We start from the raw sequence: 57,671 nt of genomic DNA on the forward strand, positions 1-57,671 counted from the left end.
TGGGTTATTTGTATTGCAGCTATTGCATATTTCATTCCTGGGCCATTTCTTGGGTTAACTAGTTACATAACAATTTTACTTGGAGTTGTTATGTTTGGTATGGGGTTAACATTAAAAGCTGTTGATTTTAAAATCATTGCTACAAAACCATTGCCAGTTATTATCGGTGTATGTGCTCAGTTTATTATTATGCCACTTGTCGCATACGTACTAGCCTACGTTATGAATCTGCCAGCTGAATTAGCAGCTGGATTAGTGTTGCTCGGTTCAGTACCGGGTGGCACTGCGTCAAATGTTATGGTTTATTTAGCGAAAGGGAACTTAGCGTTGTCTATTGCAATGACGTCATTATCAACGTTATTAGCACCAATTGCTACACCTCTTATTTTATTATTACTTGCGGGACAATGGATGCCAGTGAATGCTATGTCTATGTTTCTTTCTATCGTACAAGTCATTATCCTACCAATTATTTTAGGATTAGTAGTGAAGAAATTTTTCCCTAATACTGTTACGAAAGGAATGACTGTTATCCCTTTCATATCAGTTGTAGCAATTATTATTATTGTTTCTGCAGTTGTTTCAGCGAATGTAAGTAGCATTACTTCTTCAGGCCTGCTTATCTTTATTGCAGTGATGCTCCATAATGCATTTGGCTTTTTACTAGGATATATAACAGCGTTCGTACTTGGACTAGACGAAGGGACAAGAAGAGCTATTTCAATAGAAGTAGGAATGCAAAATTCAGGCTTAGGAGTTGCGCTGGCAATAGCACATTTTGGAGCAGCAGCTGCACTTCCAAGTGTATTAGCAGCAGTATGGCATAATATTGCAGGGCCGATATTAGCAACCATCTGGTCAAAAAATGCAAAGAATACTTTTAGTGATGAAAATGTATCGGTAAATATAGAAAAATAGGAATGATAATTAATGCAAAAACGTATTGTACATTTTGAAGGACTAGTTGTTTTATTAACTACCATTTATACGTATTCGATATATGAATTTAGTTGGATTATATTTTTGATATTCCTTTTAGCACCGGATCTATCAATGTTAGCGTATAGTATAAATAATCATGTTGGTGCTAAAATTTATAATATATGTCACACATATATTATATCTATATTCATAGCTATCATAGGTGTCTATTTTAAGATAGATACCGTTATAATGATTGGGTTAATATGGACAGCACATATTGGGATGGATCGAATGTTTGGATATGGATTGAAATATGAGACGGATTTTAAGAATACTCATATTCAAAGGTTATAAATTGTTTTGGGGAGAGAGATACATTGAAACAGAGAATTACAATCGAAGAATATAACATCAAATGGGAAAGTGAATTCAATAAATTACAAACTATTATTAACGATGCAATGGAAGAACTTGTTTTATCCGTTGAACATGTGGGAAGTACAGCTGTTAAAGGACTTGTATCAAAACCAATATTAGATATTGCTATAGTAATAGAAGAGTACGAAATTTTTCCTGAAGTAGTAAAAAGCCTTGAAACGATAGGGTATTATCATCAAGGTGACTGGAGCTTCAAAGGGAGAGAGGCGTTTGGTAGAAAGGATGCTTTCGTTCCATGGAACGGGGAAAGTACAGTTTGGATGGAACATCATTTGTATGTGTGTGACAAAAATAGCGAAGAGTTAAGAAGACATATAGCGTTTCGAGATTACCTTCGTGAACATGAAGATGTTGCTGTTGAATATGGACGATTAAAGAAAGAATTAGCAAGAGAATCGAAAAATAGAGCGAGCTATAGTGAAGGTAAGACGGCATTTATTACAAATATATTAGGGAAAATAAACTAAGGCGGCATGGAATACATGCTGTCTATTCTTTTTAGAAAGCTGCCATTGTAAAACAAATACAAACTGGCCCTGTTGATTGATGCAATTACTAAATAAAATAGAAAAGAGCGGAAAAGAGGGAGTTTATGTACATACCAAAACATTTCGCAATACAAGATGAAGAGATGAAGTACGAAATAATAGAACAAAATAGCTTTGCGACATTATTTTCTCAACATAACGGGGAACCATATGCAACGCATTTGCCGTTGTTATTAAATAGGGAGACTCTAACTTTACATGGCCATTTAGCGCGTCCGAATGAACAGTGGAAAGATAGTGGGAATCAAGAAGTATTAGCTATATTCCAAGGACCACATAGCTACATATCGCCGTCGTGGTATGAAACAAACAATGCAGTGCCAACATGGAATTACGTTGCAGTACATGTATACGGTGAATTAGAAATTGTTGAAGATGAACAGGAATTATTAAATTCTCTTCAAGATTTAGTACATACATATGAAAATCCAAAGAGTACCTATTCACTTGATGATGTAGATCCGAATTATATGGGAGGATTAAGTAAGGGAATAGTTGGGTTTAAAGTAAAGATAAATAAAATAGAAGGGAAAGCGAAGTTAAGTCAAAATCATTCTGTAGAAAGAAGAAAATTAGTTGTAGAGAAACTTGAGGAAGTTGGTAGTGAGGGGAGTAGGGGGATTGCTAGAATGATGACGTGGAATTCGTTGTGATAGAAAAAACAAGTTATATATTATTGATTTTGGTCATGTAAATGAAATAAGAGAGCTAAGAAAAAGAAGCAAAAGTTTCAACGAATAAAAATGAAGTCATACGATAATGCATGACTTCATTTTTTTCGCGTGAAAAAATGTATAGATCAACCGCCTCCATCACCTACAGAAAGGCTTTGTATCTTAGTATTAGAATGATCCAACTTCGTTGGACTTGTTATACCAGTACTAAATGCTAGAATTGTAACGATCCCCATAAAACTTAAGAGTAATTTTTTCATTTTAATCCTCCTTTAGCATTTGCTTTTTTCTTTGCTTGTAATGCCATATAAAAATATTTACTTGCTTCAGAATGTTCGTTTTCATCATAGAATTTAATTGCCAATGTTTCATATTGTTCCTGAACATCTTCATATAATTCTTCGCGTTCGAAATATTTAATTCCTGCTAATGCTATTTTTTCAAATGTTTTAGCAGGTGAACTGTTATTTAGTTCTTGTAAAATCATAAAGCGATGTTGGAACTCCTCTTGTTTTAGTTCGTTACTAATACTTAATCCCCTTTTTATTAGCTCGTCTGCGACGCTAAGTTCCTTTAATTTGTAGTATTCTAAAGCGCTAGCAAAGATAGCTTTATAATGATTTGGGGATTTCTCGATAACTTCAGAGAGATAACGAATAGCTAATGCATTAAGATTTTGATTTGAATACATCCATCCTAAGTTATGTCGAACCATTAAAATGAATTTTTCTTCTCCTGTTTTTTGGAATTGATTCATTGCAGCTGTAAAGTGTTCTTCAGCAAGTTCCCATTCTTTTAAGTTTATACATGCTAAACCTAAAATGTTATCACAAAAAGCTACATTCACTTCATATCCTAGATGATTAGAAAACATATCTTTAGCTTTTGTTACTTCTTTGATGGCTTGAAGTGCTTGCTGATTATCATAGTAGGAATATCCTAGTTTATAGTAGAACTCTGCTTTTTCAATTTCATCTGGAATGTATTGAAGCAAAGCTTCAGCTTTATCATAATGTTTTCTCGCTAGTATATAGTTTCCAATTGCATCTGAGTGAATAGCTTTAAAGAAATGATAGTAATATGATAAGAAATTATTTGTTGGAATTTCAAACGACTCAATTTTATTAAAACTGTCTTTAGAGACGCCTAAGTTATCAATTAAATAATTATATCGGAAATTTAGTAAAGAATAATAGAGCAATAAGTTTTGATCAGGTATACCTTTTGGATAGTCGTTTTTTAAAATGTTGATTTTATTATCTATTTGTTCTTTAAAACGGTTTGCGCTATCAATGCGTCTTAAACGGATTTCTATGTACCATTCATTTAATAGTTGTGTGATTTGTTCACTTTTAGTGGATGTAAACATGAAGATTCCTCCTTTTTAGAATATTCTTATAAATAACAATAACAAAAATAATAATACTAAAAAGCAAAACTTATATTTCTCAACATTTTTCACGAAGATAATCAATTAATATGATTGGAATAGTGATATATGTGTGGTTTGATTGGAGTACAATTTATGCCTATGTAAAAAATGTGCCTTCAATAATTGAAAGCACATTAAAAGAGATTAAACAATCAAGTCCCACAAAAAGTACGATAAGGACGATTCGTCGGTGCAGGTGGAATGCAGTATTCTTCTTGCTCTGTAGCATAAGCATAAGGATTTGATAGAGCTTCAAGAAGTTTTTCCATTACGCTATAGTCGCCGTTTGTAACAGCTGCTTCTAAAGCTTCTTCTACGCGGTGATTCCTTGGGATGATGGATGGGTTATTATTTTTCATCATTTCGTAGGCATTTTCTTTCGATTCTTCTTGTTTTTCTAATCGAGATTGCCACAGTTTGTACCATTCTTTAAATTCTGGACTTTCGAATAGAGGCGTATTTTCTAACGTATCAAGAGTTAATGAACGGAATGTATTTGTATAATCTGCCTTATATTTCTCCATCATTTTTAAAAGTTGCTCAATAAGTGAATGATCTTGTTCTTCGTCGCTAAATAGTCCTAATTTCTTTTTCATTCCAATGAACCACTGTTTTTCATATTGTACGCTAAATTTTGAAATTTCGTCTTGAGCAATTTTTAATGCTTCTTCTTCATCTTCATGCAGAATTGGTATTAAAGATTCTGCTAGTCGCGCCAGGTCCCATGCGGCCATATATGGTTGATTTCCATATGCGTAGCGACCTTGTGTATCAATAGAGCTAAATACAGTTCCTTGGTCGTAATTGTCCATAAATGCACAAGGGCCGTAATCAATCGTTTCTCCACTAATCGTTATATTGTCAGTGTTCATTACGCCATGGATAAATCCAACAAGTTGCCATTTAGCGATGAGGCTTGCTTGTTTCTTTATGACTTCTCGTAGTAATGCAGTATATCGGTTTTCATGAGCTTCAATTTCTGGATAATGTCTTTTTATCGTATAGTCAGCTAGTGATTGTAGATCCTCGATAGAACCACGAGCAGCAGCATATTGAAATGTGCCGACACGTATATGACTGCTAGCGACTCTAGTTAAAATTGCTCCAGGTAACTTTGTTTCCCGATATGTTGGCTCGCCTGTTGTGACAACTGCTAAACTGCGAGTAGTTGGAATATCAAGTGCATACATTGCTTCACTAATAATATACTCACGTAGCATCGGACCGAGTGCAGCACGACCATCACCACGGCGTGAATACGGAGTAGGTCCAGAACCTTTCAGTTGAATGTCAAAACGTTTATCTGAAGGAGTAATTTGTTCGCCAATTAAAAGAGCACGACCGTCGCCTAACATATTAAAATGCCCGAATTGATGACCTGCATACGCTTGTGCTAATGGATGAGCTCCTTCTGGGAGTGCATTACCAGCGAAAATAGCAATTTCGACTTCTTTCTTCAGTTCTTCAGGATTAAAGCCAAGAGATATTGCTAGCGAATGATTTAGTTTAACTAGCTCCGGTGAACTTACTGGAGTAGGGGGGATTTCTGTATAAAATGATTGTGGTAAAGTTGTATAACTATTATCTAAATTCCAACCAGCTTCATTATTTTTAGTCATCTTATCTCCTCCTTGTTTATTTTTTATTATGTATTTGTACGTATGTATTCTTTGTAAAATTAGTTAAAAGTATAATATGATATTTCCCCTTAAAATCTATTGTAAGGACTTCAGTGTGCTATGTCTATTCAACAGCAAATATAAAAACTCCATTTAAAAAAATGGAGTTTTTATTACTACTTAATTTTTACGATTATTTTTCCTTTTGCTCTTCCACCCTCTGAATATTCCATTGCTTTTTGAGTATCTTCAAAAGGGAAAACTCGATCGATTACCGGTTTGATTCTTCCAGCTTCAATATAGTTTGCGATAGTACGTAATTGATCTCCGCTTGGTTTCATAAATAAAAATGAATATTGCACATTATGCTTTTTTTCAAGTGCAGTAAGTTTTCTACTTGCTAATGAAAATAAGAGTGTTTTAAAAAATCCGGAACCAAATTCTTTACCGAAACGAGCATTCGGCATTCCTGAAACGGAAACGATGTTGCCGCCACTTTTTATAATATTGAATGATTTTTCAAGTGTTGTCCCGCCGATTGTATCAAATACTGCATCATAATCTTTTAGTATTTCTTCAAAATTCTCTGTTTTGTAATTAATAATTTCATCTGCGCCAAGAGACTTTACTAAATTCGCACCAGCTTCACTAGCAGTCGTTGTAACAGTGACACCCATTATTTTTGCTAACTGAATTGCGAAAGTACCAACACCACCAGATCCAGCGTGAATTAATATTTTTTGTCCTTTTTGTAAGTGCATAATGTCATGTAGTGCTTGATATGATGTTAAACCAACGAGTGGAATCGACGCTGCTTCCTCAAAACTTAAATTCTTTGGTTTTAAAGCTATATCATCTTCATGAATGGCTATATATTCCGCGAAAGTACCGATTTTATTTTTTCTTGGACGTGCATATATTTCATCACCAACTTTAAAACGAGTCACTTTTGATCCAACCTTTACGATGACACCGGAAAAATCATTACCAAGGATTAGGGGCATTTCATATTTAAGTAACATCTTTACTTTTCCATCACGTATTTTAAAGTCAATTGGGTTAATACTAGCTGCATGAATTTCTGCGAGCACTTCATGTTCATTTATTTCAGGAGTAGGTACTTCTGCCATACGCATTGGAACTTTCCCGTATTTATCAATTATCATTGCTTTCATTTCTTATACCTCCAAATTTCAATAAAAGTTGTGTAATAGCTTTTCAATATTTAATACAAGATTTTTTAATAAACTTAATTTTGTACGTATATCAATATAATAAAAGTTTTTTGTACCTTCTTTTCGCATTAAAATAATACCGGCTTCTCGTAAAATCCTAAGGTGATGCGATACTGCTGGTCGAGAAAGGTGTGTTTGTTTCGTAATTTCTCCTACACGTAATCCGGTTTGACATTCCGTTTTCATGAGAACTAACAAAATAGCTTGACGTGTTTCATCGCCAATTGCCAATAATACTTTTTGAGAATCAATAAAATCTTTTTTTATAACATTTAATTGTTCTTGTTTATTCATTTCAATCACTTTACCTCCTGGTAATTAGTCGAAAGGTTTAAGATGATGAACCATTACATCGATACGGTAATGCTACATGATTGTTGAATGAGCTGCAATATTGGGAAAGAAAATCGAGACGAATGAAATTATATGTGTTGAAAATGAGAGAGAATAGAAAAGGATTTTATAATATATTGTTTACAGAAGATAAAGGATAAGGGTTTTATAAAAAATAAGCGGTCGTAACCCTGTATAACTACTTATAGGGTTACGACCGCTTATAGTGTTTTTATTATTTTGGTGTTTACTAAAGTGAGTTGTTTCGTTTTACTCTTTCATACATGCATAATGCAAGCAGATTATAGATATATGAAAAAGTAAAAGTAATTTGGGGCGTAATCTATCTATATGATAATTTAAAATGAAATATAAGTCTATATCTTTGTTGTTTTTTTGATTATATTTATGTCACTGAGCTCAGAACAATGATGTGGAGGGTAAATATATGAAATCGAATGATGTACCAGTTTTAATTGTTGGGGGAGGATTATCAGGATTAGCATCTGCGCTATTCCTTGCAAAACATAACATTAATTATTTACTGCTTGAAAGGCATCAGTCTACTGCAATTCACCCGAAAGCAGGTGGAATCACTTTTCGTACGATGGAGTTATTTCGAGAATTGGGTTTAGAACAAAGAATTAGATTGGCGGGTAAAGCGTTAGAAAATTGCCGAGGAAGAATAGCAGTTCATACAATAGCTGAGGTGAATAAGGAAGAATTGGCACAAATGAGGGCGAATCAGTATGGAAACGATGAAAAGTTACTTCGAAAAATAGAAGAGATTAGTCCATCAAAACAAACAGCTTGTTATCAAATTACTTTAGAAGAGATGATGTTACAAGAAACGAGAACATTAGGCGGAGAAGTATCTTTTTATCATGAATTAGTTTCTTATGAACAAAATGAGCACGGAGTAATAGCAACGATTCGGAATCGTGAAACGGAAGAAGAAAGTATTATTCATTGTGACTATGTAATTGCAGCAGATGGGGCAAAAAGCAAAATACGTGAGCAACTAGGGGTAAGTACTGAGGGACGAGGTACAATCGGTGGCTATTATATGAATATTTATTTTGAAGCGGATTTAAGTGAGTTTATACAAGGAGATGCATTTGGTTTTTCTATGGTACTTCATCCGGAAGTTCTTGGTGCGCTTATTCCAGTTGATAACGAAAGAAAATGGATTTACCATGTATCCTACGATCCATTAAAAGGAGAGCGACCAGAGGATTTCACTATAGAACGTTGTAAACAAATTATTCAAACAGCAATTGGCAACACAAAGGTCGAGTCAAAAATAGTAAGTGTTTTACCGTGGGAGGCGAGTGAAAGTACGGCTACAAAATTTCAAGATAATCGCATTTTTTTAGTTGGTGATTCAGCACATATTATGCCCCCAACTGGAGGATTCGGTTCAAATACAGGAATACAAGATGCGCATAACTTAGCTTGGAAATTAGCAGCTGTTATAAAAGGGAAAGCAAATCCAAAATTGTTAGAAACATATCATAAAGAGAGATATCCTGTTGCAAAATTAACGACAGAGTATGCGAGTAGTTTATTGTTCCGTGCTGCAAGTAGAGAGGAAGGCAGTTTGAATAATATGGATGGATTAGCTGTAACTGTTGGGTATCATTATAGTTCAGATGCAATAATAGATGACTCAGCTACTCCACATAGAATGGATATCGTAGAGTTGAACGGAAGACCTGGAACGCGAGCACCACATTTTTTTGGAATGTATGAGGAGAAAGAAGTCTCTGTCCTTGATTTATTAGGTAACGATTTTGCTTTGCTTACTGGAGCAGAAAATGATTCTTGGGCTGAATCAGCACATACTGTTTCAGCCACATTAGGAGTAACTATAAAAGTGTATCGCATTGGTTTAAGTGGAGATTTTGTTGCTCAAGAAGATATTTTCAGAAAATTATATGGGATAGAGAATGGAGGAGCTGTATTAATTAGAACAGATGGCTTTATAGGATGGCGTTCGGCAAAAGCAGTGGTAAATCCAGATGTAATGCTGGAAGAGGTAATGAGAAATGTATTATGTGATTTTTAAGTAAATACAGAAATACTTTCTTATATGTCTCACTTTACTGAAAAAATAATATTCACAAATTTTAATAGGTTTGGTATGATTAATTTCGACAAGTTAATCGAGGCCAGAGATATTTGAGATAAGCCATAAATTTATTTAGGGATACAGAAGTGTCCTCTAAATAATTTATGGCTTTTTTTATTGGATGAGCCGTACACAATAGAGAAGTTACATGTGGAAAGGAGGGCTATAGAAAATAAATAGTTTTCTATATTAATAACATAGAGAAAGTATATTCGTAAGACTGAAATTTTAATATAAGCTTATAAAAATAATGAAAGTATATCTTCTATTTCGTGTAAATCTCATTAACTTGTTGAAATTTGCAGTGTAGGAAGGGTTAGAAGGATGAGAAAAATTATTAGCGCGTTCGTTATTTTCTTTATGATGGGAAGTATCTTTGCTGGGGGAGCTGTTCATGCGAAAGCAGAAGGGAAGCATGAATGGAATACGAATAAGTTTTTAAATATTGCACATCGCGGAGCAAGTGGACATGCACCTGAGCATACTTTTGCTTCTTATGATTTAGTGAAAAAAATGAAAGCGGATTATTTGGAGTTAGATATTCAATTAACTAAGGATGGCCAATTAATTGCAATGCATGATACAGCAGTTGATCGTACTACAAATGGAACAGGGGAAGTACGAGATAAAACATTAAGTGAAATAAAAAGCTTAGATGCAGGATCGTGGTTCAATAAAGCTTATCCAGAAAAGGCTAAGCAAGAGTACGTTGGTCAAAAGGTTCCGACACTAGAAGAAATTTTCCAAAAGTACGGAAGAAGCATGAAGTATTACATTGAAACAAAGTCACCAGATGTGTATCCAGGAATGGAAGAGAAATTATTGGCTTTATTAAAAAAATATAATTTAGTAGGTCAAAACATGTCTTCTAGCCGTGTTATGATTCAATCATTTAGTAAAGATAGTTTAACAAAGATTCATAGTATGAATAAAAATATTCCGTTAGTTCAACTGCTTTGGTATTATCCAAATGAAAACAATGAGATTGTTGAATGGTCTGGCATTACACATGAACCGAAAAGTGTAACAAATGAAGATTTTCAAGAAATTAAAAAGTATGCAGTTGGTATTGGACCGAACTTACGCAATGATAACGGAGAACTAATTATTGATGAGTCATATATGAAAATGGCTAGAAATAATGGTCTGTTAATTCACCCTTATACAATTAATGAGAAACTAGATATGCGATTGTTAATTAAATGGGGTGCTACAGGAATGTTTACAAATTATCCTAATCGATTACATAGTGTACTAAAAGAAAAATAAGTGAGATAGGATAAAAGGTATACCGACGTTTTGGTATACCTTTTTCTATTATGCTAGATTATAGTAGTAGGATACATATTCTTCTAAGCCTTGAACTTCTTTTTCAGGCGGCTCAATGCCACCTTTTCTACCGTAGCAAATATTTCTCAAGTATTCTCCAAAAATCATAGAGTGGCTTTTCTCATTTTCCATCCAATTATATCTATTAATGATAAACTCGCCATCGAAACTTGTATCAAATGTATATGGAATACAAGTAACAGTGTTAGGAAGATGTTTTTTCAATACTCTATATTGCCGACCGGCTCCTAAACTTTTGCAAACAAATAGTAGCCGATTAATTTTTGTGAAATCAAAAATCTTTTTCGCTTCCATTGCATTAGCGATAGAATGGAGGGAATTTGTCTCGAATAGGATAGCGTCTCTGGGTACGCCATGTTCAATTAATTTATGTACAATTACTTCTGCTTCTGACAAATTCCCGTACTTCCAGCTTGGATGTTTCATGCCATGCAAACTAGTACCACCTGTAACGATAATCTTATTTCCTAAACCTTGTCGATAAGCTTTTAGTGGAGTTTGCCAATTGCCAGGATGAGAACCGCCGAAAACGAAAATGGCATCACATTTTTGTGGTGTTATTTCTTTTAGAAAAGTGATTTCTGTAATTTGATCGATTTGTTTTTTCGTAAGATTAGGGACATCAGGATATTTAGGGATTACCATTTGAAAACCTCCTATATAGTGAAGTGATAAATTTATTATATAGCGATTTTGTCAGGTGAAAAAAGGGAAGCTTTTCATTTGAAAGCTCCCCTTTTAAGATAACTCTCCAACAAACCAAATCTCTTTTTCATCGATTGTATTCTCATTATAAATGACTTCTTGAAAGTGCAACATTTGGGCAGTAGGGCAAATTGAAATTCCCCATGTTTCTCAAAAATCAATTTCATTTGAAAGAGGAATCCATGTTTGAAATTCATTATTTCTATTGAAAAAATTTTGAAAGTAGTCATCGTTTTTAAATACGATAATTTGCGTTCTCCATAAATTTTCTATAGAAATTAAAACAACAACTCGATATGTATGTATATCGCTCGGTTTTATTTTTATTAAATGATTTGCTTGATTTAATAAGGTTTGTATACACAATCGTTTTACTTTTCTAGGTACTTTACATGAATTGATAAAAGATTGGGAAACTGGTAATAGCATATACCAATATTCATCGTTATAGAAAGCAGAAGGGAACGTTTTTGTATGTTCCTCAATGCGTTTAATCATAGTGTTTGTTTTTCGTTTCATACCACGTATTTTCTTTTCGCGCATTGTTAAATCATCTCCATAAATTTTTGTAATGCAGCTGATTGATATATATCGTTCCTAGTAATAAAAGTAGTAGGAACTTTTTTGAATCTATTAGGTAAAGGATTGAATGATAAGTTATGTGCATGACCACTTAAAATTGATTTCATCATAATTGCTACGCCCATATTTGATTTTACACAGGCGAGTATTGCTTCAATTGTTCCGAACTCTAATATTCGTTTAGGCGAGATGCCTTCTTCTTGAAGCCAGTCTTCTAATAAACTTCTATAATAGCAACCTTGACTAAAAGCGAGTAAATTCATATCTTCTATGTCTGTAAGAGAGGGTAAAGGTTTTTTACTAATGAGAACTAATTCTTCTTCACGAAATACACTTGTATGAAGTTCAGCGTGCTGAGTAGAGCCAGCTATAAACGCTCCGTCTAGTTTTCTTTCTAACACTAGCCTAATTAGTTGTTCGGTCGTATTTGTTTCTAAAATCAATTCGACTTTTGGGTGTTTCTCATAGTAGGCCGTTAATATAGAGGGAAGCCTTACCGCAGTTGTAGATTCTGTACATCCGATTTTCAACGTGCCCTTTGGCTCAGTTCCATTACTTTGAACCGCTTGTATAGATTGATCCATTAAGTGGATAATTTGTTTAGCGTATGTTAATAAAATCTCACCGTTAGAAGTTAAAGTTACACCTTTTCCGTTACGGTAAAATAAAGGCACACCTAATTCATTTTCTAGTTGTTTCATACGCATTGTTACGCCTGATTGTACATAGTTCAAATTTTTAGCGGCGTGAGAAATATTATTTTCCTTCGCAACTTCGTAAAATACAGTTAAATCTTTTATGTCCACGTATCATCCCTCCGAAAGGTATCAATTTTTTTGATGGATTATATGATGAATATTTATTTTATATGATATCAGAACTTTCATACAATGGAAGGGGTTGGAGGGATGATTGTGTTAATCGAAGAAAGGATGAAAAGTACTTATAAGTGGATGATGTTAATTGTTGCGACGATTGTTCAAACAACAGCGACACTTATAACGTATGGTGTTGGAGTTTTGGTGTTATTTTGGAAAGAAGAATATGCGCTTACGAATATGGAGAGTGGATTGTTAGTAAGTGTTGTAAATGTTGGACCATTATTTTGTATGCTTTTTGTTGGGCGGCTACTTGATCAATATAATGAAAAGTTGTTAATTTCTATAAGTTCATTTTTGCTAGGAGGTTCGCTTTTACTAACTAATATAGTAAGTGGATTTAATGGACTGTTATTTGTACTTTTATTAGTAGGAATGTTTTATAGTGTTTCCCAGCCAGGAGGAAGTAAAGTGATTTTAAAATGGTTTCCAAAAGAAAATCGTGGATTAGCGATGGGAATAAGGCAAGCTGGTATACCGATTGGTGGCGCATTAGCGGGAGTTTTAATCCCGTTTCTTACAATACAATATAATGTGACTTATGCGATAAATAGTATGGCATGCATTTGTATAATTGGAGGTTTATTATTTTTTATGTTTTATAAAGAGCCATATGTCCAAGAGAATGTAAGGAAAGAATATATTAAAAATTCTTTATGGATGCAGCTAAAAGTAGTGATATGCAAAAAAGAGTTGTATCCAATTTATATAACGGGTATTTGCATGATTTCATTGCAAATGGTGTTAGTTGGGCACTTCATGAAATTTTTAGTAAGGGAACAATCCATTACATCTATTGAAGCTGGAACAGTATTTTCAGTGATGTTCTTTTCTGGAATGATTGGCCGTGTTGTATTAGCAGCTAGTAGTGATTTGTTTTATAAGGGGAATCGGCGCACGCCATTATTTATAGCTGTCTGTGCTTCTATCGGTTTGATTCTATTGTTAGTCATGAGCATACATACAGTAACGAGTGGATTATTGTATGGTGTAAGCGCATTGTTAGGTTTCTTTTCGATTGGATGGTTTAGTCTTTTTATTGTCGAAGTTGCTGAATTGGCAAGTGAAGAATGTGTTGGAATAACAGTTAGTTTGGCACTTACATTCAATCAAATTGCGATTATTGTTGCACCTGTTTTATATGGTTATATTGTAGATGAGAAAGGGTATACGTATGCGTGGTTATGTATAGTGGTATTATTAAGCATCTCGGCAGTGAGTTTATATAGTAAAAACAAAAAATAAAAGAAAGTTAGCAATGTAAATTTTTTATGAAGAAATTCTAAAGAAATGCCGAATGTGCGACATTTCTATTTTATATGTTATATAATCAAAAAATAAATGAGATTCGTTTTCAATGACGTTCATTGCCCCTTTTGAAATTACCTGTTACTTTAGCCATAATGAGTTGTTTTTTTGTATCGTTATGTTATGTGCATGATTTATTTTGTTTAAAAATTTTTCAGCATCATTTCCTTTTAATATTTTAATTTATTTTACGTAATATTCAATTAAAACTATGTTATTTTTTGTTACTCTGTAATGGAACATCATATCATTTAAACGATTGTGTTTATCGGTATTTTTCATCGTAACAACTCCATTTCTTATTATGTGTAACAAATGTTACATAAGCTGTTGAAATTATAGTAGGGTGTATCCGATTGTAAGGTGGAAATTTTACAAGAAAGAAATACAATAGAGAGTAGCCAAAAACTGAATATGAGAAAAAGGAATCTAGTTTAATTAGGTGAATAATAGATAGGTAATATTATAAAGTATTTGAAAATTAACATATATAGAATAGAATGGATACGCGTTAAGTGAAACTAGATAAAAGAGGGTTCCTATTATGCTAAAGAAATGGTTAATTGTTTTCTTTATTTTTGCTATTTTTTGTGGGAGTGTCGTTGCACTAATGCATGCAAATAAAGGTAAGAAATATGATATAAAGGCATTTTCTAATGTGAATAGTAAGCAAAAGAGCGATATGCAAGAAGTTGATGCAAATGAGAAAAAGCGCTATGAAGTTGTAGCTGGAAAACTAGATCAATATTTAAAAGATAAAGGATTTAATGGGAGTGTTCTTGTAGCCAGTAAAGACCATGTAATTTTACGAAAAGGTTATGGGTATGCGAATGTGAAAGATAAAGTAGTAACAACGCCAAGAACGAAATATCGCATCGGTTCAATTACGAAAACAGTCGTTGCAATATCTATTATGCAGCTAAAGGAAAAAGGGAAATTAAATATTGAAGACAATGTAAATAAGTATATTCCATCGTTTCCGGCAGATAAAAACATTACGTTACGAAATCTATTAACACACACATCCGGCTTGCCAGATCAAGGACAAGGTAGGGTGGATGCGGGGTCACGTTTAAAGTTAGTAACGTGGATTGGAGCGCAAAAATTGCAATTTCCTGCAGGGACAGGCTGGAAATATACAGACTATAATTATATGGTGCTTGCATATATTGTAGAAAAAATTACGAATAAACCGCTCGCTGAATACATCAAAGAAAATATTTTTACTTCTGCTGGCATGCATGAATCTGGAATGGGGGCGACTCTCCCAGAAGATATTTTTTTAGCAGAAGGTTATACGAGAAAAGATAATGAATTAATAGCTGCACCCCGCTTAAAAATGAACTGGTTGTATGGGTGTGGTGAAATGTATACGACTGTTGAAGATATGAAAAGATTAGATGAGGCAATAATGGATGGAAAACTGTTATCTAAACAAAGTGTATTAGATATGTTTACGGCATCACCTGCAAGAAAATATGGATTTAGTTTCTATACGTATCCAGATTATTATCATAACCACGGCGTATTGGCAGGGTGGAATACTTTTAATAATTTTAACTGGGATAAAAAAACGTTTGTCATATTATTCTCTAACGTACAAAATGGTATGGATGATGCATTTAATCAAGAGTTTAGGAAAATGGCGAGTGATTTAATAGAAGCAAAATAATGATTTTTAAATCGGTATTGATATGAATTTATCAATACCGATTTTTTTTTGAATGTTCAACGAAGAAGTAACTATGAAGGGGGAATAGTAGAATAATTTTATTTAGGAAGTTAAATGATATGAATGTTAAATATAGGAAATCTGCTGCGGGAAGTTTATCTATTCGTATTGAATTTATGAGGAAGATTAATTGGTGAATTTTACATTGATAAAAAAGCTTGAGCTTAACACTATGTGAAGCTTTACATTATTGGAGACAAGAACAGGAGGTTTACAAAATGAAAAAAATAGTAAAGTTTTGCTTAATGGCTACATTATCTACAACGATTATTAGTGGATGCTCTTTTGAGGGGAACAATGAAAATGCTACAGGGAAAGAGAGTGAAAAAGTAGAGGTACAGAAAAAAGTTGGAAAATATACGATGCCAGATGAAAAAGATAAGCATGAAGGTACTTGGCTGCAATGGCCTCATGAATACACATATGGTGAAGAGTATAAGCAGGAAGTTGAACCGATTTGGGTTAAGATGGCAAGTGCTTTAACCGAGGGTGAAAAAGTCCATATTGTTGCATACGATGAGGAAGAGAAAGAGCGCATCAATAATCTTTTAATAGATAAAGGATTGAATATGGATAAAATTGATTTCTTTATCGCTCCTACTGATGATGTATGGGCAAGAGATAGTGGGCCGATTTTTGTTTATGACAATAATAAAAATCTCAAAATATTAGATCCGGCATTTAATGGTTGGGGAAAGAAAACTCCATATAAAAATGATGCTCGTGTACGTGAAAATGTTAGTGAACAAGTAGGGATTGAAAGGATTGATTGGGGGAATTTTGTCCTTGAAGGCGGTGCAATTGAATTAGACAGCAACGGTACAGCGTTATTAACTCGGAGTGCTGTAACAAATAAAAATAGAAATCCGGATTTATCAGAAAAGGAAATTGAAAAATATATAAGTGACCTTGGAGTAACAAACTTTATTTGGTTAGATGGAGTACCTAATATAGATATTACTGATTTTCATATTGATGGATTTGCTAAATTTCATGGTAAATCTACCATTGTAACGATGAAAGAAGATGACCTAGCCGAATGGGGATTGTCAAACAAAGATATGGATACATTGTTAGATGCAAAAAGTGCGTCAGGGCAGAAATATAAGTATGAATACTTACCTCTTAGTAAAGAGAAAGTTATTTTAGAAAATGGAAAAGCTCTCGATTATAAGGGATCGTATATTAATTATTATATTGGGAATACAGTGGTATTGGTGCCTAATTATAATGATCCGAATGATAAAATCGCAAATGATACGATTCAGAAGTTATATCCAGGTCGTAAAGTAGTTGGTATTGATGTGAGAGAGCTTTATAAAAATGGTGGCATGATTCATTGTGCTACACAGCAACAACCGATTCAATTGAAGTAATTGATTGAAATTTAGTAACATGCGGACAAAATAGGTACATTGTTACTTTTACCTATTTTGTTATGTTTTATTTTTCGCCAAAAAGGAGTAACAGCATTGAAAGAAATAGTATTAACTAGCTTTATAATGATAGGGTTTATGATTCTATTATTCAATTTCATACTTTCATATAAATTTTTAATATTGTATTTTAAAATCCCGTCAAGAGTCAACTTTCCGCTCAACTACAGGGATATATTTTTTATATAAATATATAATATTTCTCCGTGCTATAATCCATTCATGAAATGTGCACGTTTCGAAAATTGTTATGAAAGAGAAATAGTTGGCAAAGTGAAATTAGTTATTCAGCCATTATTAAAAAGCGAGGTAAATAATATGGAACAAAAACAAAATGGAATTATTTTTACTGCAATACCAGATAAATCAAATGAATATTATCGTCCATTTTATGAAGACCTGGTTTATTTTAATGAATACTTAAATGAACATAAATCTTTTACTGATCAACTTGTTTCTTTATCTGTTGAAGAGCAAGACTTTCAAACAAGCTTTTTTGAGTATGATGATATTTGGCTAAGAGATGTTGCACCAGTTGTCACAAATCACTTAGTTAAATTTAAATATGAACCGAATTACTTACCGAAAGATCAATGGCGATATTTAGATCAACAATTTAATAAATGGTTGAAAAAGAACGAATTTGAATATGTGAAGTCTCCATTGATATTAGACGGTGGAAATCTTATTTGGAATAAAAAAGATACTGTTATAGTAACGGAACGCATATTTGATGATAATGATGATTGGACGGAAGAAGAAATTATAGAGCAACTAGAATGGGATTTAGATGTGGGCCGAGTTATTATTATTCCTGCTGAAGAAGGGGACGTACTCGCACATGCAGACGGAATGGTTAAATTTATTGATGAGCATACGATGTTTATTAGTGATTTTTTAGGGGATCATGAATTTAGATATAATGTTCAAGAGATGATTCAAGAGCAAATGCCAGAAGCTAAATTTATAGTTGTTCCATCGTCATATACAGAAAAGGGACAATATGATGAAGAAATAGCATCGGCAAAAGGGTTGTATATAAATATGTTAGAAACATGTGATACGATTTATGTTCCTAAGTTTGGATTAGCTAAAGATAGGGAAGTTTTACGATATATTCAACAGCATACGGAGAAACAAGCTATTCAAATTCATGTAGGAGAAGTATCGACAATGGGAGGTGCAATAAATTGTTTAACGTGGTATTGTCCTCGTCATTTATTACCTTCAAAAATGAGGAGATTGAACAATCAGAATGAAGATTTTTGATTGGTTTTAAAATAAGCTTATAAGAAAATGTATTCAAGGGGTAAGTATATGTATACAATTACTGAGTTTTCACGGATTTGTAAAATGAGTACACGGATGCTAAGGCATTATGACAAAGAGGATATATTAAAACCAGCATATGTGAACCCGGAAAATGGGTATAGATATTATGAGCAAGGACAGTTAGAAATAGCGTTGGAAATAAAAAAGTTAAGAGAGTATAAGTTCCCTCTACCAAAAATTAAAATCATTTTGCAGTCATCAGATCAAGACTCGTTTGTGAAACATATGCAAGCACAAATTATAGAGTTGTCTCACGAAGTGAAGCGAAATTTACAGGTTATTTCAGAAATGAATGAAATGGTAAATGTGAATAATGGCCTGTATATTGCTCGCCATAGAAGTTACGATATATTAATTGGAATGAGAAATGAAATAATGGTAATTACTCAAAGGTTACAAATAAATATAGATGATATGGATGATTATTTTTATGACTTATATGAAAAGGTACAAAAGCATAATTTTCCAATAGTCGGTTCGCCTTCTACAGTTTTTTATGATGAAGAGTATATCCCGAATGAAAGCGATATTGAATTAAGAATTCCAATTTTGTATGAGAACGATAAAGACGTAGTACAAGGATCCGAAATAAAAAAATTAAATCCGCATCAAATTGTTACTACTATGCATTATGGAAGTTACGACTATATAGGTTACGCGTATATAGCGTTAGAAAAATGGATTGAAAGAAATAGTTATGTAATAGAGGGGTCACCATATGAGGTTTACATTAAGGGACCTGAATGTGATTGTTTAGTAGAGGAGTATGTGACACAAATTTGTTTATTAGTGATGAAAATAGACTGAGAATAAAGTAACCGAAAAGAAAAAAGCATGCAGAGTATATACTCTGCATGCTTTTTATAATGTTGAAAACTCTTCAACAAGTGAGTTGAAACGATTTAGTGCACTTTCAATCGGTTCTGGCGTAGTTAAATCAACACCAGCTTTTTTCAGTAGATTTAATGGATAGTCCGAACTTCCACCTTTAAGGAATTCAATATAATGTTTTTGAGCATTTGGATCGCCGCTCAATAACTTATCAGCAATTTGGATTGCAGAAGCGAATCCAGTTGCATATTTGTATACGTAAAATGGACGATAGAAATGCGGTATTCTAGCCCATCCATATTGTACTTCTTCGTCAAATACGAGGGAGTCGCCATTATACTCTCTAAACAAGTTTTCATAAACTTCGCTAAAGACTTGAGCATTTAATGGTTTACCTTGCTGCGCCATTTCATGTGTGATTTTTTCAAACTCAGCGAACATAATTTGTGTAAAGAAAGTGCCTTTAAATTTGTCGATAAAATGGTTTACTAAATGGTTACGTACATTAGCATCTTTTGCTTCTTTTAATAAATGATGAATTAGTAGCACTTCATTTACTGTAGAAGCGACTTCTGCAACAAAAATAGTATAGTGTGCAGAAATTCTTGGTTGGTATCCGTGTGAGTAGTGCGTATGCATACCGTGTCCACATTCATGAGTAAGAGTGAAAAGGCTATTTAAATCATCGTGATGATTTAAAAGAATGAAAGGATGAACACCGTATACACCAAAGTTATAAGCGCCGGAACGCTTTCCTGGCGTTTCTCTCACGTCAATATAACGTTTATCTTTAAAGCTTTTTAATGTTTCAATATATTCTTCACCTAATGGAGCTAGTGATTCAATCATGATGTCAAACGCTTTGTCATATGGAATGTCTTGTTTTACACCCGTTACTAAATCAACGCTCAAATCGTACTGGCGTAGTTCATCTACATGTAATTTTGCTTTTCGAAGTTCATTATAAGTATGTAGTGATTGAATATTTTTTTTCGTCGTATCAATTAAATTTTCATATACTTCTTTTGGAACCATGTCGCCAAATAATGATTTTTCTAAAGCTGATGGATAGTTTCTTAGCTTTGAAACAGTAACATTATTTTTAATAGCAGCAGATAAAGTAGAAGCGATAGAATTTTTTAATTGAACGTATGGTTTGTAATAAGCTTTATAGGCTTCCTTACGTTTTTCGCGATTCTCATCTTCTATTAACTTTGCATACATTCCGCGTGTTAAATTTACTTTTTCTCCATCATCATTTGTAATTTCACCAAATAGTATATCTGCATTATTTAACATGCCGTATGTATGCTGAGGAGAGGAAAGTGCTTCGCCCATTTGTGATAAAATCTCTTCTTGGTCCTTATTTAATACGTGTTTTTTATAACGGTATAATTCAAATAAGTCTTCTTTATAATATTGTAAGCCTTCTGCTTCTTCTATGTAAGAATGTAATGTGTTTTCATCTACGCTAAGTAAGAATGGGGAAAAGAAAGATTTAGCCGCACTTACTTTCACGTGTAATTGTGATACTTTATCGACAAGAGATTGAGCGTCAGTATCGCGCGTATCAAGATCAGATTGTAATCGTGCATAAGCGAACATTAAAGATATTATGCTAGAAATTTCTTCGCTCTTTGTTAAATAGGCTAATAAACTATTGCCATCGTGAATATGTCCATTAAACTCATGTAATTCTTTCGTTAATACTTCAATTTTATGAAAATCGCTTTCCCAATCTTCAATTGTATGATAAATATCCGTTAAATCCCATTTCTCTTTATCATCTACTTGTAGTCGATCTTTAAGTTCAGTCATAATCATTTCCTTTCTAAATATGTAGTTATATTCCTATATAACTATGAAATACAACAAATTGCAAAAAATCCCTGCCGGAAAATGAAAAGCCTTGCTAAAATGGCAAGGCTTGAAAAATTATAACGTAATTCCGAATTTTGAATGTAAAAGATTTTTATATTGCGCATTTGTAACATTTTCTTTCGTTTTTTTACCGTTTTTCACTATTGTCAGACTATCCTTTGTTAAAGATGCATGCCCATCTGCAGTTAGTTTTACAATAAGAGGTACTTTGTTAAATGGTGAGCCCTCATGTTCAACAATAATTTTTTGTGCCGCATTTACTTTTTCTTCATTCACTTCTTCTATATGAAATGCATAGCCTAACGTCCAATCATCAGTAGAAGATTGATCCAAAAACTCATTATTTTTACGCATCTCTAACATGTAGTTTCCTTTTTCGGTCATTTCTTTACGAATACGATAATCTCCTGTAACGGAGTGAATGACTTCACCTGAGAAAGGGATAGGAGCAAGAGGTAAGTATGATCCAAATCCTACTTCAATTAAATAAAGTTCATTACGATGTGTTAAAACAGTTGCGATGTGTCCAGAATCAACAGCCCATATACAATTTGCTGCATTGTACACTGTTCCTGAAACGAGATGAACATCAAATCCAGCGTCTTTAAGGAAGTAGTACATAGTAGGATTGAGTTCATAACAAAGACCACCACGGTTGTTTACTAAAATTTTTTCTTTTAAATTTTCTTTTGATATTTCTGTAAAGTTGTTTTCGAGTATATTTAAGTTTTCAAAAGGGACAGTTTGTGCCATCGCGTACATAATGTTAGGTAAATCTTCAAATGAAACTTTGTCTTTTTCTTCTATATGTAATCGTGCAAAAAATTGTTCTTGAAAGTCGGTCATAGAAATCCCTCCGTCATGCTTTTATAGATAAATTGTAAACAATCTTAAATAAGATGTGAAATAAAACTACTTTGAAGTATTTGTTAAATATGTGAAGTTAGACTAAAAAATAATGTGGGAGAATGAGAGATTGCTACTTTACTAATTGTAGAACGAATATTATAATAATTCCGATAAACTATGCAAACGTTTTCTAAGGAGGAATGGTTTAAATATGTTAAAAAAAATAACAGTAGTCGGCTTGTCGGTTGTTTTGTTTTTACCTAGTATATATGGGGAGAGTAAAGCGTATGCAGATACGGTTAACAATGGAACGTTAATGCAGTATTTTGAGTGGTATGCTCCAAATGATGGGAATCATTGGAACCGCTTGCATTCAGATGCTGGAAATTTAGCTCAAAAGGGAATTACATCTGTCTGGATACCGCCTGCATATAAAGGAACTACGCAAAATGACGTAGGATATGGAGCATATGATTTATATGACTTAGGGGAATTCAATCAAAAAGAAACGGTACGAACAAAATATGGAACGAAAGCACAATTGAAATCTGCAATTGAAGCTTTACATAAGCAAAATATCTATGTATACGGTGATGTAGTTATGAATCATAAAGGTGGAGCAGATTATACTGAAACTGTAACAGCTGTTGAGGTAGACCGTAACAATCGAAATATTGAAGTATCAGGTGATTATGAAATTAATGCATGGACAGGGTTTAACTTTCCAGGGCGTGGGGATGCTTATTCTAATTTCAAATGGAAATGGTATCATTTTGACGGAACGGATTGGGATGAAGGAAGGAAATTAAATCGAATTTATAAATTTAGGGGTATAGGTAAAGCATGGGACTGGGAAGTGTCTAGTGAGAATGGAAATTATGATTATTTGATGTATGCAGACCTTGATTTTGATCATCCAGATGTTGCGAATGAGATGAAAAATTGGGGGACGTGGTATGCGAATGAATTAAATTTAGATGGCTTTCGTTTAGATGCTGTTAAACATATTGATCATGAATATTTACGCGATTGGGTAAATCATGTCAGACAGCAAACGGGGAAAGAAATGTTTACGGTGGCTGAATATTGGCAAAATGATATCCAAACTTTAAATAATTATTTAGCGAAAGTCAATTATAATCAATCTGTATTTGATGCACCACTGCATTACAATTTTCATTATGCTTCAAAAGGAAATGGGAATTATGATATGAGAAATATTTTAAATGGAACAGTAATGCAAAATCATCCTGCACTCGCAGTTACTCTTGTTGAGAATCATGATTCGCAGCCTGGTCAGTCATTGGAATCTGTAGTAAGTCCGTGGTTTAAACCGTTGGCATATGCATTTATTTTAACTCGTGCAGAGGGCTATCCTTCAGTTTTTTATGGTGATTACTATGGGACAAGCGGAAATAGTAGTTATGAAATTCCAGCGTTAAAAGATAAAATTGATCCGATTTTGACAGCACGAAAAAACTTTGCATATGGTACGCAGCGTGATTATTTAGACCATCCAGATGTGATTGGATGGACAAGAGAAGGTGATAGTGTACATGCTAATTCTGGTTTAGCGACATTAATCTCTGATGGACCGGGAGGATCAAAGTGGATGGATGTTGGAAAGAATAATGCAGGGGAAGTATGGCACGATATGACGGGTAATCAAACAAATACTGTAACAATTAATAAGGATGGATGGGGGCAGTTCCATGTAAGTGGAGGATCAGTTTCCATATATGTTCAGCAGTGAATTGTTAATAGAAAAGAAGAGGTAGACTGAAATATAAGTTTTCCTCTTCTTTTTATATTGTTATCATTCCTAAATCGTTATTTTAATAAATGAACTAGTCGACTTTTGAGACAACAAGGGATGCGTTGGAATAAATAATGTCACCCGTGGCTTCTCTTATTCGTACTCGAAGAACATCTCCTTGGTTTAAAGATAATAGATCAGTTCTGGCGGATGTAGCTCTTACCCCAGGACCACCACCAACTCGTGATTCAATTGCGAATTGAATTGAATCGTTTATTGTAAGATTTAATATACTAGACGAAATAGCTTGTATCACAAATACGATTGAAAACGATACTGAGTATACACCAGTAGTATTAATTGTAATGGAGTTGTCTACTGGATTTAGAGTAGTTCCACTAACAGGTCCTGGAATGGTGAAATTAACATTTGTATTAACTACTGCTGAAAAACCGATACCTATTTCAGAAGTTATTGTTCCAAATACGGGGAGGATCCCTAAACCTGTTGCTCCAGTGGGACCAGTTATTCCAATTCCAGTAGGCCCTGTCCCCCCAGCGGGACCAGTTATTCCAATTCCGGTAAAACCTGTCGCACCGGTAGGTCCTGTGATTCCAGTAGGCCCGGTAGGGAATATAAATGGTGGAATTGGTGGTAGTGTGGGGCCAATTAAATCTGGTTCAAGAGCAGGTCCATGTAAAATAATATATTGTTCGCTCATATAGTAACCTCCTATGATTGCTTGTCATAAATATTAAATGTATTAGGGGAAGTAAATGACATTCGCAATAGCGGAGGCACTTGTTTGATTTTTTCGCAGTGAAATGAAAGTTGGATATAATTCAAGTGTATGACTTGATATTTAAATGTATAGATGCGTATTAATTAAGCATGACACCTTTACTTCTCACAAAACATATAGTATGATGATTTCAGTAAATTAGATTTCAATGACTATAATATAAATTAATGAGAGGTGCTTTTTGTGAGTGCGGTAGGTACTAAATAGGAAAAATTTAATGAAATAAATCGGATAAGAACAGGGGATTTTTATGTATATCATACCCCTAATTTTGTCATGGATTTATTTCGATACCTATGAAGATACCTACAATACTTTATAAAGCGTGTAATAATGGGATTGCCATCTGTTTTTTATGGCTTATTTCCTCATATGTTATTACACATGCCTTGTAAATGTAAAAGCTGCGGTATCCCCGCAGCTTTTTTGTATATATTTTTAATGTATAAAAATGGTAATTAAATCGTGTAGGGCTCATTGGAATCTAATGGGTAGGTATCTTCATTTATGATAAAAATCAATCATAGTGAGGAGAAACAAAATGAATACGATGACTTTTGAAAAATTACAATATAACGAATTGAAGGATATAGTGAAATCTTATTGTGTAAGTGGATTAGGTAAGGAATTATTAAATAAATTAGAACCGAGTACGAGTATAAAAGTAGTGAGGAATCGCTTGAATGAAACGACGGAAGCACGAGCTATAGTAGATGCAGAAGGGCATGTTCCTTTTTTCGGTATTTCAAATATTGCTAGTACAATTCAAAAATTAGAAAAAGGGATGATTTTAGATCCTGAAGAGTTAGTAAGTGTTTCAGACTTTTTACGTGGCTGTAGAAAGATTAAAAAATTTATGTTAGATAAAGAATTTTTTGCGCCAGTATTAGCTTCTTATGCAAATTCAATGACTGAATATAAAAGTATTGAAGAGGAAATTAATTTTTCAATAAAAGGCAATAGTATTGATGCAGCTGCGAGTAAAGAGTTAAAACGAATTCGAAATAACATTGATTCGGTAGAAGGGAAAATAAAAGAACGTTTAACGAAGTTTTTAAATAGTAGTGCAAATAAGAAGTATATTCAAGAATTCTTTATTAGTAAGAAGGATGATAGGTATACGATTCCAATTAAATCTTCTTATAAAAATCAAGTTGCGGGAAGTATAGTTGAAGCGTCTGCTAAAGGTTCTACTGTATTTGTAGAACCGCATACGGTTACAAAGTTAAACGCGGAACTCGCTAGTTTGAAAGCAGAAGAAGCGATGGAAGAGTATCAAATTTTAGCGACTTTATCAGGGATGGTAGTAGAAAATATTTATCATATAAAAATTAATATGGAATTAATTAGTCAGTATGATATGGTATTTGCAAAAGCGAAGTTTAGTAAATCAATCGATGGAATAGAGCCGGAATTAAATGATCATGGCTACATTCGTTTAGTAAATTGTAAGCATCCGCTTTTAAGTGGAAAAGTAGTACCGTTACACTTTGAAATTGGTCAAAACTACCGTAGTTTAATTATTACAGGACCGAATGCGGGCGGGAAAACAATTGTATTAAAAACAATCGGATTGTTAACTTTAGCGACAATGTCAGGCTTGCACATCGCTGGAGATAAAGAAACAGAAATTGCTATTTTTGAAAATGTATTTGTAGATATTGGTGATAATCAAAGTATCGAAAATGCACTAAGTACATTTTCATCTCATATGAAAAATCTATCTGAAATTATGAGGATGTCAAACAATAATACGTTGCTATTATTTGATGAAATAGGAAGCGGGACTGAACCGAATGAAGGGGCAGCACTTGCAATCTCTATTTTAGAGGAGTTTTATCTTGCGGGATGTATTACAGTTGCGAGTACACATTATGGTGAAATTAAACGCTTCTCAGAAATGCACGATGATTTTATGAACGCAGCAATGCAATTTAATAGTGAGACACTAGAACCGCTGTATAAATTAGTGATCGGTAAATCAGGTGAAAGTAATGCGCTTTGGATTGCGAATAAAATGAATGTAAGAGAACGTGTACTACAAAGAGCGAAAGCGTATATGGAAAATAAAGAATATGCGCTAGAAAAAGTGAATGAAAGTAAAATTAGAAAACCGAAACTTGTGCAAGAAAAAAGAGAAAATCATTACGAGTACAAAATCGGCGATCGTGTAAATTTATTAGATCATGATGATTTTGGTATTATCTATAAGGAAATAGATAATTTCTATAACGTCGTTGTATATTATAACGGTGAATTTGTTGAAGTAAATGTAAAACGTATTACTTTAGAGGTAGCAGCAAAAGAATTATATCCAGAGGGATACGATTTAAATACACTATTTGTCGATTATAAAGAAAGAAAAATGCAACATGATATTGAGCGCGGATCGAAAAAAGCGCTTCGTAAAATCCAAAAAGAAATAAGAAAGAATAGAGGGTAATATAGAGTGGTAACGATTAGGCAAGAACAAAAAAGCGATTATAGAAAAACAGAAGAAGTTGTAAAAGAAGTATTTTTAAATGAAGAGTATAGTGATAAAAAGGAACATGAACTTGTAAAGCGTATTAGAGAATGTGATGCGTTTGTTCCTGAGTTATCTATTGTTGCGGTAGATGAGGAAATAGTCGGTCACATTATGTTATCGAAAATTACGATAGAAAAAGATGGAGCTTCTGTAGATTCATTAGCGCTTGCGCCAGTATCAGTTGCTAGGGGCCATCAGAAAAAAGGAATTGGCGGTAAACTTATTGTAGCTGCGTTAGAAAAAGCAAAAGGCCTTGGATACGGGTCAGTTGTAGTATTAGGCCATCCAGAGTACTATCCGAAATTTGGTTTTAAGAAAGCAAGTGAGTGGAATATAAAAGCACCATTTGAAGTACCAGATGAAGTGTTTATGGTGATGGAACTGAGAGGGAATGCTCTTGAAGGTGTAGAAGGAGTTGTTGAGTATTCGAGTGCATTTGCTGAGTAGGAGTATCGGTTAAAAAAATGTAATCATAAAAGATGCTATCTTTTTGTAGGGATATACAGAAAGATAGCTTTTTTATTAAACAAATGCACTTACGTATATTTTGCTCAATGAATAATTAAGATGGTAAAATTGATATAGAAATGTAAAGGGAGAGAAAAGAATGAAGAATCGAGAAACAGATAGCAATGAGAATGTAGTTACGTTATATGTTACAAGACACGGTAAAACAATATTAAATACGAATCATCGCGCGCAAGGTTGGGCAGACTCTCCGTTAGTAGAAAAAGGTGTGGAAGTTGCCTCTAATTTAGGAACGGGATTAAAAGATGTTCATTTTATGAGTGCATATAGTAGTGATAGTGGCCGAGCGATTGAAACTGCTAATTTAGTATTAAAATATAGTGAGCAATCAAAATTGAAACTAGAGCAAAGAAAAAATTTACGAGAATTAAATTTTGGTATTTTTGAAGGTGAAAAACTTGAAAGTATGTGGGATATGGTTGGAAAAGCTGCGGGCGTTACATCACCAGAAGAACTTATGAAGTTTTCTATTCAAGAAGTGATTAATCTGATTAGAGCAGCAGACCCTACAAAACAGGCGGAAGATTGGGAATTATTTTCTACGCGTATAAAAGCAGAAATTGATAAAATTAGTGAAGAATCTACTAAAAGTGGTGGCGGTAACGTTTTAGTTGTCGTTCATGGGCTTTTGATTACTACCTTAATCGAAATGTTAGACAGTAGCAAAACAAAACTTGGAGTAGAAAATGCTAGTGTGACGAAGATTATATATCAAAATGGAACATACACAGTCGAGTCGGTTGGAGATATGAGTTATGTTGCAAAAGGGAAAGAAAGTGTGGAAATATAAAAATAAGAAAAGGAAGATAGAGAAATCTAGCTTCCTTTTTATTTTATGAATTATGGGATTAATAAAATCTTCCCTGTGCTTTTTCGGCTCTCTAATAATTCATGAGCACGGGCACCATCTTGTAAAGAGAATGTAGTAGAACTTGCGATCTTTAATTTTTCGGTCGTAATCCATTCGAATAATTGAGAGGAGCGTTCTTTTCTCTCTTCATAAGATGTAAGCACGTTCCAAAGGTCTCCGCCAGTTAAAGTTTTTGAAGTATCCATAAGCATACGCGGATCAACGGGAGCAGGATTACCGCCAGCCATTCCGTAAAATACGACAGTACCACCAGTTTTAGTAGCGCTAAAACTTTCCTCTAGTGTAGAACCTACTGATTCATATACAACATTTACTCCATCACCGTTTGTTATTTCAAGTACTTTCGCAGGCCATGCTTCCGTATATAAAAATACGTGATCAGCACCAGCTAATGTAGCTATTTGTGCTTTTTCTTTTGATGACGTGAGGCCGATTACCTTTCCGCCTAGTAGTTTAATGATTTGAATAAGAAGTTGTCCAACACCACCAGCTGCGGCATGTACTAAAGCTATATCACCTTGTTTTATTTCATAGCTATCTTTCGTTAAATAATGTGCTGTTAATCCTTGTAATAAGACAGAAGCGGCTGTTTCAAAAGAGATAGAATCTGGAAGCTTAATTGCTTTCTCCGATGGAACAGCAACTAGTTCTGCATTTGCAAAAGGTACATCAGCAAATACGATACGGTCTCCAGGATTAATATTCGTAACGTCAGCTCCTACTTGTTCAACAATGCCGGCGCCTTCATAACCTAATATATAAGGCGGGTTACCAGCGAGATGATAATCACCGCGGCGTCTATAAATATCAGCGAAGTTTAATCCGATTGCTTTCGTGCGGATAAGAATTTCATTTGGATTTATGATTGGGTCATGTATTTCTTTAAATTGTAGTACATCTGGGTTTCCGAACTGTTCGAAACAAAGTGCTTTCATATGGAATACCTCCATTTTATTGTTTGTCGATGCTCTTTATCATACAATACAAATATCAATAGACAAAGAGGATTATTTCGATGAAATCAATCGGAAATATCGATTGAAAAGAGGGACGATAAATGGAGATAAAACAATTAATTACATTTAAAGTAGCAGCGGATACTTTGAATTTTACGCAAACTGCGAAGAAATTAAACTTTGCTCAATCGAGTGTGACAGCGCAAATTAAAACGTTAGAAGCTGAGCTAGGTACGCCGTTATTTGAAAGATTAGGAAAACGTCTTTTCTTAACTGAAGCAGGTAGGAAGTTTCAACTATATGCCGACAAGATGATTGCGCTCAGCAACGAAGCGAAAATGGCTGTGAAAGATGATAAGGAAATAGCAGGTACGTTAATAATCGGTGCGCAAGAGAGTCAATGTACATATAGGCTGCCATCTATATTAAAGAGGTTTAAAGCGCAATTTCCTCAAATAAAGCTTATATTTAAACCAGCACATTCCAATAAAGATGTGAAGGAACAATTGATGGAGGGAAAAGTCGATCTTGCCTTTATTTTGGACGAATGTAAAACAGAAGATGCTTTACATGTGGAGCCGCTTATGAAAGAAGAATTAAAAGTAGTAGCTGCTTCAGGGCATCATTTACTCGAGCAAACTTCCGTTTCTATAAAAGATATAGAAACGGAAACACTTTTGTTAACAGAACTTGGTTGCTCGTACCGAACTTTATTTGAAGAGCTATTTCGTACAGAAGATGTGTATCCAGCAAATAAAATTGAGTTCGTTAGTGTCGAGGCAATTAAACAATGTGTTATTGCAGATTTAGGAATAGGAGTTTTACCAGCAATAGTAGTAGAAAAAGATATACGAGAAGGGACGATAGAAGAGTTACATTTAGAAAGTGCAATCTCACCGATTTATACACAAATCGCTTGGCATAAAGATAAATGGATGACAGTGCCGCTGCAACAATTTATTGATGTGACGAGGGAGTTTTTTACAACGGATTAAGTGGAGAAATATTTGATTTATATAAAAGAAAAAATGACAATTTTGTATAAAGAACCGATGCTTGAGTGAAATAAGTATCGGTTCTTTTATGTTTTAAATAAGGATGCAATAAAATGTGTATTTCTCAACTTTTTTTCTTAGACGGATAAGTAAATTTCTTCGTATATTCCAATAACTATAAGGGAATTTACAACGTTTATTCGTTTCTGTAAGATGCCTCTAGGAAGCATGAAAGGAGGGCTTACATAGGGGATAGATTGTCTTTATGATACGTACTTATTTTGAAGGAGGAGATTTACAATGTTTAAAAAGTTAATGAAAGTATGTGTGTTAAGTGTAGTGAGTGTAGGTGTATTATTTAGTTTTCAAGGAAGTACATTTGCAGCTACTGATTTAAGTAGTTATTATGACGGGAAAAATCCAGCAACAACGAAAGTATACGGAGGTAGTACAACGTGTGATGCAGATGGATTTAATGCAAAGTCTACAGCTGTATATGAAGGGAGTAAAAAAGTAGGGACAGTGTATTTACGTTATAGTAATAAATGTCATGCAGCATGGTCTAAGCTTGTTTTAGATCAACCAGCACCTTCTGTTTCTGGGGGAATATATGCTTACGCCGTTATTAATAAATATAAAAACGGTGTATTCCAAAAATCAGTAGATTCTAATAGTGGTAATGGAGCAATAAAAACAGGTCAAACGAGCACTTATACAGGAATGGTATTTGATTTAACTGCTGATTTTGGTTATACAGCTGATGCCGAAGCGGTGACGATTAATAATGGTTACGGGAAAACTGGACGCTATTAAAAAGGAGCGGATTGCTATGAAACTTTTAAAAAAGCTAAGCGCATGTTTTTTTCTATCTTTGCTCGTTTTAACTAGTATGTTTAGTATGACTGGTAATGATAAAGCATATGCAGAAGACCATTCATATGATGGGAAAAGTCCTTACTATAATAGTTGTGACCAATCCGCAGTAACGAAAGAAAAGAAGTGGATTGATTCCAATTCTTATGTGGAATTAAAATTTAGCACGACGTGTAAGACAGCATGGGCAAAAGTTACAGTAACTCGTGCAGCAGTATATAATAACGAAGCTGATGCAAGAATCGTAAGAAAAACAGATGGAAAGGCATATACTTGTGGGAGTACTGGAGGAAATGGTGTTGTAAATAAAGGGCAAACATCATGCTATACGCCAATGGTATATGATTTAGATCCAAGAAAGGCACAGGCGCAAGGGAAACATGCTATTCCGAATAGTGACGCATATAATTATGCGGAGACTATTTGGTATTGATCATATTATAAAAAATTTAAGATAGCATATTTAAAGAGCATGTTTTGATTGGGTTTCAAAGCATGCTCTTTGTTTATTCAGGATTAATGAATAGTAAGACTCTAACTTCAGACCTCAACTGAATTAAAGCAGGTAGCGGGATTGTTTGTAAAGATCTAATTGAGTATAGATGCTTCTTTGTGTTTTGGAATAATTTAACATAAAGTATTTTCTTTCATCCAAATTTATGCTGTAATTAAAACAAAGGAGGCAAGTAAATGGGGAAAGAAATTAAACGATATGTAATGTGCACTTTAATATTTACATGGATACTATGGGGGCTATTAATTAACTTAATAAAATTTAACATTACGACATTTGGTACACCGCTAGCGATGATAGTATTTGTTTTTGGGGGAATTATGCCGGCAATCGTTGCAATTAGCTTAAAGAAAAAATATGGATCAAAAGAAGAGTTCAGAGTGTTTATAAAAAATGTTGTTAATCCTAAGTATCATTTTTTATGGTATATTCTAATCGTTGTTTTGGCTTTTATTAGTTGTTATCTGCCAATAATATTTGGTGGAGCAACGATGCAAAAACCATTATACGTGGCATTACTTAGTTTTCCAATAATGATCGTTGGTGGTGGTCTTGAAGAAATCGGATGGAGAGGATTCTTACAGCCTGCCCTTCAGAAAAGGTTTTCGGCATTTTTTAGTACGATTATTGTGAGCTTTATATGGGCTATTTGGCACTGGCCGTTATGGTTTATTCCGGGCACGAATCAAACTCAAAGGGATTTTATAGCTTTTATAATTACGACAATTGCCATATCGTTCTTATTAACTACAATGTATAACGCAACTAAAAGTATTTTTATGTGTCTAATTTTCCATGCGCTTCTTAATTCTTTTTGGAGTGTGTACGTGCCAAATGATAAAGTGTTACCAGCATTTTCAACTTTTATTTTCGGAATTTTCGTATTTATTTTGTGTAAAGTAATAATGAAAAGAAAGAATCCCTTATTGATTAGGTAATTGAAATAATAAAAGGAAACATATTAATATATTTTTTATGGATGTGAAACTAATTAATAAGAATACGACACAAACATAATTAAAATATAATACAAGTTTGTGCCGTAAAAAAATTTGTAAAACTATAAACAACATTAAAAAGAATGAAGAGCTTTTCCATATACATAAACAACGTTAACGACAGTTCTAGTAGTTCATTTGTTAAAATAATCGAATTAACTAAGGTCTGTATCAGGAGGATTGTATCCAAGGTGACGAGCCATTGATACAATTTGTCCTTTATGATGAAACTCATGTGTCTCTGTATGAGTTAAAAGCCATAGCGGTGTTGTACTCCAAGGTTCTTTTTGCCATTTCACTTCATTTGCTATATTTTCGAGCCAGCGGTCATTGTATTCATCTAAAAATCGTTGTACAGTCTCATCTACTAACTTAAATCTAGCACGGACTTTCGTGATATCTGCATGCTCAATTTCATAATCACTAGCAAATGAAAAATCCGCTCGCTTTTGCTTGAATGCGAATGATCCAAGCCAGTATCGATAGCAATCGGCTACATGAATATGTGTCTTTATAATGCTACCGCTCCCGAAATTAGGAACAGTGCTATGTAATTTTTCTAATGGGATTTCTTCCAAAAACGAAAATAGAGTTTCTCTTGTAGAGCTAATAAGATTATATTGTTGTTTTAAAATATGTAACATGTAATTGACACTCCTCTATTATTTACTAAACTAACTTTGTAGTAGGTAATTCTATATTTATTAGGGTGAACCTTTTAAATATTTTTACTAAGCATATTAGATGTATTTCTTCATTGTTTCTGATAGATTAAACAAGGTAAAACTTTAATGAGTTGAACATTTTTAGTTCATAATAAATGGTACATGAAGAAGGAGAACGATCAAATGAATAGACTAGTTGGCTTAAAACAATTTGAAATAACGCGCGGGGCATTACTTAAATTTATGGAGACGCTAGACGATAAAACTGTGGATACGCAGCCAGAAGGTTTTAACAATACAATTCGTTGGCATATCGGTCATGTATTAACGGCAGCAGAAGTTTTCATGTTTGGAAAAGAATTCAAACAATTACCAACTGAATATCCAGGTATGTTTGGGTATGGATCAAGACCGTCTAAATGGAAAACAGAAGGACCATCGTTAGAAGTGTTAACGGCTCAATTAAAAGAACAAGCGAAACGTATTAACGAAATTCCAGCAGAAGCATTTGAAAATAAACTGCCAGAGCCATTCCTAGGATTGGAAACGGTAGGGGAGCTTTACGGTATGATGCTTTATCATGAAGCTGATCATATTGGACAAATGAAGGCGATGGAACGTATTATTAAAGCTCTTTAGTTGTAATTGCATGTAAAAAACGAAATTACACCTGTATTGTGAAATAATATAACGACAAAAAGGATAGATAATTTATTATCTATCCTTTTTGTCGTTGAGCTTAAAGGGGCATAAGCAATTGCAATCTTGATACTGATAAAATAGGAATAGTTATTATATTTGTTTTACATAATAGAAAAATATTGAAGATAATACAGAATTAAGGTTGCGAAACCTGCATGAAATATAAGTATAATAAAAGAGAAGAACTAGAAATAGGGGTGAATACTATGATTACATTAGAACAAAAGTTGGAGCAATACACACATACGTATACACAGTTAAAGCGAGAACTAAAATGGAAAACGAGTGATTCTCGAACAGGTATGATGATTGCTGCTATGTATACAGGTAGTGATAAATTGTTTAATCTCGGACGTTTTTTAGAGATTAGTAGTTATATTAAAAATCAAGTAGGGATGTTTTCATACTTAAAGTCTTATCATCGCTTTGTGGTGGCCGCAACTTTAGATATTCACTTTACAGATTACAAGAAGGCTTTTCGAAAGTTTTTAGATTTATATGAACAATTGGTTGCTGGTGGTTTTAGTCGGAGTATATTTACTTATCTCGCAGCATCTGTGCTTTTAACAGAAGAAAATGAACAGCATGGCACGCACATTCAGCGTTCGATGCAAGTATATAAACGTATGAAAGAGGATCACCTTTTTCTTACAAGTACAAATGATTACCCACTTGCAGTTTTACTAGCAGGACAATCAGAGAATGTAGAAACACTTATGGACCGAGTGGAACGTCTGTATCAGAAACTAGCGAAAGCTGGTTTGCGTAAAGGGAATGATCTTCAGTTTTTAAGTCATATCCTTTCACTAAAGAAGGATGTTCGTGAAGAAATGTTAGTTGCAACATGTACAAACATATGGAACTCGTTAAAAAAAGAAAAGGTAAAAGTGAAACAGATGCATTACCCAGCCATAGGGCTACTAGCGTTACTTGAGGATGGAGAAAAAGAGATTCATTCTATTAAAGCGCTGATTGAAAAATTACAGGGGGAGAAATTATTCCGTTGGCATACAGACGCGAATATTCTTATTGCTATTCAACTGTTCGTAAGTCAGAAAGGTGAGGAAAGTAAAGCTACTAACACAGGTTTACAAACAATGATAGAGGTCCTCATACAAGCACAACAAGCAGCTATGATGGCAACGATTGCCGCTTCATCTGCAGCAACATCTTCTGCTAGTAGTAGCTCATAATGTGTAACTCCTTTAATAAGGAAGGTAGAAAAGCCCATCACTCTCTAATGAGTGATGGGCTAACTATTTTTTACATAATCAGCATTATTTTTTCGACTCCTTCAAATGTTTGAGTTGTGTAACAATCATAATGCTAATAACAACGAGTAAAAACCATGAGCTAATTTTACTTAAGTGAACGAGATTCCACGCTTCCCGCTGATTTGGATATTGCCATGCTCCGAAAAATGTTGCGATGTTTTCCGCAATCCAAATGAAGAACCCGATAAGGAAAAATGAAAGAACGAGTGGCATTTTATATGTAACGCCTCGTAATGAAAATTCCACAAATGTCCGAAAGAAAACGATGAATAATAGTAAAGTTAATACCCATCTAAAGTCATATAGAAAATGATGTGTGAAAAAATTGAAGTAAATCATTGCGCCTAGCGGTACGGCAAAAATAGCACTCGGCCAATGGTGCATTTGTAAATGTAATCTTCTCCACGCTTGGCATATGTAACTGGCAACACTTGCATACATAAAACCACTGTAAAGCGGAACTCCAAAAACTTTTGAATATGCTTCTTCCGGATAACTCCATGAACCGAGATGTACTTTATATATTTCTAGTAGAAGGCCGATGAGATGGAAGACAGTAATTACTTTTAGTTCGTCTTTCGTTTCAAGTCCAGTTTTGTACATAATCCACTGCATAAGAAGACATACGATGAGTATGAAATCGTAGCGGTATAGACCTGGGATAGAAATGATTTTTGAAAGGGCTAGTGTTAAGAAAATAACGACTGGGAATAAGCAAGATAATGCTTGCTTGTAAGTGAAGTGTAGTAGTTGTTTTATATAGAACATTGTGTCACCTTCGATGTTTTTGTTGGAAAACTCAAAATAATGACTAAGTATACTACAATTTAAAAAATAAGCCAGTAGTTTATTTTTCATGTATTTGTAAGTTTTAGAAAGGAATTGTAAAAAGTATTTTAATATTTAACAAAGTAAAAAAATAGTTTGCTATTTAAAAAAAGTGGGGATATAATATCTAAATGAAAATGATAATTATTATCAATAATGATTATAAATTAAAAATAATTATAAAAAACAACTGCATATAAAGGATGAAATGAAACATGTTACATAAGTTTGCTGTACATGCTGGCAATAATCGCTGGATACATATTAAGTTCATATGTTTTATGAGCTTAACAATTTTATGTTTAATCGGATCTATATTTTTAGCTATTGCATTCGGTGCAAAGGATATCCATTTGCAAACCGTATGGGCAGCGGTTTTTGATTATAATCCGAAATTAACGCAGCACCAAATTATTTATGAATTAAGGCTCCCAAGGGTAATTGGCGCAGCAGTTGTAGGAGCAGCTTTTGCAGTCGCTGGTGCTGTAATGCAAGGGGTAACACGAAATCCTTTAGCTGATGCAGGTGTGCTTGGTATAAATGCAGGTGCGATGTTTGTAGTAGCACTTAGTTTTGCCTTTTTCCCGCATATGCCGTATTCCTATTTAATGATTGTTTCCTTTATTGGAGCGGTTTTAAGTACAGTACTCATTTTTATTATCGGATCAGCAACATCAGGCGGATTAACACCAATGAGGTTAACGATTGCAGGGGCAGTTATGGCCGCGCTATTGCATTCGTTGAGTTCAGGTATCGCGATTTATTATGACTTAAGTCAAGATTTAGCGTTTTGGTACGCTGGTGGTGTTGCAGGGGTTAAGTGGGAACATTTGAAGTTTTTAGTTCCTATTATTCTTATAACGGTTCTTTTTGCGATAGTGATAGGGCGATCTATTTCACTCATATCAATGGGGGATGACGTCGCTACGAATTTAGGAGTAAAAACGAACCGAACGAGAATACTAGGGATGATTATAGTAGTCATTCTTGCAGGTGTATCTGTTTCAGCTGTTGGTTCTATCGGATTTGTAGGACTCGTTATTCCGCATATTGCTAGAAAATTAGTTGGTGTGAATTATCGACTCATTATTCCTATGTCAGCGTTATTAGGAGCAATGTTATTAGTTTTAGCTGACTTAGGGGCAAGAACAGTAAACCCTCCTAAAGAACTCGCGATAGGAATTATGGTAGCTCTTGTTGGAGTCCCGTTCTTCCTTTATATAGCACGTAAAGTTGGGAGGGAGCTATAAGTGAAGGATCTTTTGAACACAGATAAAAAGAGAGCTATTACTGTAACTACAATTTTTGGTTGTATTAGTATCGCTGTCATTTTAATTAGTTTAAATACAGGGACACTGAGCATAGCGCCACTTAAAGTAATTCAAACACTTTTCGGTTATGGTGATTTTGAGAGCGCAACAGTGCTATACGATTATCGTATGCCAAGAATTATAATCACCATGTTAGCTGGTATTGGCCTTGGGATTTCCGGTGCGATTTTACAAGGATTATCACGTAATGCACTTGCAGACCCTGGTATTTTAGGATTACATGCAGGTGCATCTTTCGGGCTAATTATATTTGTTACTTTCTTTCATTCTATTAATGAGAATGCATCGATTTTAATACCGTTATTTACATTTGGTGGGGGAATACTAGCTGCATTTTTAATTATTATACTTGCGAGTGATCGATCAAAAGGTTTACTTCCTATTAGACTTATTCTCGTTGGTATTGCTGTTTCAGCTGGATTTAGTGCAATTTCGTTATTTTTCTCTCTCAAGTTAAATGATGAGACATATACATTCGCTTCTAGATGGTTAGTTGGTAACGTGTGGGGAAGGGATTGGATTCATGTCCTTGCATTATTACCTTGGATTTTCATACTAACCCCGTATGCATGGCTAAAATCTAAAACGTTAAATGCATTGTCACTAGGTGATAGTGTGGCAGCAGGACTTGGTGTTTCTGTTCAAAAAGAACGGTTACTCCTTTTAGCTACAGCGGTTGGATTATCTTGCGCGAGTGTATCGATGGCAGGAGGGATTGGTTTTATCGGTTTAGTTGCTCCGCATATTGCAAGAAAGTTAGTAGGTACTACGTATCAACATTTCCTTCCACTAGCTGGCATTATCGGAATGATTGTTTTAGTACTAGCAGATACGATAGGTCGTTCTATATTCGAGCCAAATTCTATTCCAGCTGGTGTAGTAGTGGCAGCTTTAGGAGCACCTTATTTTCTTTATTTACTTACAAAAACAAAATAAATACTTCAAAGAGGAGAACATATGAAAAAGAAACTTACTATTTTATTTAGCGTGATGTGTATTTTAGTATTAGCAGCATGTGGCCAAACGAAATCTAATGAAGAGGCAACGAAAAAAACTGAAAAAAGTAATGATCCGAAAATCGCTTCTATGTCCATTCACTTAACGAATAATTTACTGGCATTAGGAATTACACCTGTAGGTTCTGTTATTGGAGGAGATTTAAAAGATTTCTTACCGCATGCAAAAGAGCAGTTGAAAGATACGAAGAAACTTGGTGTTGTAACAGACCCGAATATGGAAGCGTTACTTCAATTGAAGCCAACTGACATTTATGTGGATGAAAAATACGCGGGCAAAGATGTAGCGAAATACGAAAAAATTGCAAAAACACATTCTTTCAATTTAGATGAAGGTACGTGGAGAGATCAGTTAAAACAAGTTGGTAAACTTGTAAACCGTGAGAAAGAAGCGGATACATATATTCAAGATTACGAAGAGCAATCAAAACGAGTAAAAAGTTTAATAGATAAAGAATTAGGTAATAACGAAAAAATAATGGCAATTCGTGTTACTGCAAAAGAATTACGTGTATTTAGTACGAAAAGACCGATGGGACCAATTTTGTTCCAAGACTTAGGATTACAACCTGCAAACGGTGTAGAGAAAATTGATGGAAACCGTCCTTTCGAAGTCATTTCACAAGAAGTATTACCTGACTTTGATGCAGATGCGATTTTCGTTGTTGTAAATAGAGACGATAAGGCAAAAGCTGCATTTAAACAACTTCAAGAAACACCAATTTGGAAAGACTTAAAAGCTGTTAAAGGAAAGCATGTATACATTATTAATGACCAGCCATGGCTTGACTATTCTGCTTTAGGTAACAAAATGGCAATGGATGAAGCAGAGAAAATGTTTACGAAATAATATCGATTCGTCGTTAGGAAGATCCTCTAAATTTTGAGGGTCTTTTATTATTGTTAGAATAAATGAAAAATTATACAATGAATGTAATTTAATGCAGAGGAGATGTGCCAATGTCAGCGCTTATTGTAAGTATCCCATTTAAAAAACAGTTTATGGAATAAGGGGATAAATAGGTTGAAATAAGTATCCCCGTTATTTAATAAAGGGGGAGTTTGAAATGACAATGAATCTTTTTCGAAATAAAACGATTAAATTATCAGCTATGAGAGAAGCAGACGCTGAAGTAATGGCTATGTGGCAAGAAGATAGTGAGTATTTAAGAAACGTAGATACAGATGTAGCATTCCCGCAATCAATACAAGAAATAGCGAGTGATGGGCTATTAAAGGGACGAAGATCGAATAGTGTTTCTTTTATGGTAAGGACAGTTCAAGATGATCGCTTAATTGGTTTTGTCGCAATTCATGGCATAGAGTGGAATAACAGAACGGGTTTATTGGCAATTGGTATAGGAGATGCAAATGATAGAGGGAAGGGATATGGAAGAGAAGTGATCCATCTTATCTTAAAATATGCTTTCTATGAATTGAATTTGCACCGCGTCGGTCTGGATGTTATTTCTTATAATAAAGCTGCTATTGAGTTGTATAAAAAGATGGGTTTTCAGTTAGAAGGTTGTATGAGAGAAGCAGTTCAAAGAGATGGGAAGTGTTTTGATCGTATCATTATGGGGATATTGTGGGATGAATGGATGGAGATGCAAGACTAAAAAGTACATTCGAAATTATATATGTAGTATGCAGGAGATATAATGATAATTGGCGAAAATTTACAGTGTACTGATTGAATTTATAAGGAGTTATGCAAAATGAATTTAGAAAAAGCAAAACCAGTAAATGAAGAGGTCGCTGAATTAAAGGAACTAATTAAAGAATTACATGGAAGTGTACATCAACTTCAAAGTGAAGTGCAGCAAATAAGGCACGAAAGACCGGTTGTTGAAGTACGAAAAGGTGTTCAATTATCACCAACAATCGTCGGACAAATTGGCGGTATGATATTAGGTGGGTTAGCAATTATCGGTATATTTTGGTGATGAAAAAAAGGTTTGAAGCATAGTGCTGCAAACCTTTTTTATTTGACGATATAATTTCATGCAATACAACTTTTACATTAAATAACGTAAATAAATGTAAGCATGTGATAACAATAGCGCAATGATTGTTAACGGTAAACCAATTTTTAAGAAGTCCATATAAGAGAAAGCATGTCCTTCACGTTTTGCAATACCAGCAACGACTACGTTTGCGGATGCTCCGATTAATGTTCCGTTTCCTCCTAAGCAAGCCCCAAGTGATAACGCCCACCATAGTACTTCGATTTGCGGAGAGTCGACAGATAGTCCGAGTCCTGTAGCTAAATCTTGAATAAGCGGAATCATCGTTGCGACAAAGGGGATATTGTCAATTGTCGCAGATGCGATGCCTGATACCCATAAAATAAGTATCGCAGCGAAACCGATATCACCATTCGTTACGTCGAGTACTTCTTTTGCGAGTGAAGAAATAAGCCCGATATCAATTAACCCGCCAACGAGAACGAATAATCCAGCGAAGAAGAAAATGGTTACCCATTCAACGTGGGCAAATACATCTTCAATATCATGTTCTTTTACTCCGATTAGCATAAGAAGTGTAGCGCCTGTCATCGCGATAACCGCAGCGTCTACATGAATAATCGAATGAAGTACAAAGCCTAAAATAGTTAGTCCTAAAATTGAAATGGATTTTAAAAGGAGGCTTTGATCTTTAATATAATCTTTTTCGTTCAATGCCATTAATATTTTAATTTGCTCAGTTGTTGTTTTTAGTTTGTTACGATACATGAAGTAAATAATGCCAAGTGTCACGATAGAAATAATGATTACGATTGGAGCTAAGTTAAGTAAAAAGGCATTAAAGTCTAAATGCTTGTTTGCTGAACCAATCATAATGTTCGGTGGGTCACCGATTAATGTTGCTGTTCCACCTATATTTGAAAATAGTACTTCTGAAATCAAATAAGGAACAGGGTTTACTTTTAAAATACGTGTAATGGACAGTGTAACAGGAACGATTAGTAGAACGGTCGTTACGTTGTCCAAAAAGGCAGAACCGACAGCAGTTAATAGGGATAGTAATAATAAAATGCGGATTGGTTTTCCACCAGCTGCCTTCGCTGCTTTAATGGCCACAAATTCAAATACGCCTGATTGACTCGTAATATGTACGAGAATCATCATCCCAATTAAAAGGGTAATCGTTTCCCATTGAATATGTGATGTGAAAGCAGTATGTAAATCTACAACTCCAAAAATAATCATAATAGCAGCGCCGAATAGTGCGATTACAGCACGATTCAATTTCTCAGAAATAATAAATCCGTACGTGATTAAAAATACGGCAATTGCAAAATAATATTGCCAATTTGCTACTTCATGTGCTGATTGTTCCAATCATGTCACCTTCTTTAAAGTATGTATTCAATTGTCAAAATGTAACTCCCTGCATAAATACGGGATAAAATATATTGTAGCAAATTCAAAAAAGAAAGAAAACTATTTAACAAAGTGAAGGAAAAAATATATTTTTTACATATCATATAAAAAATATAAAAAACACAGTGCAAATTATTAGGAAAAGTGGGCGTTGTCCTCTAATATAGAGATAGCAATTTACATTATTTTTGCGTAAAATGGTTTAAAGAGGTGAATTCCGATGGAAATAGTAAAAGATAGTTCTCTTATTCAAAATGAAATTGAACGTTTTGTAAATAAAGATGTATATATTCATTTAGAAACAACGAACGGAGCGTATGCGTCACACTTTAACGAAAAGATGATGACGGTTGGTGCATTCATTCGAAATGCAATTATTCGCTTTGAACGCGGGAAGATTACTGGCACGAATCCATACCGAGTTGGTTTAAAAATGGATCATGGCTGGGTATATGCAGAAGGTATTACGCACTGGGAAGTAGACGATAAAGAGCGTTTATTACTTGCAGGGCATGATAACCAAGGTCGCTTAGCAGTTGCACTTGAGTTAAGCTTAACGCCATTTAAGTAAGAAGGAGGGAAACTTATGGAGAGACATGTACTTGTTGTATTTCCGCATCCAGATGACGAAGCATTTGCTGCGGGAGGAACAATTCGCTTATTAACAGATCAAGGAGTACCTGTAACGTATGCATGTGGTACTTTAGGACAAATGGGACGTAACATGGGGAAGAACGTATTCGCTAACCGTGAAACGATTCCAAATATCCGTGAAAAAGAATTAAAAGATGCATGTGAAGCGATGGGAATTCAAGATTTAAGAATGCTTGGTTTCCATGATAAAACGTTAGAATTTGAAGATGTTGATTTCGTTGCAGATAAAATTGAAGCAATCATTCAAGAAGTAAATCCATCTCGAATTATTACATTTTATCCAGAGCACGGCGTACATCCAGATCATGATGCATTTGGCCGCGCTGTCGTTCGCGCTGTATCGCGTATGCCAAAAGAAGAACGTCCAGCCATTCATGCAGTTGCGATTACGAGAAATCGTGAAGCTGTATTAGGTGAGCCGGATGTTGTAAATAATATTAGTGAAGTGTTCGAGCATAAATTAGCTGCACTAGGTGCGCATCGTTCACAAACAGAAGCGATGTTAGAAGAAACACACGTAAAAATCAAAAACAAAGATGCAGCAACATTAAAATGGCTGCAACTGGAACAATTTTGGACTTATAAATGGGAGTAGGCTAGAAGGGAACCTTCTAGTAGCTCTTACATAGAAAAAGCACCGTCATTTGTGACGGTGCTTTTTTAGTGAATAACTTTTAATTTCCGCTATTTGCGAGCAGATTTCACTTTATCCCGCATTAACGGGCAGTAAGCCTACCACCTGGAAATTCAGAAAAAGCAAAGAAGGTAGGTGGAGGCGGACTGCCCGTAAAAGCCCGATTGGTGAGGGCTGATAATCAGTGGGGATGAACAAAACCCACACTGATTAAAGTTTCACTTTATCTCGTACTCCATTCTTTTACGAATTCATCATGATATACTTCGCTCCAATGGTATGGCTGCAATTCTTTTAACGGTTTGAAAATGATATCTTGTTTAGGATTTGTAATGGCGCATAGTACTTCTGGTCCCCAATAAAATAAACGTTCTTGGCATACACCACAAGGTGATAACACTTTTAATTCAGAATGCTCATTTTCCCTTGCAAGACAAATAGAATGTGTAACTTTCTTATGAAATTTATGTGCTTCTAAAATTGCACCTGTTTCCATACAAAGTTCTGTTGAAGCGTTTATTACGTCAGGGGCCACACTTGTATAAATGGATCCATCTTCTACACGAATTGCTGCAGCTCCGCCCCAACCGTGTGGGTATCTTTGGTCAATTAAACTTTTCACTGCATCATATAATTGTTGTTCAATGCTCAATTGTATTTCCTCATTTCTGCTTAAATTTCGATTCAATGACTGTTATTTTTTTAGTTAAACGGCTAAAAAGAATAGACACTCAATTTCAAACTATAAATGCAAGAATTACTCTTCATCTGCATACTTTTCCTCTAAAGAAATTAATACAGCAATGAATCCGAGTACTACAATAATTAAAGTGGCTATAAAAGATTTAGAAAGAGAAAAAGAACCTGCAATGAAAGGTGATAAAAACTTGAATGAAAGTATACTAGCTAGTAAGGACACTACTAAAATGGTAAAAAGAGCTACATTTTTATTACTAATAGATGATTGTAAAAAGTCTTTAATAAAGCCAATAGAGACAAATATAGTTAGTATGATAAGGGAAATAAAATAATGTGTTACATTTGTCATACTAATAGTAGGATCGTCTATTATGTAGGCAAGTAACTTAGATATTAACATACCACCAAATAATAGAATGATAAAAGCGAGTAACTCTGTTGACATATAAGTGCTAAAATTGACTTTCTTTTTAAAGAGCTTATAGCTTAGTGTAGCCTGGATTATTTGCATGATAAAAAGAGCGATAATCCACACATAATAAACAATTGGTAATTCTCCTGAGAATAGAGAGATTAGGAAATTTATTACTGTCCTTAAAATTTCAATCATTACGAAAGGCCTCCTGTTTGCAAGCTTTACGACACTAAAAATGCTAGTCTATCGCTTTAAAATTAGAACTGTTAATTCAAACTATTTCTAATTATTCCATAAAAAGGTGGTAGCTTCAAGTTATCTTTTTAACAAAGATTCCAAGGCTCAACACTAGAAAAAGAAACGCAATATGTAATATAATTGAAAAAGTATATATTAAAATTAATGTTAATATTACCCTCCTATAAGTATTAACATACGTAATTGAGGTGTTTTCTTTGTTGTTTTATGATCGAATTTCTATAATGGCCCCTCCTGTTCCGTAGCTAAGGAAAGTCTTTTTATTTCTGAGATTTTCAAAGTTATAGGAGGGTATGAAAAATGAAAAAAGTCTCAGTACCATCACTTTTGTTAATGATCATTCTTGTCGCATTTCCGCAAATTAGTGAAACGATTTACACACCGTCTTTACCTGATATTTCAAAGGCGTTACATGTAAGTAATAATGAGGTACAGTTAACACTTAGTGTGTATTTTGCTGGATTTGCTTTAGGTGTATTTTTTATTGGATGGTTATCAGATATAATTGGCCGTCGCCCGGCAATGTTATTTGGAATTGTCGTATATGGCGTTGGGAGTTTCTTATGCTTTATTGCAAATTCCATTGAAGTTTTATTGCTAAGTCGTTTTATTCAAGCGTTTGGAGCAAGTGCTGGCTCTGTTGTTACACAAACGATTTTACGTGAAAGTGTAGAAGGGCATAAGAGGCATGTTATGTTTGCTCAAATCTCGGCAGTCATTGCTTTTACACCAGCGATAGGGCCGTTAATTGGTGGTTTTCTTGATCAAATGTTTGGATTTAAAATCGTATTTTTAAGTTTAGTAGTTATGAGTGTCGGAATTTTGCTGTATACGTTTGTTTCCCTTCCGGAAACAAAAACGGACTCAGTAACGAATAAAATAAATGTGTTTTCTGTTTTTAAACGGTTGATTACAAATCCGAAAGTAGTAACATATGGGTTATTAATTGGAGGAACGAATGGTGTTTTATTTAGCTATTATGCAGAAGCGCCGTTTATCTTTATTGAATACTTTCAGTTATCGCCTAGTATGTATGGATTTCTAGGAATTGTTGTTGCGTCTGCTTCTATTGTTGGAGCGAAACTTTCAAAACGTCTACTTACTACTTATAAACCAGAGAAAATTATATATATCGGTTGTCTCGTAATGACAGGAGGAGCTATCCTTTTATCTGTAATTACGTTTGTTGGATCAAGTGCGAATGTAATATATATGATTGTATTTTTAATAGCGATGTTTATATTGCTATTAGGAATTGGAGTAGCATTACCTAACTGTTTAAGTTTAGCTTTAGTAGATTTTCAAGATGTCATTGGTACAGCAGGTGCATTGTTTAGCTTAGGGTACTATGTAATTGTAACGATGACAATTTTGGGAATGAGTCAGCTGCATACGGGCTCGTTACTCGTGATGCCACTTTATTTTCTAGCTATAGTAGTTATCATGATGGTGTTTACTAAAGTGTTTATTTTAGGTAAACAAACTTCAAAAACGATTTAAATATGAAATGGTAAAAGGGTCTCATTAAAAATGAGACCCTTTTATATTGTATCCCGCTGTTTTGAGGCAATAAGATTCCTGCCTCAAAATTGGGCTGGACTAAAGAAATCAGTAGTTTATTAATATATTAAATTTCTGGTTAGTATATGAATCGGACGTGTGGGAAATTACGTTATCAACTATAAAGATTGAAGTACATGAGATGTGAAACCTAGGAAGAAATACTCTCCTCGGTTATTTATACTGTAATAATATTCATGCCGGAATCATATTGAATAGATGTATTTTATTGTTAATTTAGTTAAAAATTAATCAGACTTATGTATAATAATTTATCGAAAAAATAATTGAACTTTTCAGATAAATGAATTAATATAAGGTAAGTAATTTTAAGATTTATAGAATATTGGAAGATGAAAGGTTTTGAGAATTTTGTAAGAGGCAAAAAACGATTTTAGGATAGCTTTAAAGCTAGTGTAAAATGACGTTTGCTTCATCATTTTCAGGGCCGAAAGGAATTAGGGGAAAGCATCTTGTTTTAAAATGCGGCTATGAATCATCTAAGAGGGGGAAGTGAAGTGGCAAACAAGGAATTGAAAAGGGGCTTAGAAGCACGTCATATTCAAATGATCGCTTTAGGCGGAACGATTGGTGTTGGTTTGTTTATGGGGTCGGCCAGCACGATTAAATGGACAGGTCCGTCAGTAATGCTTGCTTATGCAATTGCAGGTATTTTTATCTTCTTCATTATGCGTGCGATGGGTGAAATGTTGTATATGGAGCCGAGTACAGGTTCATTTGCGACGTTCGGTCATAAGTATATTCATCCGCTAGCTGGCTATATGACAGCGTGGAGTAACTGGTTCCAGTGGGTTATCGTTGGGATGTCAGAAATTATTGCGGTTGGAGCATATATGAAATATTGGTTCCCGGAATTACCAGCTTGGATACCAGGCGTAATCGCAATGGTTATTCTTGGCGCAGCTAACTTAATTTCTGTTAAGTCATTTGGTGAATTTGAATTTTGGTTTGCGATGATTAAAATCGTTACGATTCTATTAATGATTATTGCGGGATTTGGACTTATTTTCTTTGGAATTGGTAACGGTGGAGAAGCGATTGGCATATCTAATCTTTGGTCAAATGGCGGTTTCTTTACAGGTGGTTTTTCAGGATTCTTCTTTGCATTATCACTTGTAGTTGGTGCATACCAAGGTGTGGAATTAATTGGTATTACTGCTGGTGAAGCGAAAAACCCGAAGAAGACACTTACAAGAGCGATTCAAAGTACAATTTGGCGTATTTTAATTTTCTATATTGGTGCTATTTTCGTTATTGTAACTGTATATCCGTGGGATCAATTAAGTACAATTGGTAGTCCGTTCGTAGCAACTTTTGCGAAGGTTGGTATTACGGCAGCAGCTGGACTTATTAACTTCGTTGTTATTACAGCGGCAATGTCGGGTTGTAATAGTGGTATTTATAGTGCGGGCCGTATGCTTTATACGTTAGGTGTAAATGGACAAGCGCCGAAATATTTCACGAAACTTTCTGGAAATGGTGTACCTTTATTCGGTACAGTTGGCGTAATTATCGGTTTAGCGGTTGGTGTTGTTTTAAGTTATATCGCACCGAAAAACTTATTCGTATATGTATATAGTGCGAGCGTACTTCCTGGTATGGTACCATGGTTCGTCATTTTAATTAGTCAAATTAATTTTAGAAAAGAAAAGGGAGCAGAGATGAAAGATCATCCGTTCAAAATGCCATTTGCTCCTGTTACAAACTATTTGACAATTGCCTTTTTAATTATGGTATTAATCGGAATGTGGTTTAACGATGATACACGTATTTCATTAGTTGTAGGTATTGTTTTCTTAGCTATCGTCACAATTAGTTTCTATGCTTTCGGAATAGGGAAACGACCTCCGTTAGATGTTCAAAATGATCAAGAGATTTCAAGTAAATAAAGAAAGTAAAAAATCCGATTTCTCATATGGAAATCGGATTTTTTACTATTAAAATTTCTCTAAAACGATTTTCCCAATGGTACTTCCGCTTTCAAGCAGAGCATGTGCTTTCTTTACGTTTTCAGCGTTAATTGGTGAAAGTGTTTCATTTAATGTAGTCTTTAAAATACCTTCATCTAATAGTTCGCTTACTTTATTTAATAGTTCGTGCTGCGTAATCATATCGCCAGTTTCATACATTGCTTTTGTGAACATAAACTCCCAAACGAATGTAGCACTTTTACTTTTTAAAATACCCATCTCAAGAGGGTGTTCATTTTCTACGATAGAGCAAATTTTTCCTTGTGGTTTAATGAGGTCACATATTGCTTGCCAATGTTGATCTGTATTGTTTAAGCAGAAAATATAATCTACGTCTTTTAGCCCAAACTCTAATATTTGATCTTGTAAAGGCTGGTGATGGTTAATAATATAATCGGCACCAAATTTTTCAACCCAGTTTATCGTTTCATTACGGGATGCAGTTGTGATTACATTCAGTCCAGCCCATTTTGCAAGTTGGATGGCAATCGAGCCAACACCACCAGCGCCACCAATAATTAAAATGTTTTTGAATGTATTCTCATCTTTCTTATTATAATCAATACCTAAACGTTCAAATAAACCTTCCCAAGCCGTGATAGCTGTTAAAGGAAGTGCTGCAGATTCAGCATCACTTAACGTTTTTGGTTTCTTTCCAACGATTCTTTCGTCAACTAGGTGGTATTCACTATATGTACCTTGTCTCGTAATGCTTCCAGCGTAAAATACTTCGTCGCCTTCTTTAAATAACGTACAACCTTCGCCCGTTTGTACGACGACACCACTAGCATCCCAGCCAAGTATTTTCGCTACATCTTCTTTTTTATCTTTCGGAGAGCGAACTTTTGTATCAACTGGATTAACGGAAATAGCGTTAATTTTAACAAGTATATCTCTTCCTGTAGCAACAGGTCTTTCAACTTCAATATCAATTAAACTGTTTTCTTCTTCAATAGGTAAGTATTCATGTAAACCAATTGCTTTCATTTGTATTCCCTCCATTAAAGTAAGAGTCATTTACTCTTTTATTATAGTAGGTAAAGCGTCATTATGTAAAAAAGTTGAGTTCTTTCCATTTTGTAAAAGAGCTGTTTCAACTTCATTTAGAACTTTGTAACTGGCGAGCAACACCCATCACTCTGATTTTATAAGCGTCGGATGAGAGGTATACTTATTTTTCCAGTGTACCTTGCAATGAACAATACCAAGTGTTATATTATACTTGTAGTTATTCGTTATAAAACAGTACTAAATAATAAACAGTAGTGGATATCAATTAGAATAGGGTGAATGAATATTGAATGTACAATTTAAAAAAGGAGTTTTAGAACTTTGTGTTCTTGTCTTACTGGATAAGCAAGACCGTTATGGATATGAATTAGTTCGAAATATTTCCAATCGAATTGAAATATCAGAAGGGTCTGTTTATCCTCTTCTTCGAAGGCTAACTAAGGAAGAATATTTTACAACGTATTTACAGGAGTCTTCAGAAGGCCCTTCAAGAAAGTATTATACACTGACGGATAAAGGTAGAACGTATTTGTATCAACTTTTGGAGGAATGGAATGAGTTTTCACAAGGTGTCAATCAATTAATTAAAGAAGGTGTAGGTAATGACGAAAGATAAATTTTTACAACAATTAAATGTATCTCTAAAAAGGTTATCTGATAAAGAGCGTGCAGATATTTTAAAAGATTATGAAGAACATTTTACTTTCGGATTAGAGGAAGGGAAAAGTGAAGAAGAAATTGCAACTTCATTAGGCTCTCCAGCTCAAATCGCCAAAGAGTTATTAGCAGATTATCATATTGAGAAAGTAACAGCAAGTGCAACAACAGGAAATGTTTTTCGGGCAATTTGGGCAGTAATTGGATTAGGTTTTTTTAATTTGTTAATCGTGCTTGGACCTGCAATTACATTAGCGGCATTAATTTTTTCAGGATGGGTTCTAGGTATCTCATTTTTAGGCGCACCATTACTTGTTTTAGTTGATACTATTATACATCCAAATACATTCTTGCTATTTAATCTTTTTGTTTCTTTAGCACTTTGTGGACTTGGATATTTCATTGTTATTGCTATGTTATTTTTAACGAAGCTAGCAAAGAATGGATTTGTTCGTTATTTAAAGTTCAATATAGCATTAGTAAAAGGTGGTTTGAAGCATGATAAATAAAAAGAGTCTTTCAATCATTGCAGGTATTATTTTCATTATTGGTATTATCGGAAGTTTATTCACTTATCGTTCAATTGCTGCAGTACCAATTTCAGAAGAAAAGGTCGTTAATAATAATAATGTGTCAAGCGTCATTATTGATACAAATAACGTTCGTGTTAATATCAATCCTACAAAAGATAGTAACGTGAAAGTAAAATTAGATGGCGAGGTTAATCCAAACGTAAAAAGAACATTAGCTACGGATGAGGAAGATTCAACGCTTCTCATTTCTTATAAAGAAAAACAACAGAGCTGGTTCAACTTTAATATTTCTGAAGTATTGGCTCCATTAACATTAAATGTGTATCTACCCGAAAAACAATATGATTCATTAAAAGTTTCCAATAATAATGGCTACGTTTCTGCTAAAAAACTAAACGCAACACATTTTAATATCAATACAAGCAATGGACATGTTGAATTAAGAGAAATCAATTCGCCAAAAATTATCGCAGAAGCAAACAATGGAATTATGGATTTCAAAGATGTATTGGCACAAAATATTCATGTGAAATCGAACAACGGACGAATAATGCTAGACCATGTTGAAGGTGAAATAGATGGACAAACTAAAAATGGAAGTCTTACTCTTAAAACGAATGAACTGGATCGAAATCTCAATTTTATGACTCATAACGGGAAAATTAATATTGAAACCGAAAAAGAACCAACTAATGTTCAATTTAATGTTTCTGTCGCCAACGGCAGCGCGAATATCCTGAATAAATATAACGGGAATACGGTTATTGGAAAGGGAGAAAATATAATTAAATTAAACACACATAATGGAAATATTACAGTGAAAAACCAATAGCATATTACCTTTTATAATCTCAGCTCGTCGCACATAAAGAGCGATAATAAATAAAAAAGAACCGACTCCTTTTTTTAACATATAGGTAGTCGGTTCTTTTTTATGTAACCTTCGTTTAAGTGTGTATCCTTTTCGTATTTCAAAATACAAACAGTTGATTTATTACCCTGGATTCTTAGAAAAATAACGAATAATAATTAATAGTGTAAGGAGAATTTGTGAATGACTCAAAAATAATAGCTGAAACAATGAAAAGTGAGAAGGAGTTTATTTCTAGCAAGAGGAATTCTTTACTGTATTGTTTTATTCAAAACTAAATTTAAAGGTGGATACATAATGACAGTAAAGAAGCTTTATTTCGTCCCAGCAGGTCGTTGTATGTTGGATCATTCGTCTGTTAATAGTACATTAACACCAGGAGAATTATTAGACTTACCGGTTTGGTGTTATCTTTTGGAGACTGAAAAAGGACCTATTTTAGTAGATACAGGTATGCCAGAAAGTGCAGTTAATAATGAAGGTCTTTTTAACGGTACATTTGTCGAAGGGAGGGTTTTACCGAAAATGACTGAAGAAGATAGAATCGTGAATATTTTAAAACGGGTTGGTTATGAGCCGAAAGACCTTCTTTATATTATTAGTTCTCACTTGCATTTTGATCATGCAGGAGGAAATGGCGCTTTTATAAATACACCAATCATTGTACAGCGTGCTGAATATGAGGCGGCGCAGCATAGCGAAGAATATTTGAAAGAATGTATATTGCCGAATTTAAACTACAAAATCATTGAAGGTGATTATGAAGTCGTACCAGGAGTTCAATTATTGCATACACCAGGCCATACTCCAGGGCATCAATCGCTATTAATTGAGACAGAAAAATCCGGTCCTGTATTATTAACGATTGATGCATCTTATACGAAAGAAAACTTTGAAGATGAAGTGCCGTTTGCGGGGTTTGATTCGGAATTAGCCTTATCTTCAATTAAACGTTTAAAAGAAGTTGTGATGAACAAGAAGCCGATTGTTTTCTTTGGACATGATATAGAACAGGAAAAGGGATGTAAAGTGTTCCCTGAATATATATAGTGCAAAAAGTCATGAGCTCACTTCACATGTGCTCATGACTTTTTCGTTTAAATAATTTTTTTGAATAAGTTATAAACTTTTTTAGAACTATCTTCATTTAATTGATAGTACGTAAGGTTTACATCATCAGGAGTATCTTGCTGAGCAATCATCACTTCGTTACTGTGATGGTCAACTACCCATATAAAATATTTTTTATAAGTTCCATCCTCGAAAGTAATCCACATATCACAGTCTATTAAATCTGATCCTTCTTCATCTAATGTTAATTTCCCTTTTTTGGCGGTATCCATACTGTTAATGAATGTTTTTAATTCATCTGTTTTTGTGAGAAACATATCCTTTTTTGTTTTAATTGACTCGACATGTATATCTTTTATTTCCTGTTTTCCTAAAAAGACAGGGGGCTCATTTGGATCTCTTTGAGTTGAAATGATAGTAGCTTTCTTCTTTGGTTTATTTGCTGTATAGAAATCTTGAATAGATTTCCCAGAGTTGAAACACCATGCGATTCCAAAAATAATCAATGCACTACCTAGCAGTAAAATGATTTTTTTAATAGAATATTCTCCTCTCTATCACTTCGTATGAAGAGCTTTTCTATTAATATATGATAGGGAAGCGTAAAGTATTATAATTGAACTTGGTTATTCTGCACAGTTTTAACAGGACGATCTACGAGTAAATTGTAAGTGAGTCCGATTAGTACGAAAATGCCACCGACAACCTTTCCTATAGAGAGTTCGTGTGACAAGATGAAATCAATGATAGTCCCCGCAAATAATTGTCCGATAAAGATGAGTAACGTTAAATAAAATGCTGATATTTTAGGTGTAATATAGTTCGATAACGAGATGACGATAACGCCTACTAATCCGCCTAAGTAAACAGCGATAGGAATAGATTGCAACGTATGACTAGGAATGTACATTGAATCTGAACTGAAAATTAAAAATAACATAGAGAAAAATAATCCAGTAATATAATTAAAAAACGTACCTTCCCAATTACCGATTTTCGCTGCTAAATTTGCGTTAATAATTCTAGCAACAACGATAGAAACACCAGCTAAAATAGCGATAGTAATATATAACATTTTCTTGCCCCCATTAATAAATTGTCATGATTATAATTCCGGAAGAGATGAAACATAATCCAATTAGTTTTTTCTTTTCAAACTTTGCAACTTTCATTCCTAATAAGCCGAAATGATCAATAACGATGGAAGCAATGGATTGACCAAGTAAACTTAATGCGATCGTAATAGAGGCACCAAGGACGGAGAAACTTATATTATTAAAAAGGACAGTGAATACCCCAATCGCTCCAGCGCTATATAAAAAAAGTGGAATGCTTTTATCAAAATAAATTTTATTTTTGTTTATGATTAAAACGAAAATAACTGCAATTAAACCGACAAGGTGAATGACAACGCTTGCTGTATACTTGCCAATTAATTCAGATAAAATCCCATTCAATGGAAGCATAACGGCGATGAGCACACCAATAAAGACAGAAAGAAAGTTGTACAATGTAATATCCCCTTTAATTTTCATATTTGTAATGACTGTATCATGCTGAAATTGTGAATTACTATGACATATGTCATAGTGGAAGGGGAAAATTTTGATTACAATGGGGAGTAGTTGTAAAGGCGGGGGGAACTATGAAGAAAATATGTAATTCTATTAAATTAACAAATTATATGAAAGAAAATAATATTGACTCCTTTTTTAGTAATGATATGAAACCGTATATGGAACTAATATTTTTTAAAAAGAATGAGTTTATTTGTAGAGAGAATGAAGAGATAGATTATTTATTTTTTTTCGTTGAAGGAAAAGCGAAAGCGTTTAATACATTAAGTAACGGGAAATCTGTATTGTTATGCTTTTATGATAGTTTGCAGCTGTTAGGAGATGTGGAGTTAATTCATTCTCAAAAGACAGCTTCAAACGTACAAGTGATGGCAGATTCATATTGTGTTGGTTTACCTTTAGGGAAAGTGAGAAATCAACTATTTCATGATGCGAAATTTTTACGGTGTATTTGCGGATCATTAGCACATAAGTTAAATCGGCTTTCAAAAAATAGTACAATTAATTTACTATATCCACTTGAAAATAGACTTGCGAGTTACATGTTAGCAGCAGGGGAACGAGCGGTGCAGCATGGAAATAGAATTGTATTTAGTGGGAATTTAACGGAAACAGCGGAATTGTTAGGAACGAGTTATCGTCATCTATTACGTACATTAAATATTTTTTGTGATAAAGAGATTATAAAGAAGAACAATGGTTGCTTTGAAGTAGTAAATGTGGATGTTTTGAGGGAATTGGCGGCAGATGTTTATAAATAGGAGAGAATTATAAATGATTACACCTATATTTAGAGTTTTTGATATTGAAAAGGCTCAGTTATTTTATTTAAATTTTTTAGGATTTAACTGGATTGGGAACATCGGTATGAGGAAAATATGCCATTATATATGCAAATTTCGTTACACGATGCTGTCATACATTTATCAGAGCATCATGGGGATGCTTCGCCAGGTGGTGCGATTCGCGTGAAAATAGAGGGGTTAAAAAGTTATTATACTAGTTTATCAAGTAAAGATTATGCCTATGCAAAACCTGATATAGAGAGCACACCGTGGGATACAATGGAATTAACTGTGATTGATCCGTTTTTTAATAGAATTATATTTTATGAGGAGAGGGTTTAGGATTAGCACTACTAAGCCTTTATTAGATTGACCTGGTGAGTTAATGGCTTGGCGAATAAAATAATGAACTACTCGTGGAGATATGGAGCAAAAAAATAGATCAGTAGCAGCGACTACTGATCATCCATATGTACATGAATTAGGAGAGGTCAAACATTTATTAACTTAATTATAATAGATTTTTATAAGAATAAAAACTGAAAATTCTAATTTTATGTTGAGAAAGTTTTTTGTATCGAAATATATAAAAGAATAGGGGGTTTTTAGTAAAAGGAAATATGATATTTATCCCGCATTAACGGGCAGTAAGACCCCTACCTCAAAATCCAGCGAAAGCAAAGAAGTTAGGTGGGGATCAACTGCCCGTAAAAGCTCGATTGGTTCAACTAATAATCAGTGGGGGATGAACAAAACCCCCACTGATTAAAGTTTCACTTTATATTTTAATAAATTATGATATAGTTTATAAAGAATAGATTACATAAAATGTTATTTTATTACATATAAAGTAAGGGGGAATGGTTGTGAAGTTTGATGATCAACGCCTACTAGGAGTACGATTAGGTTCTATACTTGTAACAGAGGAGAATCAATATTTAGTAATTAAGAAAAAAGATCATTATGCACTTTTAAATATACATAATTTAGAATGCACACATGTTGAAGTGCAGCTAGAACATATTGAAGAAATGTTGCAGGAAGATTTCCAAGAAAGTATAACAGAGATTATCGCACCAGAACATATAAAAATTGTTGCGAAAAATGTAATATAAGTAAAGAAGCTGGAAGGAACAGCTTCTTTACTTATATTATAAGGATAACGTTTTTAAGACGTCACCAATAATCCCTTCCATTTGATGAACGCCTACGTCAGTGTTCGTCATAATAACAGCACCATTACCTCGGTATGGATAGCATATCAGCATGCATTGAAATCCCACGCCCCATCCAAGTGAATGCATTTGTAAGTCTTCGTTAGAATCATTTAGAAAGATACCTAATCCAGTCCATTTTGAGCAACCTTGAGGAGAAAGCATATCTTGTATTAATTTTTGAGAAAGTTTTAGTTTGCCCTTTCCTTGTAAGGAATGAATGATTTCGATAACTAAAGCTGATAAGTCTGTTGGTGTTGTCCAAATACCTGAAGCAGCTGCGAATGGATAAAATGGATATTTTTCATCTGTGACAATCCCATCCTTATTATGTCCACAAGCAAAGGCCTCTATTTTACTTATATCTTCAGGAGGGAATAGCATACTATTTTTCAGTTGCAGTGGCTGAAAGATATATTCTTCAAGTAAAAGGTTAAATGGTTTTCCAGTTATATCTTCAAGTAGTAATTCGATAATACAAAAGTTTGCATCAGAGTAGTGAAATTCATTTTCTGATTTATAAGTTATTTCTATCGGTACTGAACAATATGATGTTTTACCAGCAAGGATTTCGGACATGTTTGGTCGCCCTTGTGCAAGTGTATAATGCTCAAAACTATTAGGAGGATCAATAATTCCAGATTGGTGACTTAATAAATTTCGTAATGTAACTTTTTTCTGTGAGGTAAATAGATTGGTAGGTATGTTCCAAGATGTAAGTCTATCATTTACGTCTTCATCTAAATATATGATTTCTTGATCTGATAACGTTAGTACGAGCATTGTAGTGATGAATTTACTAATTGAACAAGAGTTGAATATAGAATTCGTAGTGACAGTTCTAGTTGTTCCAGATTCAAGTGTTCCAAAAGCAGCGACTTTGTCTAGTGTACCATCACGTATAACGGCAAGGCTTAAACCTGCAACGGAATATTGGTTCATTTTCTCGTATATAGTGTTACTTTTTAAGTTCATAGTGACTCCTTTCTTTAAAAAGACAGAATGTTAGTTCTATTGTATAGTAATAAATAGAGAGAATGAGAGAAAAAGAAAAAACTTCATCTTTTATCGATGAAGTTCTTTTAGTTAATTCGAAGTGAATACTTTAAAAAATTTGTCTCGGTACATGTACATAAGCCATGAAGTTGTTAGTAAGGAAATAATGCTTACTTTGTTTTTAATTGGCGCATTGAAAACAAGCCAGCCAACGATATCAAATAATACATGTAGTGCAATTGAAAGAACTACAAATTGTAGTAACGTATTTAAAAATCTTTTCATAAAGTGTCCCCCTAAAATAAAAGGTTTTATCAACAGTGTTGTATATTACTATTATACATTAAATGTGTTTCGTGGTAAAATTTACATAAGATAGTGAAATAAAACAAATGAAGGCTAATAGGGGGGATAGTCATGGGATTTTGGATGATCATACCGATAGCGGTCTTTGGGTTTATTTATATTGTTGAGAAATTAAATAAAATCGAAAAGAAAACGGATG

59 protein-coding genes and 3 pseudogenes (2 of these 62 running past the window's edge) are annotated in these 57,671 nt (G+C 34.1%); 38 read left to right on the top strand and 24 right to left on the bottom strand.

Annotated elements, in window-relative coordinates; genetic code table 11:
* The 4 genes from ABH961_RS15190 to ABH961_RS15205 all read left to right on the top strand — a co-directional run.
* Positions 1 to 918, top strand: partial view of a bile acid:sodium symporter family protein gene (locus tag ABH961_RS15190; RefSeq protein ID WP_404519587.1) — the 3' portion only. The gene continues 51 nt to the left of window position 1, outside the view; 918 of the gene's 969 nt are visible here — the last part of the coding sequence; its start codon lies off the left edge, out of view; its stop codon occupies positions 916 to 918.
* 12 nt (positions 919 to 930) lie between these two features.
* Complete coding sequence (locus ABH961_RS15195; RefSeq protein WP_048543902.1) at positions 931 to 1,278, top strand: DUF4260 domain-containing protein; 348 nt, start codon at positions 931 to 933, stop codon at positions 1,276 to 1,278.
* Between the two features lie 23 nt (positions 1,279 to 1,301).
* Positions 1,302 to 1,829, top strand: coding sequence for a GrpB family protein (locus ABH961_RS15200; protein ID WP_000813602.1), 528 nt, complete (start codon positions 1,302 to 1,304; stop codon positions 1,827 to 1,829).
* Between the two features lie 125 nt (positions 1,830 to 1,954).
* Positions 1,955 to 2,563, top strand: coding sequence for an FMN-binding negative transcriptional regulator (locus ABH961_RS15205; RefSeq protein ID WP_048543896.1), 609 nt, complete (start codon positions 1,955 to 1,957; stop codon positions 2,561 to 2,563).
* A 146-nt stretch (positions 2,564 to 2,709) separates the two neighbouring features.
* On the opposite strand, the gene ABH961_RS15210 is transcribed toward ABH961_RS15205, so the two are convergent.
* From ABH961_RS15210 to ABH961_RS15230, 5 genes are all read right to left on the bottom strand, one after another.
* Positions 2,710 to 2,844, bottom strand: a complete 135-nt coding sequence (locus ABH961_RS15210; RefSeq protein ID WP_000735069.1) for a Phr family secreted Rap phosphatase inhibitor — start codon at positions 2,842 to 2,844, stop codon at positions 2,710 to 2,712.
* A complete protein-coding gene (locus ABH961_RS15215) occupies positions 2,841 to 3,953 on the bottom strand; it encodes a response regulator aspartate phosphatase (protein ID WP_048543894.1) in 1,113 nt (370 codons plus the stop codon). The genes ABH961_RS15210 and ABH961_RS15215 overlap by 4 nt, the downstream gene beginning before the upstream one ends.
* Before the next feature lie 215 nt (positions 3,954 to 4,168).
* On the bottom strand, positions 4,169 to 5,635 hold the full coding sequence (locus ABH961_RS15220) for a protein adenylyltransferase SelO (RefSeq protein ID WP_098048286.1): 1,467 nt from the start codon (positions 5,633 to 5,635) through the stop codon (positions 4,169 to 4,171).
* A 176-nt stretch (positions 5,636 to 5,811) separates the two neighbouring features.
* Entirely contained in the window at positions 5,812 to 6,810 is a 999-nt protein-coding gene (locus ABH961_RS15225) for an NADP-dependent oxidoreductase (RefSeq protein ID WP_404519589.1), read from the bottom strand.
* 18 nt (positions 6,811 to 6,828) lie between these two features.
* Positions 6,829 to 7,173: an ArsR/SmtB family transcription factor gene (locus tag ABH961_RS15230; protein WP_048543892.1), complete on the bottom strand. Its 345-nt coding sequence runs from the start codon at positions 7,171 to 7,173 to the stop codon at positions 6,829 to 6,831.
* Between the two features lie 478 nt (positions 7,174 to 7,651).
* Between ABH961_RS15230 and ABH961_RS15235 the strand changes: the two genes are divergently transcribed.
* Both ABH961_RS15235 and ABH961_RS15240 read left to right on the top strand, forming a co-directional pair.
* Positions 7,652 to 9,271 carry an FAD-dependent oxidoreductase gene (locus ABH961_RS15235; protein ID WP_141519995.1) on the top strand — a complete coding sequence of 540 codons (1,620 nt, stop codon included), beginning with the start codon at positions 7,652 to 7,654 and terminating at the stop codon, positions 9,269 to 9,271.
* A gap of 387 nt (positions 9,272 to 9,658) precedes the next feature.
* Positions 9,659 to 10,603 (top strand): glycerophosphodiester phosphodiesterase, encoded by a 945-nt coding sequence (locus tag ABH961_RS15240; protein ID WP_404519591.1) that lies wholly within the window; start codon positions 9,659 to 9,661, stop codon positions 10,601 to 10,603.
* Positions 10,604 to 10,651: 48 nt separating this feature from the next.
* On the opposite strand, the gene ABH961_RS15245 is transcribed toward ABH961_RS15240, so the two are convergent.
* The 3 genes and pseudogenes from ABH961_RS15245 to ABH961_RS15255 all read right to left on the bottom strand — a co-directional run bounded on the left by ABH961_RS15245 (position 10,652) and on the right by ABH961_RS15255 (position 12,777).
* Complete coding sequence (locus ABH961_RS15245) at positions 10,652 to 11,329, bottom strand: YdcF family protein (protein ID WP_098078007.1); 678 nt, start codon at positions 11,327 to 11,329, stop codon at positions 10,652 to 10,654.
* 93 nt (positions 11,330 to 11,422) lie between these two features.
* Positions 11,423 to 11,932: pseudogene (locus ABH961_RS15250) on the bottom strand (DUF3916 domain-containing protein).
* 2 nt (positions 11,933 to 11,934) lie between these two features.
* Positions 11,935 to 12,777, bottom strand: a complete 843-nt coding sequence (locus tag ABH961_RS15255) for a LysR family transcriptional regulator (RefSeq protein ID WP_404519593.1) — start codon at positions 12,775 to 12,777, stop codon at positions 11,935 to 11,937.
* An 84-nt stretch (positions 12,778 to 12,861) separates the two neighbouring features.
* Between ABH961_RS15255 and ABH961_RS15260 the strand changes: the two genes are divergently transcribed.
* Positions 12,862 to 14,094, top strand: coding sequence for an MFS transporter (locus ABH961_RS15260; RefSeq protein ID WP_098078014.1), 1,233 nt, complete (start codon positions 12,862 to 12,864; stop codon positions 14,092 to 14,094).
* A 109-nt stretch (positions 14,095 to 14,203) separates the two neighbouring features.
* Here the strand turns inward: ABH961_RS15260 and ABH961_RS15265 are convergent.
* Positions 14,204 to 14,439, bottom strand: a pseudogene (locus tag ABH961_RS15265) (hypothetical protein).
* A 262-nt stretch (positions 14,440 to 14,701) separates the two neighbouring features.
* Here ABH961_RS15265 and ABH961_RS15270 point away from each other — a divergent pair.
* The 4 genes from ABH961_RS15270 to ABH961_RS15285 all read left to right on the top strand — a co-directional run bounded on the left by ABH961_RS15270 (position 14,702) and on the right by ABH961_RS15285 (position 19,464).
* The gene (locus ABH961_RS15270; protein ID WP_098078016.1) at positions 14,702 to 15,829 is read left to right on the top strand and encodes a serine hydrolase domain-containing protein; all 1,128 of its coding nucleotides are present in this window, start codon (positions 14,702 to 14,704) and stop codon (positions 15,827 to 15,829) included.
* 278 nt (positions 15,830 to 16,107) lie between these two features.
* Entirely contained in the window at positions 16,108 to 17,265 is a 1,158-nt protein-coding gene (locus tag ABH961_RS15275) for an agmatine deiminase family protein (RefSeq protein ID WP_098642891.1), read from the top strand.
* Between the two features lie 378 nt (positions 17,266 to 17,643).
* Positions 17,644 to 18,594, top strand: coding sequence for an agmatine deiminase family protein (locus ABH961_RS15280; protein WP_098078239.1), 951 nt, complete (start codon positions 17,644 to 17,646; stop codon positions 18,592 to 18,594).
* A 48-nt stretch (positions 18,595 to 18,642) separates the two neighbouring features.
* On the top strand, positions 18,643 to 19,464 hold the full coding sequence (locus ABH961_RS15285) for a MerR family transcriptional regulator (RefSeq protein ID WP_098078023.1): 822 nt from the start codon (positions 18,643 to 18,645) through the stop codon (positions 19,462 to 19,464).
* A gap of 54 nt (positions 19,465 to 19,518) precedes the next feature.
* Here ABH961_RS15285 and pepF read toward each other — a convergent pair whose 3' ends face one another.
* On the bottom strand, positions 19,519 to 21,306 hold the full coding sequence (gene pepF / locus ABH961_RS15290; RefSeq protein ID WP_098642892.1) for an oligoendopeptidase F: 1,788 nt from the start codon (positions 21,304 to 21,306) through the stop codon (positions 19,519 to 19,521).
* A gap of 117 nt (positions 21,307 to 21,423) precedes the next feature.
* A complete protein-coding gene (locus tag ABH961_RS15295) occupies positions 21,424 to 22,215 on the bottom strand; it encodes an arylamine N-acetyltransferase family protein (protein ID WP_404519596.1) in 792 nt (263 codons plus the stop codon).
* A gap of 214 nt (positions 22,216 to 22,429) precedes the next feature.
* Here ABH961_RS15295 and amyS point away from each other — a divergent pair, with 214 nt between their 5' ends.
* A complete protein-coding gene (gene amyS / locus ABH961_RS15300) occupies positions 22,430 to 23,971 on the top strand; it encodes an alpha-amylase (RefSeq protein WP_098078028.1) in 1,542 nt (513 codons plus the stop codon).
* Between the two features lie 94 nt (positions 23,972 to 24,065).
* Here the strand turns inward: amyS and betA are convergent, their stop codons facing one another.
* Entirely contained in the window at positions 24,066 to 24,695 is a 630-nt protein-coding gene (gene betA / locus ABH961_RS15305; RefSeq protein ID WP_098078030.1) for a collagen-like exosporium glycoprotein BetA, read from the bottom strand.
* 622 nt (positions 24,696 to 25,317) lie between these two features.
* On the opposite strand from betA, the gene ABH961_RS15310 reads away from it, so the two are divergent.
* From ABH961_RS15310 to ABH961_RS15320, 3 genes are all read left to right on the top strand, one after another.
* On the top strand, positions 25,318 to 27,219 hold the full coding sequence (locus ABH961_RS15310) for an endonuclease MutS2 (RefSeq protein WP_404519599.1): 1,902 nt from the start codon (positions 25,318 to 25,320) through the stop codon (positions 27,217 to 27,219).
* A 6-nt stretch (positions 27,220 to 27,225) separates the two neighbouring features.
* On the top strand, positions 27,226 to 27,750 hold the full coding sequence (locus tag ABH961_RS15315; protein WP_098078035.1) for a GNAT family N-acetyltransferase: 525 nt from the start codon (positions 27,226 to 27,228) through the stop codon (positions 27,748 to 27,750).
* A gap of 160 nt (positions 27,751 to 27,910) precedes the next feature.
* Positions 27,911 to 28,621 carry a histidine phosphatase family protein gene (locus tag ABH961_RS15320; RefSeq protein WP_048543858.1) on the top strand — a complete coding sequence of 237 codons (711 nt, stop codon included), beginning with the start codon at positions 27,911 to 27,913 and terminating at the stop codon, positions 28,619 to 28,621.
* A 50-nt stretch (positions 28,622 to 28,671) separates the two neighbouring features.
* Here ABH961_RS15320 and ABH961_RS15325 read toward each other — a convergent pair whose 3' ends face one another.
* Positions 28,672 to 29,637 carry a quinone oxidoreductase family protein gene (locus ABH961_RS15325; protein ID WP_098078038.1) on the bottom strand — a complete coding sequence of 322 codons (966 nt, stop codon included), beginning with the start codon at positions 29,635 to 29,637 and terminating at the stop codon, positions 28,672 to 28,674.
* A gap of 122 nt (positions 29,638 to 29,759) precedes the next feature.
* On the opposite strand from ABH961_RS15325, the gene ABH961_RS15330 reads away from it, so the two are divergent.
* The 4 genes from ABH961_RS15330 to ABH961_RS15345 all read left to right on the top strand — a co-directional run bounded on the left by ABH961_RS15330 (position 29,760) and on the right by ABH961_RS15345 (position 32,978).
* Complete coding sequence (locus tag ABH961_RS15330; protein WP_404519601.1) at positions 29,760 to 30,653, top strand: LysR family transcriptional regulator; 894 nt, start codon at positions 29,760 to 29,762, stop codon at positions 30,651 to 30,653.
* A 300-nt stretch (positions 30,654 to 30,953) separates the two neighbouring features.
* Positions 30,954 to 31,466, top strand: coding sequence for a DUF2690 domain-containing protein (locus ABH961_RS15335; RefSeq protein WP_000473763.1), 513 nt, complete (start codon positions 30,954 to 30,956; stop codon positions 31,464 to 31,466).
* A 16-nt stretch (positions 31,467 to 31,482) separates the two neighbouring features.
* Positions 31,483 to 31,959: a DUF2690 domain-containing protein gene (locus tag ABH961_RS15340; RefSeq protein ID WP_048543851.1), complete on the top strand. Its 477-nt coding sequence runs from the start codon at positions 31,483 to 31,485 to the stop codon at positions 31,957 to 31,959.
* 257 nt (positions 31,960 to 32,216) lie between these two features.
* Entirely contained in the window at positions 32,217 to 32,978 is a 762-nt protein-coding gene (locus tag ABH961_RS15345) for a CPBP family intramembrane glutamic endopeptidase (RefSeq protein WP_098848091.1), read from the top strand.
* Positions 32,979 to 33,193: 215 nt separating this feature from the next.
* On the opposite strand, the gene ABH961_RS15350 is transcribed toward ABH961_RS15345, so the two are convergent.
* A complete protein-coding gene (locus ABH961_RS15350) occupies positions 33,194 to 33,682 on the bottom strand; it encodes a DinB family protein (protein ID WP_098078043.1) in 489 nt (162 codons plus the stop codon).
* A 183-nt stretch (positions 33,683 to 33,865) separates the two neighbouring features.
* On the opposite strand from ABH961_RS15350, the gene ABH961_RS15355 reads away from it, so the two are divergent.
* Together ABH961_RS15355 and ABH961_RS15360 are read left to right on the top strand one after the other, a co-directional pair.
* Positions 33,866 to 34,342, top strand: coding sequence for a DinB family protein (locus ABH961_RS15355; RefSeq protein ID WP_116443069.1), 477 nt, complete (start codon positions 33,866 to 33,868; stop codon positions 34,340 to 34,342).
* A gap of 218 nt (positions 34,343 to 34,560) precedes the next feature.
* Positions 34,561 to 35,598 carry a DUF4003 domain-containing protein gene (locus ABH961_RS15360; RefSeq protein WP_098078045.1) on the top strand — a complete coding sequence of 346 codons (1,038 nt, stop codon included), beginning with the start codon at positions 34,561 to 34,563 and terminating at the stop codon, positions 35,596 to 35,598.
* Positions 35,599 to 35,682: 84 nt separating this feature from the next.
* On the opposite strand, the gene ABH961_RS15365 is transcribed toward ABH961_RS15360, so the two are convergent.
* Positions 35,683 to 36,447 (bottom strand): DUF817 domain-containing protein, encoded by a 765-nt coding sequence (locus ABH961_RS15365; protein WP_048543841.1) that lies wholly within the window; start codon positions 36,445 to 36,447, stop codon positions 35,683 to 35,685.
* A 275-nt stretch (positions 36,448 to 36,722) separates the two neighbouring features.
* On the opposite strand from ABH961_RS15365, the gene ABH961_RS15370 reads away from it, so the two are divergent.
* The 5 genes from ABH961_RS15370 (at position 36,723) to ABH961_RS15390 (ending at position 40,800) form a co-directional block, all read left to right on the top strand.
* Positions 36,723 to 37,757 (top strand): FecCD family ABC transporter permease, encoded by a 1,035-nt coding sequence (locus ABH961_RS15370; RefSeq protein WP_048543839.1) that lies wholly within the window; start codon positions 36,723 to 36,725, stop codon positions 37,755 to 37,757.
* Positions 37,758 to 38,774 (top strand): FecCD family ABC transporter permease, encoded by a 1,017-nt coding sequence (locus tag ABH961_RS15375; protein WP_097889787.1) that lies wholly within the window; start codon positions 37,758 to 37,760, stop codon positions 38,772 to 38,774.
* Positions 38,775 to 38,795: 21 nt separating this feature from the next.
* The gene (locus ABH961_RS15380; protein ID WP_404519605.1) at positions 38,796 to 39,704 is read left to right on the top strand and encodes an iron-hydroxamate ABC transporter substrate-binding protein; all 909 of its coding nucleotides are present in this window, start codon (positions 38,796 to 38,798) and stop codon (positions 39,702 to 39,704) included.
* 217 nt (positions 39,705 to 39,921) lie between these two features.
* Positions 39,922 to 40,473, top strand: coding sequence for a GNAT family N-acetyltransferase (locus tag ABH961_RS15385; protein ID WP_098848087.1), 552 nt, complete (start codon positions 39,922 to 39,924; stop codon positions 40,471 to 40,473).
* A 99-nt stretch (positions 40,474 to 40,572) separates the two neighbouring features.
* Positions 40,573 to 40,800, top strand: a complete 228-nt coding sequence (locus ABH961_RS15390; protein WP_098078055.1) for a hypothetical protein — start codon at positions 40,573 to 40,575, stop codon at positions 40,798 to 40,800.
* 72 nt (positions 40,801 to 40,872) lie between these two features.
* Here ABH961_RS15390 and ABH961_RS15395 read toward each other — a convergent pair whose 3' ends face one another.
* Entirely contained in the window at positions 40,873 to 42,198 is a 1,326-nt protein-coding gene (locus tag ABH961_RS15395; RefSeq protein ID WP_048543830.1) for an ArsB/NhaD family transporter, read from the bottom strand.
* A 262-nt stretch (positions 42,199 to 42,460) separates the two neighbouring features.
* Between ABH961_RS15395 and ABH961_RS15400 the strand changes: the two genes are divergently transcribed.
* Both ABH961_RS15400 and bshB2 read left to right on the top strand, forming a co-directional pair.
* Complete coding sequence (locus ABH961_RS15400) at positions 42,461 to 42,811, top strand: YojF family protein (RefSeq protein WP_000407039.1); 351 nt, start codon at positions 42,461 to 42,463, stop codon at positions 42,809 to 42,811.
* Between the two features lie 15 nt (positions 42,812 to 42,826).
* Positions 42,827 to 43,489 (top strand): bacillithiol biosynthesis deacetylase BshB2, encoded by a 663-nt coding sequence (bshB2, locus tag ABH961_RS15405; RefSeq protein WP_048543828.1) that lies wholly within the window; start codon positions 42,827 to 42,829, stop codon positions 43,487 to 43,489.
* Between the two features lie 262 nt (positions 43,490 to 43,751).
* Here bshB2 and ABH961_RS15410 read toward each other — a convergent pair whose 3' ends face one another.
* Both ABH961_RS15410 and ABH961_RS15415 read right to left on the bottom strand, forming a co-directional pair.
* On the bottom strand, positions 43,752 to 44,180 hold the full coding sequence (locus ABH961_RS15410; RefSeq protein ID WP_098078063.1) for a cytidine deaminase: 429 nt from the start codon (positions 44,178 to 44,180) through the stop codon (positions 43,752 to 43,754).
* 105 nt (positions 44,181 to 44,285) lie between these two features.
* On the bottom strand, positions 44,286 to 44,837 hold the full coding sequence (locus ABH961_RS15415; RefSeq protein WP_048543823.1) for a DUF5823 family protein: 552 nt from the start codon (positions 44,835 to 44,837) through the stop codon (positions 44,286 to 44,288).
* Between the two features lie 363 nt (positions 44,838 to 45,200).
* On the opposite strand from ABH961_RS15415, the gene ABH961_RS15420 reads away from it, so the two are divergent.
* Together ABH961_RS15420 and ABH961_RS15425 are read left to right on the top strand one after the other, a co-directional pair.
* On the top strand, positions 45,201 to 46,400 hold the full coding sequence (locus ABH961_RS15420; protein ID WP_098642904.1) for a multidrug effflux MFS transporter: 1,200 nt from the start codon (positions 45,201 to 45,203) through the stop codon (positions 46,398 to 46,400).
* Positions 46,401 to 46,978: 578 nt separating this feature from the next.
* The gene (locus ABH961_RS15425; RefSeq protein ID WP_060487822.1) at positions 46,979 to 48,370 is read left to right on the top strand and encodes an amino acid permease; all 1,392 of its coding nucleotides are present in this window, start codon (positions 46,979 to 46,981) and stop codon (positions 48,368 to 48,370) included.
* 48 nt (positions 48,371 to 48,418) lie between these two features.
* On the opposite strand, the gene ABH961_RS15430 is transcribed toward ABH961_RS15425, so the two are convergent.
* Positions 48,419 to 49,438: a zinc-binding alcohol dehydrogenase family protein gene (locus tag ABH961_RS15430; RefSeq protein WP_097889791.1), complete on the bottom strand. Its 1,020-nt coding sequence runs from the start codon at positions 49,436 to 49,438 to the stop codon at positions 48,419 to 48,421.
* A 310-nt stretch (positions 49,439 to 49,748) separates the two neighbouring features.
* Between ABH961_RS15430 and ABH961_RS15435 the strand changes: the two genes are divergently transcribed.
* The 4 genes from ABH961_RS15435 to aiiA all read left to right on the top strand — a co-directional run bounded on the left by ABH961_RS15435 (position 49,749) and on the right by aiiA (position 52,573).
* The gene (locus tag ABH961_RS15435) at positions 49,749 to 50,078 is read left to right on the top strand and encodes a PadR family transcriptional regulator (protein ID WP_001102638.1); all 330 of its coding nucleotides are present in this window, start codon (positions 49,749 to 49,751) and stop codon (positions 50,076 to 50,078) included.
* Positions 50,065 to 50,628, top strand: a complete 564-nt coding sequence (locus ABH961_RS15440) for an HAAS signaling domain-containing protein (protein WP_060487820.1) — start codon at positions 50,065 to 50,067, stop codon at positions 50,626 to 50,628. The genes ABH961_RS15435 and ABH961_RS15440 overlap by 14 nt, the downstream gene beginning before the upstream one ends.
* A complete protein-coding gene (locus tag ABH961_RS15445; protein WP_098156166.1) occupies positions 50,618 to 51,484 on the top strand; it encodes a DUF4097 family beta strand repeat-containing protein in 867 nt (288 codons plus the stop codon). Before ABH961_RS15440 ends, ABH961_RS15445 begins: the two co-directional genes overlap by 11 nt.
* A 336-nt stretch (positions 51,485 to 51,820) precedes the next feature.
* Complete coding sequence (aiiA, locus tag ABH961_RS15450) at positions 51,821 to 52,573, top strand: quorum-quenching N-acyl homoserine lactonase AiiA (RefSeq protein ID WP_048543810.1); 753 nt, start codon at positions 51,821 to 51,823, stop codon at positions 52,571 to 52,573.
* A gap of 47 nt (positions 52,574 to 52,620) precedes the next feature.
* Here the strand turns inward: aiiA and ABH961_RS15455 are convergent, their stop codons facing one another.
* The 3 genes from ABH961_RS15455 to ABH961_RS15465 form a co-directional block, all read right to left on the bottom strand.
* Positions 52,621 to 53,115 (bottom strand): hypothetical protein, encoded by a 495-nt coding sequence (locus tag ABH961_RS15455; protein ID WP_141497565.1) that lies wholly within the window; start codon positions 53,113 to 53,115, stop codon positions 52,621 to 52,623.
* 89 nt (positions 53,116 to 53,204) lie between these two features.
* Positions 53,205 to 53,669, bottom strand: a complete 465-nt coding sequence (locus tag ABH961_RS15460) for a DMT family transporter (RefSeq protein WP_000965807.1) — start codon at positions 53,667 to 53,669, stop codon at positions 53,205 to 53,207.
* Positions 53,670 to 53,682: 13 nt separating this feature from the next.
* Complete coding sequence (locus tag ABH961_RS15465; RefSeq protein WP_070168987.1) at positions 53,683 to 54,129, bottom strand: DMT family transporter; 447 nt, start codon at positions 54,127 to 54,129, stop codon at positions 53,683 to 53,685.
* Between the two features lie 110 nt (positions 54,130 to 54,239).
* On the opposite strand from ABH961_RS15465, the gene yeiL reads away from it, so the two are divergent.
* From yeiL to ABH961_RS15480, 3 genes and pseudogenes are all read left to right on the top strand, one after another.
* Positions 54,240 to 54,932, top strand: coding sequence for a transcriptional regulator YeiL (gene yeiL, locus ABH961_RS15470; protein WP_048544259.1), 693 nt, complete (start codon positions 54,240 to 54,242; stop codon positions 54,930 to 54,932).
* Positions 54,933 to 54,945: 13 nt separating this feature from the next.
* Positions 54,946 to 55,298: pseudogene (locus ABH961_RS15475) on the top strand (glyoxalase superfamily protein).
* Positions 55,299 to 55,822: 524 nt separating this feature from the next.
* Positions 55,823 to 56,071, top strand: a complete 249-nt coding sequence (locus tag ABH961_RS15480; RefSeq protein ID WP_000666938.1) for a hypothetical protein — start codon at positions 55,823 to 55,825, stop codon at positions 56,069 to 56,071.
* Positions 56,072 to 56,107: 36 nt separating this feature from the next.
* Here ABH961_RS15480 and ABH961_RS15485 read toward each other — a convergent pair whose 3' ends face one another.
* The gene (locus ABH961_RS15485; RefSeq protein WP_098078068.1) at positions 56,108 to 57,145 is read right to left on the bottom strand and encodes a serine hydrolase domain-containing protein; all 1,038 of its coding nucleotides are present in this window, start codon (positions 57,143 to 57,145) and stop codon (positions 56,108 to 56,110) included.
* Positions 57,146 to 57,256: 111 nt separating this feature from the next.
* Complete coding sequence (locus tag ABH961_RS15490) at positions 57,257 to 57,451, bottom strand: hypothetical protein (protein WP_098078071.1); 195 nt, start codon at positions 57,449 to 57,451, stop codon at positions 57,257 to 57,259.
* A gap of 132 nt (positions 57,452 to 57,583) precedes the next feature.
* Between ABH961_RS15490 and ABH961_RS15495 the strand changes: the two genes are divergently transcribed.
* A protein-coding gene (locus ABH961_RS15495) for a hypothetical protein (protein WP_098078074.1) crosses the window boundary here: on the top strand, positions 57,584 to 57,671 show its start. The gene runs 194 nt beyond the window's last position; 88 of the gene's 282 nt are visible here — the first part of the coding sequence; it begins with the start codon at positions 57,584 to 57,586; its stop codon lies off the right edge, out of view.

The organism is Bacillus sp. RC251 (genome assembly GCF_044908765.1).
Taxonomy (GTDB): Bacteria; Bacillota; Bacilli; order Bacillales; family Bacillaceae_G; genus Bacillus_A; species Bacillus_A wiedmannii.

What these genes read in the sequence shown, in the direction of transcription:
- ABH961_RS15380 (WP_404519605.1), top strand. Translation starts at nt 38,796, where the DNA reads ATGAAAAAGAAACTTACTATTTTATTTAGCGTGATGTGTATTTTAGTA.
- ABH961_RS15260 (WP_098078014.1), top strand. Translation starts at nt 12,862, where the DNA reads ATGGAAGGGGTTGGAGGGATGATTGTGTTAATCGAAGAAAGGATGAAA.
- ABH961_RS15340 (WP_048543851.1), top strand. Translation starts at nt 31,483, where the DNA reads ATGAAACTTTTAAAAAAGCTAAGCGCATGTTTTTTTCTATCTTTGCTC.
- ABH961_RS15420 (WP_098642904.1), top strand. Translation starts at nt 45,201, where the DNA reads ATGAAAAAAGTCTCAGTACCATCACTTTTGTTAATGATCATTCTTGTC.
- ABH961_RS15440 (WP_060487820.1), top strand. Translation starts at nt 50,065, where the DNA reads ATGACGAAAGATAAATTTTTACAACAATTAAATGTATCTCTAAAAAGG.
- pepF (WP_098642892.1), bottom strand. Translation starts at nt 21,306, where the DNA reads ATGACTGAACTTAAAGATCGACTACAAGTAGATGATAAAGAGAAATGG.
- ABH961_RS15310 (WP_404519599.1), top strand. Translation starts at nt 25,318, where the DNA reads ATGAATACGATGACTTTTGAAAAATTACAATATAACGAATTGAAGGAT.
- amyS (WP_098078028.1), top strand. Translation starts at nt 22,430, where the DNA reads ATGTTAAAAAAAATAACAGTAGTCGGCTTGTCGGTTGTTTTGTTTTTA.
- ABH961_RS15335 (WP_000473763.1), top strand. Translation starts at nt 30,954, where the DNA reads ATGTTTAAAAAGTTAATGAAAGTATGTGTGTTAAGTGTAGTGAGTGTA.
- ABH961_RS15220 (WP_098048286.1), bottom strand. Translation starts at nt 5,635, where the DNA reads ATGACTAAAAATAATGAAGCTGGTTGGAATTTAGATAATAGTTATACA.
- ABH961_RS15430 (WP_097889791.1), bottom strand. Translation starts at nt 49,438, where the DNA reads ATGAAAGCAATTGGTTTACATGAATACTTACCTATTGAAGAAGAAAAC.
- ABH961_RS15490 (WP_098078071.1), bottom strand. Translation starts at nt 57,451, where the DNA reads ATGAAAAGATTTTTAAATACGTTACTACAATTTGTAGTTCTTTCAATT.
- ABH961_RS15445 (WP_098156166.1), top strand. Translation starts at nt 50,618, where the DNA reads ATGATAAATAAAAAGAGTCTTTCAATCATTGCAGGTATTATTTTCATT.
- ABH961_RS15400 (WP_000407039.1), top strand. Translation starts at nt 42,461, where the DNA reads ATGGAAATAGTAAAAGATAGTTCTCTTATTCAAAATGAAATTGAACGT.
- ABH961_RS15275 (WP_098642891.1), top strand. Translation starts at nt 16,108, where the DNA reads ATGAAAAAAATAGTAAAGTTTTGCTTAATGGCTACATTATCTACAACG.
- bshB2 (WP_048543828.1), top strand. Translation starts at nt 42,827, where the DNA reads ATGGAGAGACATGTACTTGTTGTATTTCCGCATCCAGATGACGAAGCA.
- ABH961_RS15195 (WP_048543902.1), top strand. Translation starts at nt 931, where the DNA reads ATGCAAAAACGTATTGTACATTTTGAAGGACTAGTTGTTTTATTAACT.
- ABH961_RS15245 (WP_098078007.1), bottom strand. Translation starts at nt 11,329, where the DNA reads ATGGTAATCCCTAAATATCCTGATGTCCCTAATCTTACGAAAAAACAA.
- ABH961_RS15365 (WP_048543841.1), bottom strand. Translation starts at nt 36,447, where the DNA reads ATGTTCTATATAAAACAACTACTACACTTCACTTACAAGCAAGCATTA.
- ABH961_RS15350 (WP_098078043.1), bottom strand. Translation starts at nt 33,682, where the DNA reads ATGTTACATATTTTAAAACAACAATATAATCTTATTAGCTCTACAAGA.
- ABH961_RS15465 (WP_070168987.1), bottom strand. Translation starts at nt 54,129, where the DNA reads ATGAAAATTAAAGGGGATATTACATTGTACAACTTTCTTTCTGTCTTT.
- ABH961_RS15460 (WP_000965807.1), bottom strand. Translation starts at nt 53,669, where the DNA reads ATGTTATATATTACTATCGCTATTTTAGCTGGTGTTTCTATCGTTGTT.
- ABH961_RS15330 (WP_404519601.1), top strand. Translation starts at nt 29,760, where the DNA reads ATGGAGATAAAACAATTAATTACATTTAAAGTAGCAGCGGATACTTTG.
- ABH961_RS15215 (WP_048543894.1), bottom strand. Translation starts at nt 3,953, where the DNA reads ATGTTTACATCCACTAAAAGTGAACAAATCACACAACTATTAAATGAA.
- ABH961_RS15270 (WP_098078016.1), top strand. Translation starts at nt 14,702, where the DNA reads ATGCTAAAGAAATGGTTAATTGTTTTCTTTATTTTTGCTATTTTTTGT.
- ABH961_RS15385 (WP_098848087.1), top strand. Translation starts at nt 39,922, where the DNA reads ATGACAATGAATCTTTTTCGAAATAAAACGATTAAATTATCAGCTATG.
- ABH961_RS15295 (WP_404519596.1), bottom strand. Translation starts at nt 22,215, where the DNA reads ATGACCGACTTTCAAGAACAATTTTTTGCACGATTACATATAGAAGAA.
- ABH961_RS15345 (WP_098848091.1), top strand. Translation starts at nt 32,217, where the DNA reads ATGGGGAAAGAAATTAAACGATATGTAATGTGCACTTTAATATTTACA.
- ABH961_RS15285 (WP_098078023.1), top strand. Translation starts at nt 18,643, where the DNA reads ATGTATACAATTACTGAGTTTTCACGGATTTGTAAAATGAGTACACGG.
- ABH961_RS15280 (WP_098078239.1), top strand. Translation starts at nt 17,644, where the DNA reads ATGGAACAAAAACAAAATGGAATTATTTTTACTGCAATACCAGATAAA.
- ABH961_RS15355 (WP_116443069.1), top strand. Translation starts at nt 33,866, where the DNA reads ATGAAGAAGGAGAACGATCAAATGAATAGACTAGTTGGCTTAAAACAA.
- ABH961_RS15235 (WP_141519995.1), top strand. Translation starts at nt 7,652, where the DNA reads ATGAAATCGAATGATGTACCAGTTTTAATTGTTGGGGGAGGATTATCA.
- ABH961_RS15370 (WP_048543839.1), top strand. Translation starts at nt 36,723, where the DNA reads ATGTTACATAAGTTTGCTGTACATGCTGGCAATAATCGCTGGATACAT.
- aiiA (WP_048543810.1), top strand. Translation starts at nt 51,821, where the DNA reads ATGACAGTAAAGAAGCTTTATTTCGTCCCAGCAGGTCGTTGTATGTTG.
- ABH961_RS15225 (WP_404519589.1), bottom strand. Translation starts at nt 6,810, where the DNA reads ATGAAAGCAATGATAATTGATAAATACGGGAAAGTTCCAATGCGTATG.
- ABH961_RS15360 (WP_098078045.1), top strand. Translation starts at nt 34,561, where the DNA reads ATGAAATATAAGTATAATAAAAGAGAAGAACTAGAAATAGGGGTGAAT.
- betA (WP_098078030.1), bottom strand. Translation starts at nt 24,695, where the DNA reads ATGAGCGAACAATATATTATTTTACATGGACCTGCTCTTGAACCAGAT.
- yeiL (WP_048544259.1), top strand. Translation starts at nt 54,240, where the DNA reads ATGAAGAAAATATGTAATTCTATTAAATTAACAAATTATATGAAAGAA.
- ABH961_RS15485 (WP_098078068.1), bottom strand. Translation starts at nt 57,145, where the DNA reads ATGAACTTAAAAAGTAACACTATATACGAGAAAATGAACCAATATTCC.
- ABH961_RS15205 (WP_048543896.1), top strand. Translation starts at nt 1,955, where the DNA reads ATGTACATACCAAAACATTTCGCAATACAAGATGAAGAGATGAAGTAC.
- ABH961_RS15390 (WP_098078055.1), top strand. Translation starts at nt 40,573, where the DNA reads ATGAATTTAGAAAAAGCAAAACCAGTAAATGAAGAGGTCGCTGAATTA.
- ABH961_RS15325 (WP_098078038.1), bottom strand. Translation starts at nt 29,637, where the DNA reads ATGAAAGCACTTTGTTTCGAACAGTTCGGAAACCCAGATGTACTACAA.
- ABH961_RS15415 (WP_048543823.1), bottom strand. Translation starts at nt 44,837, where the DNA reads ATGATTGAAATTTTAAGGACAGTAATAAATTTCCTAATCTCTCTATTC.
- ABH961_RS15320 (WP_048543858.1), top strand. Translation starts at nt 27,911, where the DNA reads ATGAAGAATCGAGAAACAGATAGCAATGAGAATGTAGTTACGTTATAT.
- ABH961_RS15210 (WP_000735069.1), bottom strand. Translation starts at nt 2,844, where the DNA reads ATGAAAAAATTACTCTTAAGTTTTATGGGGATCGTTACAATTCTAGCA.
- ABH961_RS15240 (WP_404519591.1), top strand. Translation starts at nt 9,659, where the DNA reads ATGAGAAAAATTATTAGCGCGTTCGTTATTTTCTTTATGATGGGAAGT.